The sequence below is a fragment of the Streptomyces sp. NPDC059009 genome (assembly GCF_042740175.1).
GTDB lineage: Bacteria > Actinomycetota > Actinomycetes > Streptomycetales > Streptomycetaceae > Streptomyces.
Genome location: NZ_JBHYJB010000009.1, coordinates 18,705 through 59,454, shown reverse-complemented (window position 1 = coordinate 59,454; position 40,750 = coordinate 18,705). Strand labels below are relative to the sequence as shown.

At 71.1% G+C, this 40,750-nt stretch carries 31 protein-coding genes and 5 tRNA genes; 14 read left to right on the top strand and 22 right to left on the bottom strand.

Features of this window, described 5'->3' with window-relative positions:
• Positions 1 to 23: 23 nt before the first annotated feature.
• The 9 genes from ACFWYM_RS11090 to ACFWYM_RS11050 form a co-directional block, all read right to left on the bottom strand.
• Positions 24 to 96 (bottom strand) — tRNA-Glu (locus ACFWYM_RS11090).
• 25 nt (positions 97 to 121) lie between these two features.
• A tRNA-Gln gene (locus ACFWYM_RS11085) sits at positions 122 to 193 on the bottom strand.
• Between the two features lie 31 nt (positions 194 to 224).
• A tRNA-Glu gene (locus ACFWYM_RS11080) sits at positions 225 to 297 on the bottom strand.
• A gap of 63 nt (positions 298 to 360) precedes the next feature.
• Positions 361 to 433 (bottom strand) — tRNA-Glu (locus ACFWYM_RS11075).
• Positions 434 to 473: 40 nt separating this feature from the next.
• A tRNA-Gln gene (locus ACFWYM_RS11070) sits at positions 474 to 545 on the bottom strand.
• 87 nt (positions 546 to 632) lie between these two features.
• Positions 633 to 1,358, bottom strand: a complete 726-nt coding sequence (locus ACFWYM_RS11065) for an HAD family hydrolase (RefSeq protein ID WP_384833477.1) — start codon at positions 1,356 to 1,358, stop codon at positions 633 to 635.
• A gap of 81 nt (positions 1,359 to 1,439) precedes the next feature.
• Positions 1,440 to 2,915 carry a glutamate--tRNA ligase gene (gene gltX, locus ACFWYM_RS11060; RefSeq protein WP_384833474.1) on the bottom strand — a complete coding sequence of 492 codons (1,476 nt, stop codon included), beginning with the start codon at positions 2,913 to 2,915 and terminating at the stop codon, positions 1,440 to 1,442.
• Positions 2,908 to 3,705 carry a fumarylacetoacetate hydrolase family protein gene (locus ACFWYM_RS11055; RefSeq protein WP_384833471.1) on the bottom strand — a complete coding sequence of 266 codons (798 nt, stop codon included), beginning with the start codon at positions 3,703 to 3,705 and terminating at the stop codon, positions 2,908 to 2,910. Before ACFWYM_RS11055 ends, gltX begins: the two co-directional genes overlap by 8 nt.
• Before the next feature lie 138 nt (positions 3,706 to 3,843).
• Entirely contained in the window at positions 3,844 to 4,023 is a 180-nt protein-coding gene (locus ACFWYM_RS11050; RefSeq protein WP_384833935.1) for a hypothetical protein, read from the bottom strand.
• A gap of 575 nt (positions 4,024 to 4,598) precedes the next feature.
• On the opposite strand from ACFWYM_RS11050, the gene ACFWYM_RS11045 reads away from it, so the two are divergent.
• The 9 genes from ACFWYM_RS11045 to ACFWYM_RS11005 all read left to right on the top strand — a co-directional run bounded on the left by ACFWYM_RS11045 (position 4,599) and on the right by ACFWYM_RS11005 (position 18,519).
• Entirely contained in the window at positions 4,599 to 8,573 is a 3,975-nt protein-coding gene (locus ACFWYM_RS11045; RefSeq protein ID WP_384833468.1) for a nitrate- and nitrite sensing domain-containing protein, read from the top strand.
• A 9-nt stretch (positions 8,574 to 8,582) separates the two neighbouring features.
• Positions 8,583 to 8,996: a roadblock/LC7 domain-containing protein gene (locus ACFWYM_RS11040; protein WP_030787430.1), complete on the top strand. Its 414-nt coding sequence runs from the start codon at positions 8,583 to 8,585 to the stop codon at positions 8,994 to 8,996.
• Positions 8,997 to 9,133: 137 nt separating this feature from the next.
• Positions 9,134 to 9,544, top strand: coding sequence for a DUF742 domain-containing protein (locus ACFWYM_RS11035; protein WP_384833465.1), 411 nt, complete (start codon positions 9,134 to 9,136; stop codon positions 9,542 to 9,544).
• Entirely contained in the window at positions 9,525 to 10,103 is a 579-nt protein-coding gene (locus tag ACFWYM_RS11030) for an ATP/GTP-binding protein (protein ID WP_384833462.1), read from the top strand. Before ACFWYM_RS11035 ends, ACFWYM_RS11030 begins: the two co-directional genes overlap by 20 nt.
• Positions 10,104 to 10,455: 352 nt before the next feature.
• A complete protein-coding gene (locus tag ACFWYM_RS11025) occupies positions 10,456 to 13,638 on the top strand; it encodes a nitrate- and nitrite sensing domain-containing protein (protein ID WP_384833459.1) in 3,183 nt (1,060 codons plus the stop codon).
• Between the two features lie 10 nt (positions 13,639 to 13,648).
• The gene (locus tag ACFWYM_RS11020; protein WP_030787419.1) at positions 13,649 to 14,062 is read left to right on the top strand and encodes a roadblock/LC7 domain-containing protein; all 414 of its coding nucleotides are present in this window, start codon (positions 13,649 to 13,651) and stop codon (positions 14,060 to 14,062) included.
• Between the two features lie 93 nt (positions 14,063 to 14,155).
• Entirely contained in the window at positions 14,156 to 14,803 is a 648-nt protein-coding gene (locus ACFWYM_RS11015) for a DUF742 domain-containing protein (protein ID WP_384833456.1), read from the top strand.
• Positions 14,784 to 15,368, top strand: a complete 585-nt coding sequence (locus tag ACFWYM_RS11010) for an ATP/GTP-binding protein (protein WP_030361923.1) — start codon at positions 14,784 to 14,786, stop codon at positions 15,366 to 15,368. Before ACFWYM_RS11015 ends, ACFWYM_RS11010 begins: the two co-directional genes overlap by 20 nt.
• A gap of 106 nt (positions 15,369 to 15,474) precedes the next feature.
• Positions 15,475 to 18,519 carry an NACHT domain-containing protein gene (locus ACFWYM_RS11005; RefSeq protein ID WP_384833454.1) on the top strand — a complete coding sequence of 1,015 codons (3,045 nt, stop codon included), beginning with the start codon at positions 15,475 to 15,477 and terminating at the stop codon, positions 18,517 to 18,519.
• A gap of 64 nt (positions 18,520 to 18,583) precedes the next feature.
• Here the strand turns inward: ACFWYM_RS11005 and ACFWYM_RS11000 are convergent, their stop codons facing one another.
• A complete protein-coding gene (locus ACFWYM_RS11000; protein ID WP_384833451.1) occupies positions 18,584 to 18,778 on the bottom strand; it encodes an acyl-CoA carboxylase subunit epsilon in 195 nt (64 codons plus the stop codon).
• A 51-nt stretch (positions 18,779 to 18,829) separates the two neighbouring features.
• Positions 18,830 to 20,422, bottom strand: a complete 1,593-nt coding sequence (locus ACFWYM_RS10995) for an acyl-CoA carboxylase subunit beta (protein WP_384833448.1) — start codon at positions 20,420 to 20,422, stop codon at positions 18,830 to 18,832.
• A gap of 451 nt (positions 20,423 to 20,873) precedes the next feature.
• Between ACFWYM_RS10995 and ACFWYM_RS10990 the strand changes: the two genes are divergently transcribed.
• Positions 20,874 to 21,506, top strand: a complete 633-nt coding sequence (locus ACFWYM_RS10990; RefSeq protein WP_384833445.1) for a YceI family protein — start codon at positions 20,874 to 20,876, stop codon at positions 21,504 to 21,506.
• A gap of 148 nt (positions 21,507 to 21,654) precedes the next feature.
• Here ACFWYM_RS10990 and ACFWYM_RS10985 read toward each other — a convergent pair whose 3' ends face one another.
• Together ACFWYM_RS10985 and ACFWYM_RS10980 are read right to left on the bottom strand one after the other, a co-directional pair.
• Positions 21,655 to 22,185 carry an NADPH-dependent FMN reductase gene (locus tag ACFWYM_RS10985; RefSeq protein WP_384833442.1) on the bottom strand — a complete coding sequence of 177 codons (531 nt, stop codon included), beginning with the start codon at positions 22,183 to 22,185 and terminating at the stop codon, positions 21,655 to 21,657.
• A gap of 9 nt (positions 22,186 to 22,194) precedes the next feature.
• A complete protein-coding gene (locus tag ACFWYM_RS10980) occupies positions 22,195 to 23,430 on the bottom strand; it encodes an abortive phage infection protein (RefSeq protein ID WP_384833439.1) in 1,236 nt (411 codons plus the stop codon).
• 113 nt (positions 23,431 to 23,543) lie between these two features.
• On the opposite strand from ACFWYM_RS10980, the gene ACFWYM_RS10975 reads away from it, so the two are divergent.
• The 3 genes from ACFWYM_RS10975 (at position 23,544) to ACFWYM_RS10965 (ending at position 27,324) form a co-directional block, all read left to right on the top strand.
• Positions 23,544 to 24,089: a hypothetical protein gene (locus tag ACFWYM_RS10975; protein ID WP_384833436.1), complete on the top strand. Its 546-nt coding sequence runs from the start codon at positions 23,544 to 23,546 to the stop codon at positions 24,087 to 24,089.
• 149 nt (positions 24,090 to 24,238) lie between these two features.
• Positions 24,239 to 25,087 (top strand): alpha/beta fold hydrolase, encoded by an 849-nt coding sequence (locus tag ACFWYM_RS10970; protein WP_384833433.1) that lies wholly within the window; start codon positions 24,239 to 24,241, stop codon positions 25,085 to 25,087.
• Positions 25,084 to 27,324 (top strand): tetratricopeptide repeat protein, encoded by a 2,241-nt coding sequence (locus ACFWYM_RS10965; protein WP_384833431.1) that lies wholly within the window; start codon positions 25,084 to 25,086, stop codon positions 27,322 to 27,324. The genes ACFWYM_RS10970 and ACFWYM_RS10965 overlap by 4 nt, the downstream gene beginning before the upstream one ends.
• A 110-nt stretch (positions 27,325 to 27,434) precedes the next feature.
• Here the strand turns inward: ACFWYM_RS10965 and ACFWYM_RS10960 are convergent, their stop codons facing one another.
• From ACFWYM_RS10960 to ureA, 9 genes are all read right to left on the bottom strand, one after another.
• Positions 27,435 to 28,847 (bottom strand): hypothetical protein, encoded by a 1,413-nt coding sequence (locus tag ACFWYM_RS10960; protein ID WP_384833900.1) that lies wholly within the window; start codon positions 28,845 to 28,847, stop codon positions 27,435 to 27,437.
• 123 nt (positions 28,848 to 28,970) lie between these two features.
• Entirely contained in the window at positions 28,971 to 30,605 is a 1,635-nt protein-coding gene (gene cimA / locus ACFWYM_RS10955; protein WP_384833428.1) for a citramalate synthase, read from the bottom strand.
• 422 nt (positions 30,606 to 31,027) lie between these two features.
• Positions 31,028 to 32,212: a hypothetical protein gene (locus ACFWYM_RS10950; RefSeq protein ID WP_384833425.1), complete on the bottom strand. Its 1,185-nt coding sequence runs from the start codon at positions 32,210 to 32,212 to the stop codon at positions 31,028 to 31,030.
• A gap of 26 nt (positions 32,213 to 32,238) precedes the next feature.
• On the bottom strand, positions 32,239 to 33,519 hold the full coding sequence (locus ACFWYM_RS10945) for a TolB family protein (RefSeq protein ID WP_384833422.1): 1,281 nt from the start codon (positions 33,517 to 33,519) through the stop codon (positions 32,239 to 32,241).
• 105 nt (positions 33,520 to 33,624) lie between these two features.
• A complete protein-coding gene (locus ACFWYM_RS10940; protein WP_384833419.1) occupies positions 33,625 to 34,662 on the bottom strand; it encodes a protein TolB in 1,038 nt (345 codons plus the stop codon).
• 297 nt (positions 34,663 to 34,959) lie between these two features.
• Positions 34,960 to 35,565: a TetR/AcrR family transcriptional regulator gene (locus tag ACFWYM_RS10935; RefSeq protein WP_384833416.1), complete on the bottom strand. Its 606-nt coding sequence runs from the start codon at positions 35,563 to 35,565 to the stop codon at positions 34,960 to 34,962.
• Positions 35,566 to 35,580: 15 nt separating this feature from the next.
• Positions 35,581 to 36,594, bottom strand: a complete 1,014-nt coding sequence (locus tag ACFWYM_RS10930; RefSeq protein WP_384833413.1) for an agmatine/peptidylarginine deiminase — start codon at positions 36,592 to 36,594, stop codon at positions 35,581 to 35,583.
• Between the two features lie 30 nt (positions 36,595 to 36,624).
• Positions 36,625 to 38,346 carry an urease subunit alpha gene (locus ACFWYM_RS10925; protein ID WP_384833410.1) on the bottom strand — a complete coding sequence of 574 codons (1,722 nt, stop codon included), beginning with the start codon at positions 38,344 to 38,346 and terminating at the stop codon, positions 36,625 to 36,627.
• Positions 38,343 to 39,098: an urease subunit gamma gene (ureA, locus tag ACFWYM_RS10920; protein ID WP_384833407.1), complete on the bottom strand. Its 756-nt coding sequence runs from the start codon at positions 39,096 to 39,098 to the stop codon at positions 38,343 to 38,345. The genes ACFWYM_RS10925 and ureA overlap by 4 nt, the downstream gene beginning before the upstream one ends.
• Before the next feature lie 152 nt (positions 39,099 to 39,250).
• Here ureA and ACFWYM_RS10915 point away from each other — a divergent pair, with 152 nt between their 5' ends.
• Entirely contained in the window at positions 39,251 to 40,660 is a 1,410-nt protein-coding gene (locus ACFWYM_RS10915; protein WP_384833404.1) for a cytosine permease, read from the top strand.
• The last annotated feature ends 90 nt before the right edge of the window (positions 40,661 to 40,750 follow it).

Here is a 40,750-nt window from a genome sequence, read left to right as displayed (position 1 = left end):
GGAAGGCCCCTCACCTTTTTGTGTACCCCCGACCGGATTCGAACCGGCGCTACCGCCTTGAGAGGGCGGCGTGCTAGGCCGCTACACAACGGGGGCAAGATCTTGTGTTGTACGAGATCAGCTGGCCTACCAGGACTCGAACCTAAACTAACGGAACCAGAAACCGTCGTGCTGCCAATTACACCATAGGCCAATGAGGTCCAGGCCAGGCCCGGGACCTTCAGTACCCCCGACCGGATTCGAACCGGCGCTACCGCCTTGAGAGGGCGGCGTGCTAGGCCGCTACACAACGGGGGCCCTAGCGATCCTGCATCGAGGTCAGCGGGTGCGACCCGAAACTGTCCTCGCGGGAAGGATCTGTACCCCCGACCGGATTCGAACCGGCGCTACTGCCTTGAGAGGGCAGCGTGCTAGGCCGCTACACAACGGGGGCTTTGTGGATGTGATCCACGGTTGCAGATGAGCTCTGCGAGCTGGCCTACCAGGACTCGAACCTAGACTAACTGAACCAGAATCAGTCGTGCTGCCAATTACACCATAGGCCATCAAAGCGCAACCCCCGGTGGGGGTTTTGTTTGACTTGCGCTTCCCGGCCGGACCTCTCGGCCCTCTCGGGCGGCGCAGGAAGAACATTACCCGAAGGTGGACGGCGCTCCAAAACGGGTATCGGCCAGGAGCAGCGCGGGGAGATCGGCGAGGCTCGTGATCCGGTGCACCCCCGACGGGCCTTCCTGCGCCGAGCCGTTGCGGTCGAGCCAGATGCCGAGCAGCCCCGCGTCGCGGGCGCCCCGGGCGTCGATGTCGGGCTGGTCCCCCACGTACGCGACCTCTTCCGGCGGGAGCCCGACGGCCGCGCAGGCCGCGAGGAACGCCTCGGCGGCGGGCTTGGAGACGCCGAGCTCGGCGGCGCACAGGACGGCCTCGAAGCGGTCGCGCACGCCGAGGACGCGCAGCTTGCGGTCCTGGGCGACCAGGGCGGAGTTGGAGAGGACCGCGTGCCGGTAGCCCTCGGCGAGGGCGTCCAGGGCGGGGAGGGTGTCGGGGAAGAGGCTCCAGGCGGCCTCGTAGTGGACGAGGTAGCGGTCGAACCACGCGTCGGCCGCCGCGTCGTCCAGGACGGCGCCCAGGAAGTCGCGCACGCGGTCGCGGCGCTGGTCCTGGAACTCCACCTCGCCGGCGCCGAAGCGGGCCCAGTGGCGCTCGGTGAGCTGCTTCCACACGGCGAGGGCGCGCTCGGCCGAGCCGTACCGCTCCAGGATTCCCTCGGTGGTGAGGTGGGCGTGCATGCCCGCGGTGTCGGCGCGCGCGTAGTCGAAGATCGTGTCATCGATGTCCCAGACCACCGCTTTGATCGCCATGCCCTCGAACGTACGCGAAGGGCCCGGGAGCCGTGGTGGCTTCCGGGCCCTTCGTCTGCGTACGGAGTGCTGTGTGCGCGGTTACGCGGTGAGCTTGGCCAGGGCCGCGTCGATGCGGGTCAGGGTCTTGTCCTTGCCCAGGATCTCCAGGGACTCGAAGAGGGGCAGGCCGACCGTGCGGCCGGTGACGGCGACGCGGACCGGGGCCTGGGCCTTGCCGAGCTTGAGGCCGTGCTCCTCGCCGGCGGCCAGGACGGCCTCCTTGAGGGACTCGGCGGAGGTCCAGTCGGCCGCCTCCAGCTTGGCGCGGGCCGTGCGCAGGAGGGCGTCGGAGCCTTCCTTCATGGCCTTCGTCCAGCTCGGCTCGTCGAAGACCGGCTCCGGGAGGAACAGGAAGTCGACGTTGGCGGTGATCTCGGAGAGGACCTTCAGGCGGGACTGGGCGTGCGGGGCGACGGCCTGCCAGGCGGCCTCGTCGAAGTCCTCGGGGGCCCAGTTGGCGTGCGGGGCCTTCAGCCAGGGGGCGCATGCCTCGGCGAAGGTCTTCACGTCCAGCATGCGGATGTGGTCGGCGTTGATCGCCTCGGCCTTCTTGAGGTCGAAGCGGGCCGGGTTCGGGTTCACGTCCGCGACGTCGAAGGCGGCGACCATCTCGTCCATCGAGAAGAGGTCCTGGTCCGCCGAGAACGACCAGCCGAGGAGGGAGAGGTAGTTGAGCAGGCCCTCCGGGAGGAAGCCGCGCTCGCGGTAGAGGTTGAGCGACGACTGCGGGTCGCGCTTGCTCAGCTTCTTGTTGCCCTCGCCCATCACGTACGGGAGGTGGCCGAACTCGGGGATCGTCTTCGCGATGCCGAGCTCGATCAGCGCCTTGTAGAGGGCGATCTGGCGGGGCGTGGAGGAGAGCAGGTCCTCGCCGCGCAGGACGTGGGTGATCTCCATCAGGGCGTCGTCGACCGGGTTGACGAGCGTGTAGAGCGGGGCGCCGTTCGCGCGGACGATGCCGTAGTCCGTGACGTTCTCCGCCTGGACCGTGATCTCGCCGCGGACCAGGTCGGTGAAGGTCGTGGCCTCGTCGGGCATCCGGAAGCGGACGATGTGGCTGCGGCCCTCGGCCTCGTACGCCTGCTTCTGCTCGTCCGTGAGGTCGCGGCAGTGGCCGTCGTAGCCGGAGGGCTTGCCGGCGGCGCGGGCGGCCTCGCGGCGGGCGTCCAGCTCCTCGGTGGTGCAGTAGCAGGGGTAGGCGTGGCCGGAGGCGAGGAGCTTCTCGGCGACGTCCTTGTAGATGTCCATGCGCTGCGACTGGCGGTACGGCGCGTGCGGGCCGCCGACCTCGGGGCCCTCGTCCCAGTCGAAGCCCAGCCAGCGCATCGAGTCCAGGAGCTGCTCGTACGACTCCTCCGAGTCGCGAGCCGCGTCGGTGTCTTCGATGCGGAAGACCAGGGTGCCCTCGTTGTGCCGGGCGTAGGCCCAGTTGAAGAGGGCGGTGCGGACCAGGCCCACGTGGGGGTTGCCGGTCGGCGAGGGACAGAAACGTACGCGGACGTTCGCGTTAGCCACGCTTGATCACCTTGTTGGTGAGAGTGCCGATGCCTTCGATGGTGACGGCGACCTCGTCGCCGACGTTCAGGGGGCCGACCCCTGCCGGGGTGCCCGTGAGGATCACGTCGCCGGGGAGCAGCGTCATGGCCTCGGAGATGTTCACGATCAGGTCCGCGATGGAGTGGACCATCTCGCTGGTGCGGCCGAGCTGGCGCTGCTGGCCGTTGACCGTGCACTGGACGGTGAGGTCGCCCGCCCTGGCCAGGTCGATGTCCGTCTCCACCCAGGGGCCGAGGGGGCAGGCCCCGTCGAAGCCCTTGGCGCGGGCCCACTGCTTCTCGCGGCGCTGGACGTCGCGCGCGGTGACGTCGTTGGCGCAGGTGTAGCCGAAGATCACGTCCTGGACGCGCTCCCTGGGGACCTCGCGGCACATGCGGCCGATGACCACGGCCAGCTCGGCCTCGTGGTGCAGCTCCTCGGAGAACGAGGGGTAGGTGATCGCGTCGCCCGTGCCGACGAGGGACGTCGAGGGCTTGAAGAACGCGAAGGGGGCCTCGGGGGTCTCGTTGCCGAGCTCCGCCGCGTGTTCCGCGTAGTTGCGGCCGAAGGCCACGATCTTGTTCGGCAGCACCGGCGGCAGCAGGCGGACCTTGCTCAGCGGGACCTTGGTCCCGGAGAGCTCGAAGTCGGCGTACGGGATGCCCTTGATGATGTCGAGGACGAGCTCGCCCTCCTTGCCGGGGGCGCTGTCGCCCTCGACCGCGCCGTAGCCGACGTTGCCGTCGATGGAGAACCTGGCGATGCGCACGGTGCGGTGCCCTTTGCTGCGGAGGGGGAGAACGGACACCTCAGGCTACCTCTCAGTGGGGCGCCCCTCCTGGGGGCTTCGCCCCCAGACCCCCTTGTCGCCGCTTCGCGGCTCGTCCTCAAACGCCGGACAGGCTGATTACGCCGCCTGGATCTCCTCCGGCACGTCCATCAGGATCGTGCGCTTCGGGTTGGCGGTGTTCGTCGGCAGCGTGAGGGTGTGCTCGGGCCGCTCCAGAGGCTGCTGCACCTCGTCGGCGCCGTCCAGGTGCGCCAGGGTGGTGCGGCGGGGGTTGGCTATGTTGCGGACCATCTTCATCTGCCGTTCAGACCTTGTCGGTTGGGGCGTCACCAGCGGGACGCAGGTTGTCGGATTCGCCATCCCTGTAAAGCGTCAGGCTAAACATCCAATTCCCTGCGAAAGTCGAGAAGAGGCCATGATCTTTGTGTGAGTTTGCTCACGAGGTAGTGGGCAAATCGGTCAATTCCGGCCCAGGAATGGCCTGTTGGAAACGGACATTGCGCCATTGAAGGCGTCATTCCGCTCCCGATCATGAAGACTGGGACACCCCCTCCCGGTAGCCACCTTGTTCGCATACGTCCGCTTTCTCCTAGATCACTTTCTACGTCTCGTAACGCACCACTCACGCCCTGTCACGGAGGTCACGACCCGACACACGGGCCTTGTTGGAGATCCGGCACTGTGCTGGAATTCCCGGGACCGCCGCAGGGATCGAACCGGCGCGCAGGGGCGCAACGCAGCGCCGAGTGGCGGCGGGAAGAAGGGGGAGCGCCGGTCACTCACGACCACCATGGGGCGCTTCGGTGCCCCACGACGCCGACACCGTCCCACCGTCTTGCGGAGGGACGCCTGGTCCAGAGGTTGCGACGCTAGTGCAGGGACGTTTCAAGAGGGATGGCAGCGCTGCGGCGGAGCCGGAGCGTGGCGGCGGGACCGACCGCGGCTCCTCGGCCCAGCACGCCCAGAACCCGGGTCAGGCACCCGGCGACTCCGGCCCGCAGGCCGTGCGTCAGCCGGCCGCAGGCGGCAGCCTGCCCGCGGCGCCGGCCAAGCCGAAGGGCCCGACCGGCCCCGGCTCGCGAATAGCCCTGCGCAACTGGCGCATCTCCACCCGACTGGTGTCGCTCCTAGCGCTGCCCGTGGTCGCCGCGACCACCCTCGGCGGCCTGCGCATCAACAACTCCCTCGAAGACATCCAGCAGCTCGACAACATGAAGCTGCTGACCGAGATGACCAAGCAGGCGACCGAGCTGGCCGCGGCGCTCCAGGAGGAGCGCGACCAGTCCGCCGGTCCCCTCGCCCACGGCGCGACGGCCTCCGACTACAAGGTCAAGGGCACCCGCGAGAAGACCGACCGCGCGTACAACGCCTTCCTCCAGGGCACCCAGGACCTCGACGACTCGAGCGACGACGAGGGCCTGCTCGGCGTCCGGGCCAACACCGTCCAGATCACCGCCCAGCTGCGCCAGATCAAGGACATCCGCTCCAGCGCGTACGACGACAAGAAGTCCTCCTCGCGGACGGTCGACGCCTACAGCCAGCTCATCCAGCAGCTCCTCGGTCTCTCCGAGGACATGGCGCAGGCGACCAGCAACCCGGACATGATCCGGCGCACCCGCGCCCTGGCCGCCTTCTCCTCGGCCAAGGAGTACGCGTCCATCCAGCGCGCCATCATCGCGGCGGCCCTGCCGGAGAACGACAAGAAGTTCGGCGAGCTCTCCGGGATCGACCGGCAGTACGGCTGGAACGCGAACACCAAGGAGCACACGGAGACCCAGACGTTCAGCAGCGTCTACTCCGGCAACGCCGCCGAGCTGACCAAGCCGCTCACCGGCACCAACTCGAACATCAAGTCGTCCGACCAGTACGCCAAGCGCGTCCTGGAGCAGGACGGCGGCCTCAAGCTGCAGAGCAAGCGGTCCTACATGGACTGGCTCGACGAGGACTCGACCAAGATCGAGGCCATGTCGAAGATCGAGCTCACGCTGCTCGACGAGATGGAGCAGAAGGCCCGCGAGCTGCGCAACGACGCCGAGCAGGACGCCATCATCAACGGTGCGCTGATCCTGCTGGTGCTCGGCGTCTCGCTCGTCGGCGCCTTCGTCGTGGCGCGGTCCATGATCCGCTCGCTGCGCCGCCTCCAGGACACCGCCACCAAGGTCGCCCAGGACCGCCTGCCCGAGCTGGTCAAGCAGCTCTCGGAGTCGGACCCGCAGGACGTGGACACCTCGGTGGAGTCCGTGGGTGTGCACTCGCGCGACGAGATCGGCCAGGTGGCCGCGGCCTTCGACGACGTGCACCGCGAGGCCGTCCGCCTCGCCGCCGAGCAGGCCCTGCTGCGGGGCAACGTCAACGCGATGTTCACCAACCTCTCGCGGCGTTCCCAGGGCCTCATCCAGCGCCAGCTCTCGCTCATCTCCGAGCTGGAGTCGCGCGAGGCCGACCCGGACCAGCTGTCCTCGCTCTTCAAGCTCGACCACCTCGCGACCCGCATGCGCCGTAACGGTGAGAACCTCCTCGTTCTCGCCGGTGAGGAGCCGGGGCGCCGGTGGACCCGGCCCGTTCCGCTCGTCGACGTGCTGCGTGCCGCCGCGTCCGAGGTGGAGCAGTACGAGCGCATCGAGCTCTCGGCCGTGCCCTCGACCGAGGTCGCCGGCCGCGTCGTCAACGACCTCGTGCACCTGCTCGCCGAGCTGCTCGAGAACGCGACCTCGTTCTCGTCCCCGCAGACCAAGGTCAAGGTCACCGGTCACGCGCTGCCCGACGGCCGCGTGCTCATCGAGATCCACGACACCGGCATCGGCCTCTCCCCCGAGGACCTCGCCTCCATCAACGAGCGGCTCGCCTCGCCGCCCACCGTGGACGTCTCGGTCTCCCGGCGCATGGGCCTGTTCGTGGTCGGCCGCCTCTCGCAGCGCCACGGCATCCGCATCCAGCTGCGTCCGTCGGACTCCGGCGGCACCACCGCGCTCGTCATGCTCCCCGTCGACGTCGCCCAGGGCGGCAAGAAGGGTCCCGGCGCGCCCGGCCCGACCGGTGGTCCCGCCGCGGCTCAGGCCGCCGCGGGTGCCGCGGCGGCGCGGCGCGGTGTGAGCGGCGGCAGCGGTGCGCCCGGCCTCGGCGCGGGTCCCGGTCTCGGCGGTCCCGGCCTCACCGGCGGTCCCGGTGGCCAGGGCGGTCCCGGCGGCGGCAACGCCGGGCGTCTCGGCGCCGGTTCGGCTCCGCGCGGCCAGGTCGCGGGTTCGGGGCCGCGGGCGGCGCTGCCCTCGCGGGAGACGGGCACGCCGCAGCGGTCCGGCTCCGTCGGCGGACCGAACGGTCCCGGTGGTCCGGGTGGTCCGGGTGGTCCCGGTGGGCTGCAGCCCGCGGGTCCGACGGCGCCTCAGGGCGGCGGGGACCAGGGCAACCGCGGCGACCTGTTCCGGCCCGCAGGTGACCAGGGCGGCCGTCCCGGTACGCCGGGTCAGCAGCCGCAGCGGCCGCCGGTGCCCCAGCAGCGCACCAACGAGGCCGAGGGCCAGCAGGGCCAGCGACGCCGTCCCCAGCTGCCGCCGCGCGGTGGTCCGCGCGCCGAGCTGCCCGGGGGCAACCCGCAGCCGCGCGTGCCGAGTTGGAGCGACGAGAACGCCCAGCCGCAGGTCTCGCACGAGCCGTTCGACGCCCCGCGCGGACACGAGGAGCCGGAGTCGACCGGCCAGTTCGCGCGCCCCGCCGAGCCGACGGGCACGGGCCAGTTCAACCTGCCGGAGTCCGGGGCCCCCGGGTCGCAGAGCTCCACGGGTCAGTTCCAGCGGCCGGACGTCTTCCAACAGCCGGAGTCGACCGGGCAGTTCGCGCAGGCGGACGCCGGGTCCGGGGCCGGGTCCACGGGGCAGTTCCAGCGTCCCGAGACGACCGGGCAGTTCCAGCAGCCCGACACCACCGGCCAGTTCGCCCGGCCCGGCGCCGACGACCGCCAGGGCCCCGGCTCCACCGCCGAGTTCGCGCGCCCCGACTTCGACGGGCCGCCGCCCGGCCAGCAGAGCCCCCAGGCGCCGCAGCCCCCGCAGGCCCAGAGCCCGCAGACCACCGGCCAGTTCGCGGTGCCCGGCGTGCCCCGGCCGCCCGCCCCCCGGCGCGGCCAGGACCAGGGCGTCCCGCAGCAGCCGCAGGGCCCCGCGCAGCAGCAGCCCCAGCAGCCCGCCCAGCCGGAGCCGCTGCCGCCCGCCGCCGACCCCGGCGACGGCCGCACCCCCCTGTACGACACCCTGGAAACCAACTGGTTCCACACCCAGCAGGGCGCCCAGGACCCGCAGGGCGGCGGCACCTCGTACCCCCAGAGCGGTGCGCAGGACCAGGGCGCCCAGGACCGCGGTCCGCAGCAGCGCGAGCCCGAGCCCGCGCGCGGCGAGGCGCCCGCCCCCGAGCAGCCGCGCAGCCCGCTGCCGCCGCGCCGTCCGCAGGCCGCGCAGCCGGGACAGCCCGCGCAGCCGACGCCTCCGCAGCACCCGGCCACCGCGCCCGGCGGCCCGCAGACCGGCGGCCCGCAGGCCGGCGTGGGCAACGGTCCGGCGGCCGGCTGGCGCACCTCACCCAATGACGAGCTCGGCCGCCAGGCCGAGCGGGTCCGTCAGCCCTCGGCGGGCGGGGTCACCACCTCCGGCCTGCCGCGCCGCGTCCCGCGCGCCAACCTCGTCGCGGGCACGGCTCAGCAGCAGCAGGACAGCACAGGTCCGCAGGTCTCGCGTGCGCCCGAAGAGGTACGCGGCCGGCTGACGAATCTCCGTCGGGGCATCCAGCAGGGTCGCCAGGCCGGTTCCGGCCAGACCGGCAGTTTCCCTAGCCCCACTCACCAGCAGGAGCGTTAGTTGAGTCCGATGAGCCAGGCGGCACAGAATCTGAACTGGTTGATCACCAACTTCGTGGACAACACCCCCGGGGTGTCCCACACGGTCGTGGTCTCCGCCGACGGCCTGCTTCTCGCCATGTCCGAGGGCTTCCCGCGCGACCGCGCCGACCAACTGGCCGCGGTGGCCTCGGGGTTGACCTCGCTCACGGCCGGGGCCTCCCGGATCTTCGAGGGCGGCACGGTCACCCAGACCGTGGTGGAGATGGAGCGCGGCTTCCTCTTCATCATGTCGGTCTCGGACGGCTCGTCCCTGGCCGTGCTCGCCCACCCGGAGTGCGACATCGGTCTGGTCGGGTACGAGATGGCGCTCCTCGTCGACCGCGCGGGCGCCGTCCTCACCCCGGACCTGCGCGCCGAGCTCCAGGGCAGCCTGCTCCACTAGCCGTACCGGTTCCCGGCCGACCCCACTCGGCCGCCCCTCGTCCGAACGTTCGACCAACCGTCCGGCCGCCACTCGTGCCCCCACCAGGCTCTGTCAGACGGCACCGCAGCCCAACTGCTGTCCCGCCCGGAGGATCCATGACCCCGCCCACCGCCTCTCACGACCCGTACGGAGCTCCGCACGCCGCCCCGTACGGCATTGAGGGCGACCAGCCGCTGGTGCGTCCGTACGCGATGACCGGCGGCCGGACCCGGCCCCGCTACCAGCTCGCCATCGAGGCGCTGGTGAGCACGACGGCCGACCCGGCCCAGCTGATGGGGCTGCTCCCCGAACACCAGCGGATCTGCCACCTGTGCCGTGAGGTCAAGTCGGTGGCCGAGGTCTCGGCCCTGCTCTCGATGCCGCTCGGCGTCGCGCGCATCCTCGTGGCGGACCTGGCGGAGGCCGGGCTCGTCGCCATCCACCAGCCCGGCGGCGACGAGAACGCCGGTGGCCAGCCTGACGTGACACTGCTCGAGAGGGTGCTCAGTGGACTTCGCAAGCTCTAACACCGAAAGCCGGTCCACCACTTCGGCCAAGATCGTGGTGGCGGGCGGCTTCGGCGTGGGCAAGACCACGTTCGTCGGGGCGGTCTCTGAGATCAACCCGCTGCGCACCGAGGCCGTCATGACGTCCGCCTCCGCGGGCATCGACGACCTCACCCACACCGGAGACAAGACGACGACCACCGTCGCCATGGACTTCGGCCGCATCACCCTCGACCAGGACCTCATCCTCTACCTCTTCGGCACCCCCGGACAGGACCGGTTCTGGTTCATGTGGGACGACCTCGTCCGCGGCGCCATCGGCGCCGTCGTCCTCGTCGACACCCGCCGCCTCGCCGACTGCTTCCCCGCCGTCGACTACTTCGAGAACTCCGGTCTTCCGTTCGTCATCGCGCTGAACGGCTTTGACGGGCACCAGCCGTACACCCCCGACGAGGTCCGCGAAGCGCTGCAGATCGGGCCGGGTACGCCGATCATCACCACCGACGCGCGACACCGTGCGGACGCAAAGAGTGGCTTGATCACGCTGGTCGAGCACGCGCTGATGGCCCGACTCAAGTAGTCCCTCAAGTGGGCTGAGCCATACGGCAGTTGTCGTACATCGCACGGCGCGGTCTGTGTCCTTTGACACGGCCGTCCGCCGTGTTCATAACGTTTCGACAGAGAATTCCGGTGACGCAGACACGCGTCGCGTTCACCTGGTGTCGCTGTGTTCACATGAGCCTCGCCTTTTGGCGGGGCTCGCTCTTTATGACCGTTTTATCTGAGGCTTTCGCCACTCGGAAGATTTCGTTCCCACTGTTTGGCGAGCGTCCGCCTGACGTGCTGGAATGCGCTGAACTGCCCAGTAGCACGGGCCTTGGAGACGACAGCGGCGCCGACGTGGGTGCCGCCGCCGAGAGGTTGTTGGTCGAGTGAGGCGAAGCAAGACGAGCCCCGCACCGCAGCAGACGCGGGACACGCGGGGCAACTTCACCCCGCCGTCGCGCACAGCGGCATCGCCCGCGGCGGGCGCCCCCGGCGCAGCGGGCGGCGAGGCCCCGGCCGACCCCGGCGGCAGGTTCTCGCCGCGCAACTGGCGGGTGCCCACCCGGCTGAACGCGATCCTCCTCATACCCGTGCTCGTCGGCCTCGTCATGGGCGGCTTCCAGGTCAAGGCGGCCATCGACACCTGGAACCAGGCCCGCGACGCCGAGAGCACCGCCCGTCTGGTCCGGGCCGCCCTGACCTACAGCAACCGCCTCATCGAAGAGCGCGACATCTCCGCCGCTCCCCTCCTGAAGGGCAAGCGGAACGACCCCGCCGTCGTCAAGGCCCGCAAGGCCACCGACGCCGCCGCCGCCGAGTTCAAGGCCGCGACCACGGACATGCCGGACAAGGAGGGCCTCAACCGGCGCCTCGACGGCTTCCACAAGGTCGAGCCGAAGCTGACCGCGCTGCGCCAGGCCGCGTACACCTCCAAGCTCCCCGGCGTGCAGACCGAAGAGGGCTACGTCGCCATCCAGCACCCGCTGATGGAGTTCGCCAACGAACTGGGCCTCGGCACCGGCAACATCACCAGCTACGGCCGCACCGTCTACGCGATCTCGCTGTCCAAGGGCGCGCTCTCCCTGGAGCGCTCCATCGGCACGCACCTGCTGACCGAGCCCGGGCCCGGCACCGCCGCGTTCACCAAGCAGCGCACCTCCTTCGCCTCGTACGCCTACCTCGAGAACATCGCCATCGAGGAGTACACCGGTGGTGGCACCGCCGAGGACGTCGCCAAGCTCGACGAGGCCAGGGAGAAGCTGAAGGCCGACGGCGAGGCCCAGGCCAAGAAGGCCGCGGCCGCCGCGAAGGCGAAGGGCAAGAAGTTCACGCCGCCGCCGGCGCCCGAGAAGATGGTCGCGGGCATCGCGGGGATGCCGTCCACGCAGCCGAGCGCCCGTCTCGCCCTGGCCGGCCAGGGCATCACGGCCGAGAGCTGGTGGGCCTCCACCACCGCGCGCTTCGACGCCTACCGCACCATCGAGTCGGACCTCGCCGACAAGGCCGTGAACGAGGCGTCGGACATCGCCGACAACGCCAAGCAGGACGCGTACCTCAACGGCGCCGTCGTGGTGGTCGCGCTGCTCGCCGCCTTCGTCCTGGCCGGGCTCATGGCCCGCCAGATGTCCCGCTCCATGCGCCAGCTGCGCACCGCCGCCTTCGGCATCGCCGAGCAGCGCCTGCCGATGCTGGTCGACCAGCTCTCGCGCACCGACCCGGGCCGCGTGGACACCCGTGTCCAGCCCATCCCGATCACGTCCACGGACGAGATCGGCGAGGTCGCCCGCGCCTTCGACCAGGTGCACCGCGAGGCCGTCCGGCTCGCCGCCGAGCAGGCCCTGCTGCGGGGCAACATCAACGCGATCTTCACCAACCTGTCGCGCCGCAACCAGTCGCTGATCGAGGGCCAGCTGACCCTCATCACCGACCTGGAGAACAACGAGGCCGACCCGGACCAGCTGGAGTCCCTCTTCAAGCTGGACCACCTGGCGACCCGTATGCGCCGCAACGGCGAGAACCTCCTGGTCCTCTCCGGCGAGGAGCCCGGCCGCCGCTGGGACCAGCCGGTGCCGCTGGTCGACGTCCTGCGCGCCGCCTCCTCCGAGGTGGAGCAGTACGAGCGCATCGAGCTCTCCGGCGTCCCGGAGGCCGAGATCCACGGCCTGGCCGTGACCGACCTCGTGCACCTGCTCGCCGAGCTGCTGGAGAACGCCACCACGTTCTCCTCGCCGCAGACCAAGGTCCGGGTCACCGCGACCCGTCTTCCCGACGGTCGCGTGATGGTCGAGATCCACGACAAGGGCATCGGCCTGACCGCCGAGGACTTCGCGGACATCAACCACAAGCTGGCCAACCCGCCGACCGTGGACGCCGCGATCTCGCAGCGCATGGGCCTGTTCGTGGTCGGCCGGCTGGCCGACCGGCACGGCATCCGCGTCCAGCTGCGCCCCTCCGGCGAGCAGGCGGGCACCACCTCGCTGGTCATGCTCCCGGACGGGATCACGCACGGCGGTGGCGGTGAACTCCAGTCGCACGACCCGGAGTTCACGGTCTCCTCGATCATCCCGGAGCAGCAGCCCGAGCAGCCCGCCTTCGAGCACGCCCCGCTGCGCACCGCCGCGGAGCTCGGCTTCGACGACAGCCGCTACCACGGCGAGCACCCCGAGGCGACGCCCGAACTCGACCCGGTGGGCCGGTCGTTGATGCGCGAGGAGCGGCGTGCCGCCCTGGAGGCGCAGGCCCAGGGCCAGCCGAACGGCGGTCACCGTCCGCTCTTCCGCGACGAGGTCGAGGCGCAGCAGCAGCCGCACACGGCACCGCAGGACACGTACGAGCACGTCCGGCAGGACGTGTACGAGCAGCCACAGCAGCATCAGCAGGGCGCGTACGACCAACAGCAGGGCGCGTACGACCAGTTCACTCCGGCGCACGACGGTTACCAGGACGGCGCGTATGCGGAGCCGGGCTACCAAGATGACTGGCCGCTCCAGAACGGGTATGCGCAGGACACGGATGCGTATCAGAGCGAGTACGCTCCGGAACCGGAATCTGCTCCGGCCGCTCCCCAGGGAGAAGCCGAGCGCGTAGGCTTCGACCGTCCCGGCCCGACGCCGTCGGTCGTCCACGAGATGACGGACGCGGGGCTCCCCCGACGCGGCTCCACGGCGCCGGGCGGCACCGCACCGTCGAACGGCGACGCGGCGTCGAACGGGAACGCGGCGTCGAACGGAACCGGCAGCGCCCCCGCCGCCGCGCCCCATGACAACGCCGACGGCGACAGCTGGCGTTCGTCCAACGACGATCGCTGGCAGCGCGCCGAGCAGCTCCGTGCGCCGAGGGCGGGCGGGGTCACCTCGTCCGGCCTGCCGCGCCGGGTGCCCAAGGCCAATCTGGTCGAGGGCACCGCGGAGCAGACCCCGCAGGGCGGCCCCCAGGTCTCCCGCGACCCCGAGGACGTGCGGGGCAGGTTGAGCAACCTGCGCCGGGGCGTCCAGCGGGGCCGCAGCGCAGGTAGTGACACGAACGGCCAGGGCTTCGGCCCTGACAGCACCTACAACCAGGAGCGTTAGTGTGAGCCCGATGAGCCAGGCGGCGCAGAACCTGAACTGGTTGATCACCAACTTCGTGGACAACACCCCCGGGGTGTCCCACACGGTGGTGGTCTCCGCCGACGGACTCCTTCTGGCGATGTCCGAAGGTTTTCCCCGCGACCGTGCCGACCAGCTCGCGGCCGTCGCATCGGGTCTGACGTCCCTCACCGCCGGGGCCTCCCGGATCTTCGAGGGCGGCTCCGTCACCCAGACCGTTGTGGAGATGGAGCGAGGATTTCTCTTCATCATGTCCATCTCGGACGGGTCCTCGCTGGCCGTCCTCGCCCACCCGGATGCGGACATCGGTCTCATTGGGTACGAGATGGCACTTCTTGTCGACCGCGCGGGCACGGTTCTCACCCCGGACCTGCGTGCCGAGCTCCAAGGGAGCCTTCTCAACTAGCAGACAGACGGTGCGTTTTCGCGTCCCGTGGCCGTAAAGTTTCGGGACGCGGCTCCACAGTGATGGTGCCCGGCACATTCGGAGGAGGAGCACGTGACAGGTGCCGCTACACCCCCAGAGGGTTCGTCGTCGGCCAACTGGTCCGCAGGTCGTGGCCAGGGCCAGGGCGGTCCCCAGGACGGGCAGCCGAACCGGTACAACTTCCCCTCCGCGCCCAGCCACCGACGCCAGCCGTACCCCCCGCAGCAGCAGCAGCCGCCGCAGCACCATCAGCAGCAGCGGCCCCACCAGCAGCCGCAGGGGCCCGGCCCGTCACCGTACGAGCAGCCGCACGCGCCCCGCATCCAGCCCGTGCAGCCCCAGCGACGCGCCCCCGAACCGGCGCCCGCGGGAGCCGCGAACAACCCCCTGGTGCGCCCGTACGCCATGACGGGCGGCCGCACCAGGCCCCGCTACCAGCTCGCCATCGAGGCGCTGGTGCACACCACCGCACAACCGCACCAGTTGCAGGGCCAGTTGCCCGAGCATCAGCGGATCTGCAACCTGTGCCGGGAGATCAAGTCGGTGGCCGAGATCTCGGCCCTGCTCTCGATCCCCCTCGGCGTCGCCCGGATCCTTGTCGCCGACTTGGCGGAGGCCGGGCTCGTCGCCATCCATCAGCCGGGCGGAGACGAATCCGCCGGCGGCCAGCCAGACGTGACACTGCTCGAAAGGGTGCTCAGTGGACTTCGCAAGCTCTAGCGGCGGAGCAACAGCCCGCTCCACGACCTCGGCCAAGATCGTGGTGGCGGGCGGCTTCGGCGTGGGCAAGACCACGTTCGTCGGGGCGGTCTCTGAGATCAACCCGCTGCGCACCGAGGCCGTCATGACGTCCGCCTCCGCGGGCATCGACGACCTCACCCACACCGGAGACAAGACCACCACCACGGTGGCCATGGACTTCGGCCGCATCACCCTCGACCAGGACCTCATCCTCTACCTCTTCGGCACCCCCGGACAGGACCGGTTCTGGTTCATGTGGGACGACCTCGTCCGCGGCGCCATCGGCGCCGTCGTCCTCGTCGACACCCGCCGCCTCGCCGACTGCTTCCCCGCCGTCGACTACTTCGAGAACAGCGGCCTCCCCTTCGTCATCGCCCTCAACGGCTTCGACGGACACCAGCCCTACACCCCCGACGAGGTGCGCGAGGCCCTGCAGATCGGGCCGGACACCCCGATCATCACCACCGACGCCCGCCACCGCGCGGACGCGAAGAGCGCGCTGATCACACTGGTCGAGCATGCGCTGATGGCCCGCCTGCGGTAGCTCTCGCACGCCTGCCTCCTGCCGAACGTGACCGTGGGCGGGGTCCGTTCACCGGATATCCGGTGGAAGGGCCCCGCCCACAGTCACGTTCACCCACAATGCGCACATGAGTGCTGAGGCGGCGGCGATCAAGTTGGGCGGAGCGGTGGCGACGCGAGCGGTCCGGCTGTGGCTCGCCCCCAAGGAGCGGGAGCAGCAGGCACGTTCCTCGATGGGCGACCTGATCCGGGTGCGGGTGCCGGGGCTGCGGGCGAGCCGTGGCGTGGAGCGGCAGTTCGAGCAGATAGCCGACGCGGTGGCGGGCCGGGTCCAGCCGCTCCTGGAGCACGAGTTCCGTGACCTGACGGAGAACGGCAGGGAGGCGGTTCTCCAGGCCGTCACCGACACCTTCGTACGGGCGGACCTCTCCGACGACGCCGTCCTCAGCTCCGACGCCGATCCGGCCGAGCTGACCCGACGCGTACGGGCGTCGGTGCCGGTGCCGAGTGGGTTCTCCGAAGTGGAGACGCGCTTTTACGAGGTGGTGCTCGGCGAATGCTGCGACTGCTACGTACGCGTCCTGCGCAGGCTGCCCGTCTTCACCGAGCGGGCGGCGAGCGAACTCCTCGCGCGTACGACCTCGTTGGGCGACGAGCTGGAGAAGGTCCTGGAACGCCTGCCCGCGCGTTCGCTCTACGCACCGGAGGGCACCAGCGAGGACGAGGCGTTCCGGCGCCACTATCTGGAGCTGATCAGCCGCTCCCTTGACGAGATCGAGCTGTTCGGGCTCGGCCCGGCCGACCAGGCGCCGCGCACCAAGCTGTCAGTGGCGTACGTGAGCCTGCGGACGTCTGAGGACGACGGCGGTCGCAGGCGGGCACTCCCACGACCAGTCCTGCGGAGCGGCGCGCAGCTCTGGGAGGCCGGCGAGGCCGAGCACACCTCCAGGATGCGCGTGGAGGCCGCGCTCAAGGGCTCTCCCAGGGTGCTGCTGCGCGGCGAGGCCGGGTCGGGGAAGACGACGCTGCTCCAGTGGCTCGCGGTGACGGCGGCGCGCGGCGCGTTCACCGGCCCGCTCGCCGAATGGAACGGACTGATACCGGTCCTGGTCAAGCTGCGCCAGTACGCCGGGGAGCCGCCGCCCCCGCCAGAGGCGATGCTGGACCGGGTGGCCGGGCCGCTGAGCGGACTGATGCCGACCGGGTGGCTGCACCGGGCGTTCGCGGACGGGCGGGTGCTGCTCCTGGTGGACGGCGTGGACGAACTCCACGCGGGCGAGCGGCGCGGGGTCCGCGACTGGCTGCGCGGGCTGCTGCATCTGTACGCCGGCACCCGCGTCGTGGTCACCACGCGGCCCGCCGCGGCGCGGGTTGACTGGCTGCGCACCGAGCGGTTCGCCGCGCTGCAGCTGGAGCGGATGACACCCGCCGATCTCGCCTCGTTCGTACGGCAGTGGCATCAGGCGGTGCACAGGCAGGACGCGGGACTCCCCTGCCCTCCGGAGGAACTGCCGCGCTACGAACGCTCCTTGCTGACCAGCCTCCAGGACCGCCCGCACCTCCAGTCTCTGGCCACGAATCCGCTGCTCGCGGCACTGCTGTGCTCCCTGCACCTGGCGCGCAAGGGGCAATTGCCGCGCAACCGAATGGAGTTGTACCGGATGACCCTTGAGGTCCTGGTGCAGCAGCGCGACACGGACCGGGGCGTGCACAGTGAACTCCCCGTGCCGCTGACGTTGACGGACAAGCTCTGCCTGCTGCGGGACCTGGCTTGGCGCCTGTCCGACAACAGCCGCACCGAGATCTCCGTCGAGCGGGCGGCGGCCCACGTCACCGCGAAGCTCACGGCCATGCGGCACCTGGACGGACTCGAAGGCCCCGCCGTCCTCGACCATCTCCTGCACCGCTCCGGGGTACTGCGCTCCCCCGTCGAGGGCCGACTGGACTTCCTGCACCGGACGTTCCAGGAGTACCTCGCGGCACAGGAGGCGGCGGTCGAGGACCGGATCGGGAACCTGGTGGGCCGGGCGCATCTCGACCTGTGGCGCGAGACGGTCGTCATGGCGGCCGGACCCGCGAACCGCACGCAGCAGGAGGAACTCCTCGGCGGCATCCTGGAGCGCGCGGAGCGGGAACCGCGGCACAAGCGGACGCTGCGCCTTGTCGCGGCGTCGTGCCAGGAGACGATGGCCTCGGTGCCGGACGTCCTGGCGGCCCGGCTCGACGAGGCGGTGATGCATTTGGTGCCACCTCGGCGAAAGACGGAGGCAGACTCGTTGGCCGCGGTGGGGGCACCAGTGATGCGGTGGCTGCCGCCGACCCTTGAGGGGGTCGGCGCCAAAGCCGCCGAGGCCACGATCAGGACGGTGCGGCAGATCGGTGGCGAAAGGGCCCTGGCCAGGATGGAGCGGTACGCGTCGGATCCTCGGGTGCGGGTCCAGCAACTCCTGATGGACTCGTGGGAGTACTTCGACTCCGACGCCTATGGGGACGCGGTCCTGCGACAGTTGCCTCTGCACCAGCAGGTCCTCTTCATCACACATGCGGGACAGTGGTCCACCCTGAGTCGGCTCAAGGGAGCCCGCTGGCTCTCCTTCGCATATCCCTTCTCCCGGAGCCTGGCCTTCCTCAACGAACGGGATCCGGTCCGGGGGCTGTGGTTCGAAGACCTGCAAGGCGATGTCGATCTGACTCCGCTGCGCGCTCAGGCGGATCTGGGTGTGCTGTCCTTGCGCGGGGAGGGACGGCTGGTGAACCTCGACGCGATCGAGGACCTGGCCGATCTCACCATTCTCAAACTGCGGTCATGGCCCGTGCTGCCGCCGTTCGACCACCTGTCCGTGCTGGATTCCCTCCACATCCTGGAGCTGGGCAAGCTTCCGCCCGGGCACGACCTGGGCCGGCTGACCCGGCTCACCAATCTGACGGACCTCACACTCACCGGCAGCGGGCAGCCCTGCGGCATCGACGATCCGGCGCAGTGGGAACATCTGGCCCGGCTGGAGCTACACGGCTACGACCTCGACGGCTGGGCACTCTGTGACGCCCTCCCTGAGTGTCTCGACCTCGTCGAGGACTGTGTGCTGCCGGCGTCCTTCGGGTCGGCGCCCTGGTGCACCGTGCAGGACTGCCACACCCCCGACGGCCGCCCCCACCCCCGCAACGAACGGTGAGAACGCACGCGGGCCCCGCCCTCCCGAAGGAAAACGGAGCCCGATGCCAGAAGCCAGGAAGGACTCAGCCCTGCCAGCTGTGCGGGGCACGGAAGCCCGGCGTGCGCTCGAGACGGCGCCAGCCGGCCTTGTCACGGCCGCGGTGGGCCGGGGCGGTCTGCGGCTGCGCCGCGGCGCGGGCGAGCAGGATCGCGGTGATGGCCGCGACCTCTTCAGGTTCGGCGTGACCCTTCTCGACGCGAATGTCGGGAGTGGACATATGCAGTGTTCTCCTTGTGGGTTACTGCAGGCAGGAAGTCTGGGTGCAGGGCTACTGCGGGGGGTTGCCGTGCTTGCGGGACGGCAGGTCCGCGTGCTTGTTGCGGAGCATGTCGAGGGACTTGATCAGCACCTCGCGGGTCTCCGCCGGGTCGATGACGTCATCCACCAGGCCGCGCTCGGCGGCGTAGTACGGGTGCATCAGCTCGGCCTTGTACTCCTTGACCATGCGCGCGCGCATCGCCTCCGGGTCCTCCGCGGAGGCGATCTGCCGACGGAAGATCACGTTCGCGGCGCCCTCGGCGCCCATCACGGCGATCTCGTTGGTCGGCCAGGCATAGGTCAGGTCCGCCCCGATGGACTGGCTGTCCATCACGATGTACGCACCTCCGTACGCCTTGCGCAGGATCAGGGAGATCCGCGGCACGGTGGCGTTGCAGTACGCGTACAGCAGCTTGGCGCCGTGCCTGATGATTCCACCGTGCTCCTGGTCGACGCCGGGCAGGAAGCCGGGGACGTCCAGCAGGGTGACGATGGGGATGTTGAAGGCGTCGCACATCTGCACGAAGCGAGCGGCCTTCTCGGACGCCTCGATGTCCAGCACACCGGCCAGGGACTGGGGCTGGTTGGCGATGATGCCGACGACCTTGCCGTCCAGGCGGGCCAGGGCGCAGATGATGTTGCGCGCCCAGCGCTCGTGGACCTCCAGGTAGTCGCCGTCGTCGACGAGCTCCTCGATGACCTTGGCCATGTCGTACGGCCGGTTGCCGTCCGCCGGGACCAGGTCGAGCAGGACGTCGCCGCGCCGCTCCACGGGGTCCTCGGACTCCACGGCCGGGGGGTTCTCGCGATTGTTCGACGGGAGCATCGTGAGGAGGTAGCGGACCTCCGCGAGGCAGGTCTCCTCGTCGTCGTACGCGAAGTGGCACACGCCCGAGGTCTCGGCGTGCACGTCGGCGCCGCCGAGGCCGTTCTGGGAGATCTCCTCGCCGGTCACCGCGCGGACCACGTCGGGACCGGTGATGAACATCTGCGAGGTGTCGCGGACCATGAACACGAAGTCCGTCAGGGCGGGGCTGTAGGCCGCGCCGCCCGCGCACGGGCCGAGCATCACGCTGATCTGCGGGATGACGCCGGACGCCTTCGTGTTGCGCTGGAAGATGCCGCCGTACCCGGCGAGGGCCGAGACGCCCTCCTGGATGCGGGCGCCCGCGCCGTCGTTGAGCGAGACCAGCGGGGCACCGGCCGCGATGGCCATGTCCATGATCTTGTGGATCTTCGTGGCGTGCGCCTCGCCGAGGGCACCGCCGAAGATCCGGAAGTCGTGCGCGTAGACGAAGACCGTGCGGCCCTCGACCGTTCCCCAGCCCGTGATGACACCGTCGGTGTACGGCTTCTTCGCCTCCAGGCCGAAGCCGGTGGCGCGGTGCCGGCGCAGCTGCTCGACCTCGTTGAACGACCCCTCGTCAAGGAGCAGCTCGATCCGCTCGCGAGCCGTCAGCTTGCCCTTGGCGTGCTGGGCCTCGGTCGCCTTGTCGCTCGGTCCGCGCAGCGCCTGCGCACGGATCTCGTGCAGCTCGGCGGTGCGCCCGCGGGCGTCGGTGGGCTCGCCCCCGGAGGAAGCTGCGTCGTCCAAAACGGTCATGTAGCGACCTTACGAAGCGGACCCAGGGAAACGGACCGTCGACTCCGTACAGTCTCCGGCCCGTTTTCCTGGTAGCCCCAAACAGAAGGCCCCGCGGAAGCAGCGGAAGTGGCAGCTCAGGCCCCCATGGGGCTGTAGGGGTTCAACAAAGCCCACCCGTGAGACCCAGCTCACATCGGGCCCCGGGGCGTGCCGCTCACCGAGTGATCTGCGATCGAGCGCCAGGCGACCTGCGGTCGAGCCTACGCCCGCGACCCGCGGCCCCGACCTGCCGGCGGCGCGCAGTTGAACAACACTCGAACACAACCGTGAGCGACAAAGAGGACACTCTCCGCTTAATGTTGAATGTTGAACCTGATCGCGCTACAGTCGTCCTTGTTGAAAGTTAAACCTTCAACAGCTCGCCACCCGCAGCCCTCTCCCCCGAGGGCTCGTCCCCAAGGAGCACGTCATGGGCATCTTCGGCCGCAAGAACGACAGCGCCACGACCCCGGCCACCACCCCCGCCGCCGCTTCCGCCCCGGCCTCGGTGAGCCCCGAACTCGCCGCCCTGACCGGTGAGTACACCCTCGACCCGGCCCACACGACGATCGGCTTCGTCGCCCGCCACGCGATGGTCACCAACGTCAAGGGCTCCTTCCAGGACTTCTCCGGCACGCTGCACCTGGACGGCGCCGACCCGGCCGCCTCGACGGCCTCCATCGACGTCAGGATGGACAGCATCGACACCGGCAACGCGGACCGCGACGGCCACCTGAAGAGCGCGGACTTCTTCAAGACCGAGGAGTTCCCGGAGATGACGTTCCGCTCCACCAAGGCCGAGGCCCTGGGCGGCGACGACTACGCGATCACCGGCGACCTGACGATCCTCGGCACCACCAGGCCGCTCACGATCACCCTGGAGTTCAACGGCGCCGCCAAGGACCCCTTCGGCAACGAGCGCGTCGGCTTCGAGGGCAAGGCCGAGATCCTGCGCTCCGAGTGGGGCCTGACCTGGAACGCCGCGCTCGAGACGGGCGGCGTGCTGGTCTCCGACAAGATCAAGCTGAACTTCGACATCTCGGCGATCAAGAACGCCGCGTGATCACCGCGTGTGCGCATGGCTCCAGCGCGTGCGTGGCCCGAGCGCGCGCATGGCCCCAGCGGCCCCGGCGCGTGTGTGGCCCGAGCGGCCCGGGCGCATGCGTGGCTCCAGCGCGTACGTGGTTCCAGGCCGTGTCCGCGCAGTCGGCCTAGCCGGTGGTGCCGCCGGCCCGCCGCACCAGCCGGCTGAGCACCTCCGTGAGCCCCTCACGGAGGTGCTCGTCGTTCGCCTGGAGCCGGACGCAGGCGTCCGCCACGATGTCGGCACCCGTGTAGCCGAGCACCGTCCGCAGCGTGGCCTCCGCGCCCCCGCCTCGCCCCGGCGCCGCGGCGTTCACCCAGGCCGTGGGCTTGTCGCAGATCTCCGTACCGCCGACGGTCCAGTCCAGCAGGTTCTTGAACGAGCCGGGCAGGGTGCCCGCGTACTCCGGAGTGCAGATCAGCAGGGCGTCCGCGGCGGCGATGGCGGCACGCAACTCGGCGACGGGGGCCGGGAGTCGGCCCGTCCCCTCCGGGTCGTCGTCATCGGGGTTGAAGTGCGGGAGCCCGCCGAGTCCCGCGTACCGCACCGTGCGCACTCCCTCGGGCGCGGCGTCCTGCGCGGCGCGCAGCACGGCCTCATTGGAGGAACCGGAGCGGAGGCTCCCGGACAACAGCAGAACCACGGAGGGTGAGGCCATCCCCCGAACTTACCGCCTGGCCTTGTCGTGCGCGGCGCTGTGTCCGGTGCGGTGGGCGGCGCGGTGGGCGGCGTTGTGGGCGGCGCGGTGGGCGCCGTTGTGCGCCGCCAGCGCGTGGAAGGACTGCTTCGGCTCCCAGTGGTACGGCGACTTGGGGTCGCCCCAGTCCCGTCGCACCATCTTGACCAGGCCGTACGCGGCGGTGTCCAGGTCGTGCACCGGGTCGTCGGCGAGGTGCGGCATGTCCGGCGCCATGAACTCGTACGGCGAGGCGCCGAAGAGCCCCTCCGCCTCGAAGACCTCCATCATGTGCGCGATGTGCTCGGCCTGTTCGCGCTCGTCGCGGACGATGCCCGGCCTGAGCCGGGGCACCTCCGACTCCAGGTCGACGGCGTCCCAGCCGTCCCCGCCCCGCTTGGCCGCCCCCCGGTAGGTGCAGCAGCCGAACTCCAGGATCATGATCGGCTTGCGCCAACGCCGGTGCGGGGCCAGGTCCTTGGTGTGTCCGGCCTGGTCACGGTGGTACGTGTAGTAGTCGAGCCCGACGATGTCGAAGAGGCTCCAGTCGACCGACGCCCACTCCATCTCGGAGGCGCCGTAGGTGATCCGCCCGTGGAAGTGGCGCCGTGCGACGGCGACGGCCTTGTGCACGAAGGCGTTCAGGCGGCGCAGGATCACCTCGAAGTCGTAACCCCCCTCGGTGAGGTATGCGATCCGGTCCATGAACGTCCTGCCCGGCACGATCCCGGGTGTGAACAGGATGTACTCGCAGCCGATGACGAGGATCGTCTCGGGTCCATGGGCGGCCCGCAGACACTCGGCCTCGCGGGCGGTGCGGGCCAGGTGGTCGAGGATCTCGCGCTGCGGCCGGTCGAAGAGGCGCGGCTGCACCCAGACGTGCAGCCCGCGCTCCAGAGCGGCCCGCGCGGTCTCGGTGAGCCGCTCGACGCGGCTGCCCGAGATCACGACGGAGTTGCAGTGCAACTGCCGCTCGATGGCGTGCAGTTCGTCGTGGAGGTACCGGTCGCTCCACACCTCGCGGGTGAGAGCGCCGTCGCCGCTGTAGTCGGTGCCGGTGTCGTACATGACGGCCCGGTGGGTGAGGCCGCGGCGACGACCGCCGTCCGTGGTGGCGCTCGCGGGGGCGGCGGCGAGCAGGGAGCCCGCCGACGCGAGGGCGCCCAGGGCTGCGGCGCGCTTGAGGAAGTCGGCCCGGTTCATGCCGGGGTGTGCGGTGGGTGCCATGGGCCCAGACTGGCCCGCGGAGACGGGGAGTTCGTCCGCCCAAAGTCCACGGCGGCGAGACTTAAGTCGGCCTCCGGGCGCGACAGGGACGGCCACCCGGATACCGTGCGGCGGTGAACGAGTTCATACAGCAACTGCCCACCCTGCTCGGCGTGATCATCGGTGCTCTCGGTTCCTACGTGGCGATCATGCGGGGCGAGCGGGTCCGCTTCCGGCGCGAGCAGGCCGTGCGCTGGGAGGAGCGGCGGCTCTCGACGTACACGGAGTACGCGCGGTCGGTGAAGAAGACGGTCACGCTCACCTACCGCATCGCCGCCCACCACGGCAACGACCCGCACCCCCACCCCCTCTCCCCCGCCGAGGCCGAACCCCTGCTCGCCGAGGCCAACGACGCCCGCGACCCGGCCGGGGAAGCCCTCCTGATGCTCGGCACCAAGGACGTGGTGGACAAGGCCCGGGTGTGGGTGGTCGTGGTCATCGAGATGGAACTCTTCGTACACGAGGGCAGGTTGGCGCCCGAGGAGTGGCAGGCACTGCTGGAGCGCCAACGGGTCGCGCGCGAGGGCTACTACGCGGCGACCCGCACGGATCTTGCGCTGCCGCCGGGGCATTCGGGGCGGTGGCAGGCGACGTGGCCGAGGGCGGACGCGGCCGACTGAGCGGGGCACGGCCCATGTGCGGGCTGCGGACTGCGGCGGGCCACGGACTGCGGGCTGCGGCGGGCCACGGACTGCGGGCTGCGGCGGGCCACGGACCATTTGGATGTCACCCGGCTACCCGGCTACGACCCGGGTGCCAGAATCTCCCCATGCCCTTCGCCCACGCCGCCGACGGCACCGCACTCCACTACGACGTCCACGGCGAGCGCGGCGGCCCCCCGTTGCTGCTGCTCAGCGGGCAGTCGAACAGCCACCGCTGGTGGGACGCGGTGCGCGACGGCTTCGACGCCGAGTTCACGACCGTGGCGCTGGACCACCGGGGCACGGGTGAGAGCGGCCGCCCCGACACCGACACGTACAGCACACCCGGCTTCGCCCGCGACGTCGTCGCCGTCCTCGACCACGCGGGGATCGAACGGGCCCACGTGTACGGGACGTCCATGGGCGGCCGGATCGCGCAGTGGCTGGCCGCCGGCTTCCCCGAGCGCGTCGACCGGCTCGTCCTCGGCTGTACGTCGCCGGGGGCGCCGCACGGGGTGGAGCGGGGGCCCGAGGTGCGGGCGGCGCTGGCGCAGCCGGACGCGGCGGCGGCACGGCGGGCGCTGGCCGAGCTGATGTACACGCCGGAGTGGATCGCGGCGCGGCTCGCGGCGGACCCGGGGCATACGTTCCACACGCTCGGCGACCCGACCATGCCCGCGTACGCGCGGCGGCGGCATCTGCGGGCGAGCGCGCGCCATGACGCGTGGGAGGCGCTGCCCCGGATCGCGGCGCCGACGCTGGTCGTGCACGGCACGGAGGATCTCTTCAACCCGACGGCCAATGCGCCGCTGCTTGTCGAGCGCATTCCGGATGCCAGGCTGCAGCTGATCCCGGGGGCACGGCATGCGTATTTCGAGGAGTTCGAGGGGGTGGCGACGCCACTGGTGATCGACTTCCTGCGAAGCAAGGGGGAAGAGGGGCAAGAGCAGGAAGAGGGGCAAGAGGGGGAAGAGTGAGCAAGGCTGGGGGCGGTGGCTCTGCCGACGGTGGCCGTGCCGACGAGGACCATGTCCGCGGCGGCGGGCACCACGTCGATGGGGACGACGTCGATGGGCACCACGTCGATGGGGACGACGTCGACTGGGCCCATGTCGACGGGGACCACGTCGACCTGAGGCGCGGCACCTTTCACGGGCCCGTCACCGGGAAGGTCGAGCACCACGAGCACGCACACTACGGGCCCGCGCCCGACGCCACCTCGGCGCTGCCCGCGCCGCCCGCGGCCTTCACGGGGCGGGACGCCGACACCGAGGGGCTGTTGAGCGCGCTCGGCCCCGAGCCCGCCGTACTGATCTCCGCTGTCGCCGGGCTCGGCGGTGTCGGCAAGACGGCGCTCGCGCTGCATGTGGCGCATGAGGCGAGGGGGCGGGGCTGGTTTTCCGGGGGCACTCTCTTCCTGGACCTGCGGGGGTACGACGAGGCTCCGGTGCGCGCGGAGCAGGCCGTGCTCTCGCTGCTGCGGGCGCTGGGGGTGCGGGACCGGGACCTGCCGCCCACGGCCGCCGAGCAGTTCGGCCTCTACCGCTCCGAACTCGGGCGCAGGGAGCCCCTGTTGATCGTCCTCGACAATGTGTCGGGGCCCGAGCAGGTCGTCCCGCTCCTCCCCGGCCGCGGGGGCCATCGTGTGCTCGTCACCTCGCGGGACAGCCTGGACTCGTTGCCGGTACGGCAGTTCGACCTGGACGCGCTGGAGCCCGGGGCCGCCGTGGAGTTGGTCGACAGGACGCTGCGGCTCGGGGACCCGGGGGACGGGCGGGTCACCGAAGCCCCGGAAGAGGCTTATCGACTTGTCGAGTTGTGCGGTTGCCTGCCGCTCGGACTGAAGATCGCCGCCGCGCAGTTACGGAAGGCACGGCGCCGTCCGCTACGGATGCTGGTCGCCGAACTGGGCGCGGCACGGGACCGGTTGGGCGCGCTGCGGGCGCGCGGGGTGGACCAGTACGGGCGGGAGCTGGCGCTCCGGCCGGTGTTCGACGTGACGTACGACCGCCTGGGCGAGGAGCAGGCGGCGCTCTTCCGGAAGCTCTCCGTCGTCCCGGGCGCGGACTTCGGGCTGTGGGCGGCGCAGTGCCTGGTGGGCGCGGAGCGCGCGGCGCTGCCGCTGCTCGACGACCTGGTCGCCGCCTCGCTGCTGACCGCGTCGGCGGACGGCGAGCGGTGGCGGGTGCACGATCTCGTACGGGAGTACGCCGGGGTGGTGGTCGAGGAGAGCGATCCGGTCCTTCAGCACGAGGCTCGAACCACCCGCTATGCGCTGCTGCTGGACATGGTGCGCTGCGTGCACGCGGCGAACGGACACCTTCAACGAGGGGTCGCGGACGAGCCGTTCACGGATCAGCGCCAGGCCCTTGCCTGGCTCGACGCCGAGCGGCAAGGGCTGGTCGAGTTCGCCCTCTCGGCCGGCTCCGTCGAGGACGGCGCGCACCTCATGGCCTCCGTGGCCATCGCCATCGGCCTCACCTTCTACCTCGGCTTCCGCGGGTACTTCGAGGACTCCATGGCCGTGGCCCGTGCGGCCCAGTCCCGCGCGGCCCACCTCGGGGAAGCGGTCCTCGAAGCCGCCGCGTGGGACGACCTCGGCCGCGCCGCCTGCAGCCTCCGCCAACTCGATGTGGCCCTCGACGCCTTCGCCCGGGCCGCGGATCTCCACCGCCGGTCGGAGCTCAAGAATCTGGAGGCGAGATCCCTGGTCAGTCTCGCTCTCGTCCAGTTGAGCCTCGGCCACCTGGAAGAGGCCGGCACCACCATCACGCGCGCCGGCGAGTCGACGACGGGCCGCCCGGGCGACGTCCCGAACTGGGCGGACGCCGCAACGTGGACCCAGATGGGTACGAGCATGCTGCACATCGGCCAGTACGCCAAAGCCTGCGAGTGCCTCGAGGCCGCGCGGGACATCTTCGGCGAGCTCGGCGCCCGGCTCCAGCAAGCCGCCACCTGGACCAGCATCGGCATCTGCAAGCACCGGGCGCAGCTGCACGAGGAGGCCCTGGAGGCGCTCGGCCGGGGCGAGGAGCTGAGCCACGCGCTGGACGACTGGCACGAGGTGGGCCGGGCCCGCCAGGCCCGCGCCCTGGTCCACCAGGACCTCGACCGGGCCGACGAGGCCCGCGCCGCCTTTCTCGCCGCCGCCGACGCGTACGAACGCGCGGGCGCTCAGGACAAGGCCGACGAGGTCCGCGGCCTCGCGCAGTAGATGAGGCCCCCGCCTCACGGAGAAGGCGGGGCCCGCCACCCCACCGAGAAGGCGGGGCCCGCCGCCCCACGGAGTGACGGGCTCACAGCCGGGCGCGCGATGAGCGAGGGCTAGAAGCCCCCACCCCCGAAGTCCCCACCGCCACCGAAGTCCCCGCCCCCGCCGAAGTCCCCTCCGCCGCCGAAGTCCCCCGGGTCGAAGTCCGCCCCGGACACGTCGCCGCCGTCGAAGCCGGAGCCCTGCCCGAAGTCCCCGTACCCGGAGCCGTAGTCCGCCGCGTACGCCGGGCTCGACATCATGCCGCCGAGCATCGTGCCGATCAGGAGGCCCGGCAGGATTCCGCCGCCGAAGTAGCCGCCCGCCCACGGGCCGTACGCCGGGCCCGCCTCGTAGTAGGGGCGGCGTTCGCCGGTGTCCGTCTCGACCGTGCGGACCATCGGGTCCTGGCCGTCGGCGAGGCGCGTCGCGTCCGCCTGGCAGACCGGTACCTCTCGCTCCGCGCCGCCCGCCGGAGCCCACACGGCGTCCTTGACCGACGGGCCGTGGCGCGGGTCGAAGAAGCAGGGGGCACGCCGCTCCGGCAGCGGGCGGCCCTCGCGGCGCGCGGCGAGGAGCGCGAGCGAGAAGCGGCCGTCCTCCAGTGCCTGCGTCACGCCGCGCACATCCTCGGGCCGCTGCGCCGCCGCCATGTACGACTTCGCCTTCTCGTACGCGTCCAGGCCACGCTCGTAGTCCGCCCGCATCGCGTCGTCCGCGCCCGCCTCGGCGGGGTGGAAGTCGAGGCGGTCCAGCTCCTCGCCGAACGCGGTGATGTCCTCGTCGACGACGACCCGCAGCTTGTCGAGGGAGGCGCGCTGCTCCTCCTCGCGGCGGCGCCGGTTGCGGCGCGTGATCGCGTAGACGCCCGCGCCGCCCGCCACGACGACCGCGCCGACGCCGACCAGGGCGCCCACGGGGACGCCGCCGCCACCGTCGCCCTTGCCGGAGCCGCCCCACGAGGACGGCGCCGAGCCGCGCGCCTGGGGCAGCGCCTGGCCGACGAAGCGGTTGAGCTGGGCGTCGGCGGCCTCGCCCTGCACGGAGGTGACGAGGTTGCGGACCGCGTTGCGGCTGAGCACCTGGCGGTCGGCGCCCGCGTCGAAGGCGGAGCCGAGGCGGACCGCGTAGACGCCGGTGATCCCGGTCTCGGTGCGGAGGTTCTGAAGCAGGGCCTGGCGCGGGAAGCCCTCGGGCAGCACGGCCACCATGATCGGCTTGTCCGCGTTCTTGATCTTGTTCGCGAGGGCCTGCTGCTGGCCGGTGGAGAGCTGGTCACGGGCGGCCGGGTCGACGTACACGGGGCTCTTCTTCAGGGCGTCCGCGACCGGCGTGACGGCCGATTCCTGGGCGGCCGCCACATCCGGTTCGGCGCCCTCGGCCGCCAGTGCCCCGGGCGCCGTGGCGAAGACGGCGCCCAGGACGAGGATCAGTCCGGACAGTCCACGGAGAGCGTTACGGGCACTACGTACCGTTTTGACGGGCATCATGCTTCGACAGTAGCCCCCACGCGGGACGAATGACGGGGCCGGGCGTCCCGGTCCGCCGCCCTCCGTGGCACCCGTGGCCGCGGGCCGCCGCGGTCCCCGGCGGCCGCCGCCCCGCCCCGGCTACTCCGGCGGCTCGACCCCGGCTCGCAGCAGGCCATAGGTGTAGGCGTCCTCCAGGGCCTGCCAGGACGCCGAGATCACGTTCTCCGCGACGCCGACCGTGGACCACTCGCCCTCGCCGTCGCTGGTCGCGACCAGGACGCGGGTCGTGGAGTTCGTGCCGTGCGTGCCCTCCAGGATGCGGACCTTGTAGTCGACGAGCTCCAGCTTCGCCAGCTGCGGGTAGATCCGCTCCAGGCCCACGCGCAGCGCGCGGTCGAGGGCGTTGACCGGGCCGTTGCCCTCGGCGGTGGCGACGATGCGCTCGCCCTTCGCCCACAGCTTCACCGTCGCCTCGTTGGCGTGCGTGCCGTCGGGGCGGTCCTCGACGATGGCCCGCCAGGACTCCGTACGGAAGTAGCTGCGCTCCCGGCCCTCCGCCTCGGCGCGCAGGAGCAGCTCGAAGGAGGCGTCCGCCGCCTCGTACGTGTAGCCCTTGAGCTCGCGCTCCTTGACCCGCTCGACGACCCGGCCGATCAGCTCGCGGTCGCCGCGCAGGTCGACGCCGAGCTCCTTGCCCTTGAGCTCGATGGAGGCGCGCCCGGCCATGTCGGAGACGAGCATCCGGATGCGGTTGCCCACGAGGTCCGGGTCGATGTGCTGGTACAGGTCCGGGTCGACCTTGATCGCGGAGGCGTGCAGGCCCGCCTTGTGCGCGAAGGCCGAGACGCCCACGTACGGCTGGTGGGTGGAGGGCGTGAGGTTCACGACCTCGGCGATCGCGTGCGAGACCCGGGTCATGTCGCGCAGCGCACCCTCGGGGAGCACCTTCTTGCCGTACTTGAGCTCCAGGGCGGCGACCACCGGGAAGAGGTTGGCGTTGCCCACGCGCTCGCCGTAGCCGTTGGCCGTGCACTGGACGTGGGTCGCGCCCGCGTCCACGGCGGCCAGCGTGTTGGCGACCGCGCAGCCCGTGTCGTCCTGGGCGTGGATGCCGAGGCGGGCGCCGGTGTCGTCGAGGACGGTGTGCACGATCGCCTGGACCTGGGCGGGCAGCATGCCGCCGTTGGTGTCGCAGAGGATCACGACGTCGGCGCCGGCCTCGGCTGCGGCCCGGACCACGGACTTGGCGTACTCGGGGTTGGCGCGGTAGCCGTCGAAGAAGTGCTCGCAGTCGACGAAGACACGGCGGCCCTTGGAGACGAGGTGGGCGACGGTGTCGCGGACCATCTCCACGTTCTCGTCGAGCGTGGTGCGCAGGGCCAGCTCGACGTGCCGGTCATGGGACTTGGCGACCAGCGTGATCACCGGCGCACCGGAGTCGAGCAGGGCGTTGACCTGCGGGTCGTCGGCCGCCCTGCCCCCGGCCCTGCGGGTGGCGCCGAACGCCACCAACTGCGCGTTCCGGAAGGTGATCTCCTTCTGGGCGCGGGCGAAGAACTCGGTGTCACGGGGGTTGGCGCCCGGCCAGCCGCCCTCGATGAATCCCACTCCGAAATCGTCCAGGTGCCGGGCGATGGTCAGCTTGTCCGCGACGCTGAGGTTGATCCCCTCGCGCTGCGCGCCGTCGCGCAGCGTCGTGTCGAAGACGTGGAACGAGTCGTCAACTGCGCGGGCTTCGCGCGACGCATCGTCTGGTGCGCTGGTTTCCGTCATCTGTTCTGGCTCCTGTTACTGGATCTCGGTCTACCGGAATGACCGGCTCCACCGTCCCCCTATGATCCCGTGCGCTCCGCCCCCGGCTGCGGGTGGGCCAGGAAACAGAAAAACCCCTCGCGGGTGCGAGAGGTCTGCGCGCGGGTCGAGGACGACGGTGTCCGCCCGTACTTGGTGGTACGAGGCGGTCACTGCGGACCGGCGCGCCTGCTGCCAATAATCATGGCGAACGAGAGCACGGGGGCAGCCTGCCACAGCCGTGGGGGGCCGTGCGGGGGCGTCTCACGATGCGGGCCCGGGTGCGGACGGCTGCCAGAGGCCGGGCAGCTGCCAGGGGCCGGACGGCTGCCCGGTCTCGCGGGGCGGGCGGCCGCGTCCGTGAGCGTGCTCACCTCTCTTCAGCGGAGTCTGGTGACGAATCTTCAGCGGAGCCTGGTGACGAACACGTCCCCTCTCCCGTTCGTGTCCGACGGCACCCGGTCGTCGTCCCAGGAGCCGTAGGCCGTGGTGCGGGCGCGGGCGTCGAAGACCCGCTCGCGTATGTCTCCCTGGTCGCTCGACAGGAGCCTGCTCGCGCCCGTGCGCCGATCGCGCTCGAAGAGCCCCTGCTCGGTCCCGTAGAGGTAGCGGCGCCCGCCGTCCGTGAACGCGACGCCGCTCGTGTCCGCGGCCGGGTCGTCGGCCGCGTCGATCAACTCGCGCTCCCCGGTGCGCAGATCCTGCAGATATCCCCCGCCGTGGAGCGCGCCCGGAACCATCCGGTCCGAGGACGAATCGAAGAGGACGTACGCCCCGTCCGGGCTGATCCCGCCGAGCGAGGCGCGGTTCGGATCGCTGCTGCTGCCGTCGTACGTCGTGTCGACGCGCACCGCCTGCCCGCCCGCGCGCCGCCACGCGTAGACGAACGTCTCGGGCGGGCCCGACACCTTGGGCACGGTCGTCCGGTACGCCACCGCGTTCCCCGACGCGTCGATCCGCGGCTCGTACGCCTCCCTGTCCCGCGGGGCCGGAGGTGCGCTGACCCGCTCGGTGCTGCCCGCCCGGACATCACGCAGATACACCCGGACATTGCCGTGCAGCCCGGCCGGGAACCACGGGGTGTCCCCGCCGACGAACGCCACCCTGCGCCCGTCCGCGCTGATCGCCGGGTCCCGCGAGACGACCCCGAACCCTTGGTCGAGGCCGACGTTCACCTTCGTGGTGCGTCCGGTGCGCAGGTCGCGCACATACACGTCGGACTGGCGGCCCGAGGGTCCGCCGGGCACCGGGTACGTCCACTCCGAAGTGAAGGCGACGTAGCGGCCGTCGGCGCTGAGCGAGGGCTGAAGGGCGTCCGCGTCGGCCGGGGCGCCCGCGCCGCGCGCGTCGACCCGGACGATCGCGCCCGTCTTCAGGTTCTTGACGAAGACGTCCGACCGGCCGTTCGTGTCCCCCGGCACGAGGTTGCTCGCCGTGGACTGGAACGCGACCAAGTGCCCGTCGGCACTCATGGACGGCTCGGTCGAGTCGCCGTTCGCCTGCGCTCCGTCGGCGGCGACGCTGACGCGTTGGGTGGCCGGTGCGGGCGCCGATGACGCGGACACGGGGACGGTCAATGTGACCGCCACGGCAGCAAGGACGGGGATGACTCGCCTCACCGCAGGTGCCTCACGAAGACATCGGGCGCGCCGTTCGTGTCGCCTGCCACCAGGTCGGCGGAGAGCGAGTCGAACGCGACCGCACTGCCGTCCGTGTTCACGGAGGGGTTGTCCGCCGAGTACTCGCTCGCTCCTCCGCCCGTCGCCACGTTCACCAACTGCGTTGTCCCCGTGGCCAGATCCAGCAGATGGATGCTGTGTGCGGCGTCGGGCTTCTTCAGGCTCCCTTGGACGTACGCGACGAAGTTCCCGTCGCCGCTGAGCGCGGCCTCGCTTGTGTAGACGTTCTTTCCCGCCCCCTTCACGAGCCGGGTGCGGTGCGCGTCGAGGTCGCGCACGAAGACGTTGGCGCTCTTGTTGGTGTCGCCGTGCGCGAGGTTCGAGGCATACGAGGTGAAGGCGACCTTGCGGCCGTCGGCGCTGATGACGGGGCCGGTGGACTCCCGGTCGGCCTCGCCTCCGCCGGGGGCGACGGTGGCCTTCTCCAGCGTGCCGGTCTCCATGTCGCGGACGTAGATGTCGCTGGAGTTGGCCGGGCCTCCGGGGTGCGGCACCCCGTACTGGTAGGCGATGTAGCGGCCGTCGGCGCTGATCGAGGGGCGGCCCGCTGCGCGGGAGCCGTCGGGGGCGACGTCGCTGACCGGCTCGATGGAGGCGTCGTACACCTTGATGCGGTAGACGCGTGACTGCTCGACGTGGTCCGGCGTCGAGGGCAGTGTGCCGACGAAGGTGAGCCACTGGCAGTCCTGGCTGATCCGTGGATCGCTGACGTGCTCGAACTCGACGCCCTTGTAGCCGAAGGTCTCCCGGCCGATCTTCCCCACGGTGTGGTTGCGGAGATAGACCGCGGTCCGGCCGTCCGTCGGCGAGTTGGACGTCAGGTCGGTCGCCTCGGAGACAAACGCGGTGAAGCGGCCGCAGGAGGACGCCTCCCGCGACGGCCCGTTCCCCGGCTTGCCGTCGCGGGACGTCCGGCTGGCGACGGCGGAGCCGAGCATGGCGTCGGAGACACCGTTGGTGTCGTCGGCGGCAGCCGGCGCGTTGGTCGTGTAGGCGACACCACCGGCATATCCATCCGTGATCTCGGCCCCGAACGACGCCCCCTCGAACTGCGTTCCCCCACGGCCGACGCTGACTCTCTCCGTGTACGGCAGGGCGGGATCATCGGTGACCAGCACCGACACCGGCACCGGGACGGCGACGGCCACCGTCGGGAGGGCCGCTGCGCCGAGCACACCGAGGACGGCGGCGATGACGAGGCGGTGGGTAACGGGCATGGGTTCCCCCTGAGTTGGTTCTTGGTCGGTCCGCCGCACCGCAGACGTCGGCGGCGGTCGCTTCGCCAGGCCGGGCCAGGTCGGGCCAGGTCGGGTCGGGTCGGGTCAGCGCGCGTGCCAGAGGAAGACGTCCTCGACCCCGTTCGTATCGCCCGGGACCACGTCCGTGTCCGCCGACGAGAAGACGACGCTGCGCCCCTTGGCGCCGACGGCCCCGGCGGTGGCCGAGCCGTGGCCGACGACGGTGTCTCGCCCCGAGTGCACGTTCGTCAGGCGGAGTATGGACTCGGCGTCGGAGAGCAGGAGTTGGTGTCCGTCCGGGCTGAGGGCGGCGGCCCGACGGCCCGGGAAGCGCTCGGTCTTTGCGGTGCGCAGGTCGCGGATGTAGGCGCCGTCCGCCGAGTTCATCGCCACCGTCCGGCCGTCGGCGCTGAGCTGGGCGAGGGTGGAGGGCGTGCCGTCGTCGACCCGGGTGAGTGCGCCCGAGGTGCGGTCGCGGACCCAGACCTGGTCGGTGCCCTCGTCCACATAGGCGACTTTGCTGCCGTCGGCGCTGATCGACGGGTCGGTCATGTCGCGAGAGGAGTCGGGCGGGCCGTCGCTCACGACCTCGCGGGTGTCCGTGACTCTGTCGTACACCTCGACGCGGGTCGGATTCTCGGGATGGCGCGGTGTCAGCTGGTACGCGATGTAGCGGCCGTCGGCGCTGATCGACGGCGCGTACGACCCTTCCTTGAAACCCTTGCCGTCGACCTGCTTCCTCTCGCCGGTGGTCAGGTCGGTGAGGAAGACGTTGATGATGTACGGCCCCCAGGCCGTGTGTGCGGCATAGCGGCCGTCGGCGCTGAGGGCCGGCGCGCTCAGACTCTCTTTTATGCGGGTGACCTGGCCGGTCCTCAGGTCCCGTGCATAGCCGTGGGCGCGCGGGCGTTGGCCGCCGTCCGGCGTGAGGTTCGTCGCCTCGCTGGCGAAGCCGACGTGGTCGCCGTCCGGGCTGAGCGTCGCGGCGCCCGACGGGCCGTCGGCCTGCGCGCCGTCGGCGGCCGTACTCACGCGCTCGATTCTCGGCGCGGGCTGCGTCGGCGGCGCGGCGCGGGCCGTGCCGGGCAGCAGCGCCATGGCGCCAAGTGCCGCGAGAGCCACGGCGGTTGAGCGTGCGGAAGCGGTCAATGACATGGTTCCCCCCGGACCTGTCGCGCCTCGGTCGTCGCCGAGGGCACCACCGCGATTCAAGCGCACCGCTCGCCCCCGCCACAATGCGAACGTTTACGTACAACCCGAACGAGTGGTCGACGGTCCGCGAGGCAACGGATCGGGCGGCTCATGGCCTGTATTCATCGTCCGGCCGCGTCAGCGATCCCGCGCAGCAGCCGTGCGACGGCTCGCCGCAGCGGCGATCGGCCGCCGCGATCCGCCGCGGTCCGCCGCGTCGGCCGGGCGTCAGTCCGTCAGCCTCTCGTCGAGGAATTCCGTCACATGAGCCAGGATCTGATCGCGATCCGTGCCGCGCACGCCGATCGCCACATGAATCGAGAATCCGTCGAGCAGCGCCCGCAGCCGGGTGGCGAACCGATCGGGGTCGACCGCCCGGAATTCTCCGCGCGAGATGCCCTCGGCGAGCAGCGCCACCAGATCGCGGTGCCAGGCGCCCTCGATCGCGGCCTGCCGCTCGCGGCCGTCGTCGTCGGCGTTGAGCGAGCGGTTCCACACCTCGAGCCAGAGCGTACAGTGCGGATCGCGGTGTCCGTCCGGGACATAGAGGTCGACGTAGGCGTCGAGCCGTGCGCGAGCGGATTCCTGCCGGGCGAGCAGCCGCCCCCGCTCGGCGCCGAGCCGGCCCTCGCTCCATTCGAGCGTGCGCAGCAGCAGCTCGTCCTTCGTGCGGAAGTAATAGAGGAGATGTCCGCTGCTCATGCCGACCTCGCGGCCGAGCGCGGCCATGGTCAGCTTCTCCAGGCCACGCTCGGCGATCATCGTCATGGCGGCGGCGAGCACGTCCTCGCGCGGCGGCGCGTTCTTCCTGCGCGCAGGGCCCGCTTCGGCCACGTCCGTGCTCCCGGTCTAGATCTTCGGCTGCTGCTGGGTGATGCAGTGGATGCCGCCACCCCCGGCAAAGATCGTACGGGCGTCGACGAGCGTCACGGTCCGGTCCGGGAAGAGCCGGGCGAAGATGCCCGCGGCGACCTCGTCGTGCGGGTCGTCGAAGGAGCAGAGGACCACGCCGCCGTTGCAGAGGTAGTGGTTGATGTAGGAGTAGTCGACCCACTCCCCGTCCTCGGTGAGCACGGTCGGCGCGGGTACGTCGACGACTTCGAGGGTCCGGCCTCGCGCGTCCGTCGCCGACCCGAGGACACCCGCGACCTCCTTGCTGACCTCGAAGTCGGGGTGGGCCGGGTCCTGCTGGGTGTGGACGAGGACGACACCGGGGGCGGCGAAGGAGGCGACGATGTCGACGTGGCCCCGGGTGCCGTAGCGGCCGTAGTCACCGGTCAGTCCGCGCGGCAGCCAGATGGCCTTGCTGGTGCCGAGGCGGGCGTGGATCTCCGCCTCGACCTCGGCGCGGGTCCAGTCGGGGTTGCGCTCCGGGCCGAGCTGGACGGTGTCGGTGAGCAGCACGGTCCCCTCGCCGTCGACGTGGATGGCGCCGCCCTCGTTGACGAGGGACGAGGAGTGGACCGGCACTCCGGCGACGTCCGCGACATGCCGGGCGATCTTGGAGTCGTGGTCCCAGCGGGCCCAGTCCTGCGCACCCCAGCCGTTGAACGTCCAGTCGACGGCGGCGAGTTGGCTCCCGTCGCTGACGAAGGTGGGACCGATGTCCCGCATCCACGCATCGTCGAGGTCACGCTCGACGAGTTCGACGCCGGGGCCGACGAGGGCGCGGGCCGACTCGGCCTGGCCGGGGCCGGTGACCATCACGACGGGCTCGAAGGCACGGACGGCGCGGGCGACGGCGGCCCATGCCTCGCGGGCCTCGGCGAGCTCCGCGGCATTGCTGAAGGTGGGGTTGGGGCCCGGCCACGCCATCCAGGTGCGCTCGTGCGGGGCCCACTCGGGGGGCATGCGGAAGGTCATGGGTGCGGTTCCTTGGGGAAGGAGGGGTGGTCAGAGGAAGTAGAGGCGGTTGAGGGAGACCGAGTCGGCGGGTTCGGAGCGGACCGGGTCGCCGTCGAGGGTGACCAGGCCGGTGCGCTGGTCGACGTCGACCGCGCCGGTACGGGAGTTGAGGCGCAGGTCGGCGGGGCCGATCCCACGTGTGCCCCGGACGGCGACGCGGCGGCGACGCGTGGGCATCAGGTCTCCCCCTTGCTCGGCGGCGGCGCCCGCGACGAAGGCCACCGAGATGTCCGCGGCGGTCGCTCCGTATGCCCCGAACTGGGGTCCCAGGACGAGGGGTTCGCAGGTGTCGGTGGCGGCGTTGGGGTCGCCGGTCACTCCGTAGGCGGGGAAGCCGGACTTGAGGACCAGCTGCGGCTTCGCCCCGAAGAGCTGCGGCTGCCAGAGCACGATGTCGGCGAGCTTGCCCACCTCGATGGAGCCGATCTCGTGCGAAAGCCCATGGGCGATGGCGGGGTTGATGGTCAGCTTGGCGATGTAGCGCAGGACGCGCGCGTTGTCGTCCCCCTCGCCGTCACCCGCCATCGGACCGAGCTCGGCCTTCATCTTCCCGGCCATGGCGAAGGTCCGGCGCACGGTCTCCCCGGCCCGCCCCATGCCCTGCGCATCCGACGAGGTGATCCCGATCGCACCCAGGTCATGGAGGACGTCCTCGGCACCCATCGTCCCGGCCCTGATCCGGTCCCGCGCCATCGCCGCGTCACCAGGCAGATCCGTCTTCAGATCGTGGACGGAGACGATCATCCCGTAGTGCTCGGCGACGGCATCGCGCCCGAAGGGCAGCGTCGGATTGGTGGAGGAGCCGATCACGTTCGGCACACCCGCCATCTTCAGGACGTTCGGCACATGACCGCCGCCACACCCCTCGATGTGGAAGGCATGAATGGTCCGCCCCTCCAGCACCCTCAAGGTGTCCTCGACGGACAGACACTCATTCAACCCGTCGCTGTGCAGGGCAACTTGGACGTCATGCTCCTCGGCAACCCGCAGCGCCGTATCGAGGGCACGGGTGTGCGCCCCCATGTCCTCATGCACCTTGAAGCCACAGGCACCGCCCTCGGCCAGAGCCTCCACGAGAGGCGCGGCATCGGAGGAGGAGCCCCGGGCCAGGAAGCCGATGTTGACCGGCCAGGCATCGAAGGCGTTGAACGCGTGCCGCAGCGCCCAGGGCGAGTTGACACCGACGCCCCAGACGGGCCCGAATTCCTGCCCGATGACCGTCGTGACGCCCGAGGCGAGGGACGCCTCCATGATCCGCGGCGACAACAGGTGCACATGGGTGTCGACGGCCCCGGCCGTCGCGATGAGCCCCTCTCCCGACACGATCGAGGTGCCGGTGCCGACGACGACATCCACGCCGTCGAGAGTGTCCGGATTCCCGGCCCGCCCCATGGCGTGGATCCGGCCCTCCCGAATCCCGATGGACACCTTGCGGATGCCCTGCACGGCGTCGATGACCAGCACATTGCTGATGACGACGTCACAGGTCTCACGGACGGCGGCAGCCTTCAGATGCAGCCCGTCACGCGCCGTCTTGCCGAACCCGGCGAGGAACTCGTCACCGTACGCCTGGGAGTCGGACTCGACCCGGACGGTGAGCCCCGAGTCGCCGAGCCGGACCCGGTCTCCCGCGCGCGGACCGTGGGTCGCGGCGTACTCATAGGGGGTGAGGCGGCGGGCCTCAGCAGGGTGGCCTCCGGGGCGGCTCATCGCGTGGCCTCCGCTTCGTCCTCGTCGTCGTGGATTCCCAGGTAGCCGCAGGCAGCGGCGCGACGCAGCGCTTCTTCTCGGGCACCGGGAGCGTCGAGCGGTCCGTCGACGAGCCCGGCGAACCCGATGGCCACGCGCGCGCCCCCGATCGGCACGAGCCCGACCTCGGCGGACTCCCCGGGCCCGAACCGCACGGAGGAGCCCGCGGGCACGGCGAGCCGCATCCCGTACGCGGCCGAACGGTCGAAGGAGAGCCGGGGGTTGGCCTCGAAGAAGTGGAAGTGCGAGGTCACGGAGACGGGGACGGGCGCGGTGTTGCGCACGGCCAGCGTCACGGCCGGCGCGGGCTCCTCGTGCGCGGGCCCGGGAAGCAGGGCGCCCGGGGCACCTTCGCCGAGCCCCTGTCCCTGCCCTTCCTCCTGACTCTCCCCCTGCCCTTGTCTCTGCCCCTGGCCGATCGGGTCGGAGACCACCGCGAGCCGGGACCCGTCGTCGAAGACGGCCTCCACATGGACCTCGGTGACCACGTCGGCGACGCCGGGGAGCACGTCGTCCGGGCCGAGGGCCGCGCGGGCGCGGTCGATCGCCTCGGCGAGCCGGAGCCCGTCACGGGCGGCCTCGCACACCGTGTCCGCGATCAGCGCCGTCGCCTCCGGGACATTGAGCCTGAGGCCCCGCGCCTTGCGGGCCCGGGCCAGCTCGGCGGCCCCGAACAGCAGCAGCCGGTCGCGTTCCGTGGGGGTCAGCCGCACGCCACCACACCTCCCTCATTTCCGGTCCCACATTTGAGCATCACTCTAACTAGGAGATTCGCATGACGGAAGCATTGACGTGCGAGCTTGAGCTACGCCACATTGAGCGTCACTCAAAAGAGCGGGAACCATCGAGCGTCAGGGGCACCCTCATGCCGATAGAACAGCGCGGCGTCGACACCATTCCGGACGAGGAGCGCACCAGCCGCCCCCGTGACCTGGTGTCGATCCTGCTCGGCTCGAACCTCTGCCTCGGGGTGATCGTCTTCGGCTGGCTTCCGGTGTCGTTCGGGCTCGACTGGTGGGCCTCGGTGAGCGCGGTCGTCGCGGGCACGGCGCTCGGTACGGCGCTCACGGCTCCGCTCGCCCTGGTCTCCCTGCGCACGGGGACGAACCTGTCCACGTCGTCCGGCGCCCAATTCGGCGTCCGGGGGCGCCTGGTGGGCTCCGTCGTGGGCCTGCTGCTCTCGCTCGGCTACACGGCGCTGACCATCTGGATAGGCGGCGACGTCATGGTGGGCACCCTGCACCGCCTGCTCGGCCTGCCGACCGGTTCGCTCTCGTACGCCCTCGTCTACGCGCTGCTCGCGGCGGCCACCGTCACGGGCGCGGTCTACGGCTATCGCGTGCTGCTCCGGCTCTCCCGCGTCCTCGCCGTCGGCATGACGGCGCTGCTGGCCCTCGGACTCGTCGCGTACGGACCGGACTTCACAACGTCGGCGCTGCCCGGCGCGGGCGGCTACGCCCTCGGCTCGTTCTGGCCGACCTGGCTGCTCGCCCTGGTCGCGGCGGGGCTCTCGGGCCCGATCGCCTTCATCACCCTGCTCGGCGACTACACCCGCTACATCTCCCCGGCCCGGCACAGCTCCCGCGCGGTGCTCCGCGCGGCCTGGCTCGGGCTGATCGCGGGGCTCCTGGTCCCCCAGCTCTTCGGCACGTTCACGGCGTACGCGGCGCGGGCGGCCCTCGACTACGCGGGCCCGCTCGTCGCCGCCGCCCCCGGCTGGTACCTGCTCCCGCTCCTCCTCGCCGCCTCGGCGGGCTCGGTCGGCAACGCGGGTCTGATGCTCTACTCGATGGGCCTCGACCTCGACGCGATCCTGCCGCGCGCGTCCCGGGCACGGGCCACGTACACCGTCGCCGTCGTCGCCACGGCGTGTGTCTTCGCCGGCCACTACGCCTGGAAGGCCCAGGACGCGATGACGTCGTTCGTGCTGCTGCTCACCGCGATCGGCACGCCGTGGGCGGTGATCACGCTCATCGGATTCGTGCGCTGCCGGGGCCGCTATGACGAGGAGGCGCTCCAGGTGTTCAACCGGCGTGCGCGGGGCGGGAGTTACTGGTTCCGGGGCGGGTGGAACATATCGGCCACCGCGGCCTGGGCCCTCGGCGCGCTCGTCGGTGTGCTGTCCGTGTCCCTGCCCTCGTACGAGGGGCCGCTGCTGGCCATGACCGGCGGCGTGGACTGCAGCTTCCTGCTGTCGGGGGCAGTGGGCGGCGCGGCGTACTGGCTCCTGCCGCGCCCCGCGCACGAAGAAGCGCCGGGGGGGGGGGGGGATTGAGGGCAGCGCGCCCCGCCGCCCAAAAAAAAAAGATGTTTAACCCCACACGCCCCAGTGAAACCCCCCCGGGGGAAACACCCCGGGAATTTC

What these genes read in the sequence shown, in the direction of transcription:
- ACFWYM_RS11050 (WP_384833935.1), bottom strand. Translation starts at nt 4,023, where the DNA reads ATGAAGATGGTCCGCAACATAGCCAACCCCCGCCGCACCACCCTGGCG.
- ACFWYM_RS11040 (WP_030787430.1), top strand. Translation starts at nt 8,583, where the DNA reads ATGAGCCAGGCGGCACAGAATCTGAACTGGTTGATCACCAACTTCGTG.
- ACFWYM_RS10960 (WP_384833900.1), bottom strand. Translation starts at nt 28,847, where the DNA reads ATGCCCGTCAAAACGGTACGTAGTGCCCGTAACGCTCTCCGTGGACTG.
- ACFWYM_RS10985 (WP_384833442.1), bottom strand. Translation starts at nt 22,185, where the DNA reads ATGGCCTCACCCTCCGTGGTTCTGCTGTTGTCCGGGAGCCTCCGCTCC.
- ACFWYM_RS10995 (WP_384833448.1), bottom strand. Translation starts at nt 20,422, where the DNA reads ATGACCGTTTTGGACGACGCAGCTTCCTCCGGGGGCGAGCCCACCGAC.
- ACFWYM_RS11035 (WP_384833465.1), top strand. Translation starts at nt 9,134, where the DNA reads ATGACCCCGCCCACCGCCTCTCACGACCCGTACGGAGCTCCGCACGCC.
- ACFWYM_RS11065 (WP_384833477.1), bottom strand. Translation starts at nt 1,358, where the DNA reads ATGGCGATCAAAGCGGTGGTCTGGGACATCGATGACACGATCTTCGAC.
- ACFWYM_RS11005 (WP_384833454.1), top strand. Translation starts at nt 15,475, where the DNA reads ATGAGTGCTGAGGCGGCGGCGATCAAGTTGGGCGGAGCGGTGGCGACG.
- ACFWYM_RS11020 (WP_030787419.1), top strand. Translation starts at nt 13,649, where the DNA reads ATGAGCCAGGCGGCGCAGAACCTGAACTGGTTGATCACCAACTTCGTG.
- cimA (WP_384833428.1), bottom strand. Translation starts at nt 30,605, where the DNA reads ATGACGGAAACCAGCGCACCAGACGATGCGTCGCGCGAAGCCCGCGCA.
- ACFWYM_RS10970 (WP_384833433.1), top strand. Translation starts at nt 24,239, where the DNA reads ATGCCCTTCGCCCACGCCGCCGACGGCACCGCACTCCACTACGACGTC.
- ACFWYM_RS10980 (WP_384833439.1), bottom strand. Translation starts at nt 23,430, where the DNA reads ATGGCACCCACCGCACACCCCGGCATGAACCGGGCCGACTTCCTCAAG.
- ACFWYM_RS10915 (WP_384833404.1), top strand. Translation starts at nt 39,251, where the DNA reads ATGCCGATAGAACAGCGCGGCGTCGACACCATTCCGGACGAGGAGCGC.
- ACFWYM_RS11000 (WP_384833451.1), bottom strand. Translation starts at nt 18,778, where the DNA reads ATGTCCACTCCCGACATTCGCGTCGAGAAGGGTCACGCCGAACCTGAA.
- ACFWYM_RS10925 (WP_384833410.1), bottom strand. Translation starts at nt 38,346, where the DNA reads ATGAGCCGCCCCGGAGGCCACCCTGCTGAGGCCCGCCGCCTCACCCCC.
- ACFWYM_RS10930 (WP_384833413.1), bottom strand. Translation starts at nt 36,594, where the DNA reads ATGACCTTCCGCATGCCCCCCGAGTGGGCCCCGCACGAGCGCACCTGG.
- ACFWYM_RS10990 (WP_384833445.1), top strand. Translation starts at nt 20,874, where the DNA reads ATGGGCATCTTCGGCCGCAAGAACGACAGCGCCACGACCCCGGCCACC.
- ACFWYM_RS10945 (WP_384833422.1), bottom strand. Translation starts at nt 33,519, where the DNA reads ATGCCCGTTACCCACCGCCTCGTCATCGCCGCCGTCCTCGGTGTGCTC.